At 61.0% G+C, this 52,364-nt stretch carries 50 protein-coding genes; 19 read left to right on the top strand and 31 right to left on the bottom strand.

The annotated features are described in order from the left end of the window. Positions 1-88 precede the first annotated feature (88 nt). Positions 89-880, bottom strand: coding sequence for a crotonase/enoyl-CoA hydratase family protein (locus HX855_RS06450; RefSeq protein WP_177089195.1), 792 nt, complete (start codon positions 878-880; stop codon positions 89-91). Positions 881-1,302: 422 nt separating this feature from the next. Between HX855_RS06450 and HX855_RS06445 the strand changes: the two genes are divergently transcribed. Further along, positions 1,303-2,976, top strand: a complete 1,674-nt coding sequence (locus HX855_RS06445) for a DEAD/DEAH box helicase (RefSeq protein WP_003209050.1) — start codon at positions 1,303-1,305, stop codon at positions 2,974-2,976. A gap of 69 nt (positions 2,977-3,045) precedes the next feature. Here the strand turns inward: HX855_RS06445 and HX855_RS06440 are convergent, their stop codons facing one another. After that, positions 3,046-3,813 (bottom strand): class III extradiol ring-cleavage dioxygenase, encoded by a 768-nt coding sequence (locus tag HX855_RS06440; protein WP_177089194.1) that lies wholly within the window; start codon positions 3,811-3,813, stop codon positions 3,046-3,048. Between the two features lie 102 nt (positions 3,814-3,915). On the opposite strand from HX855_RS06440, the gene HX855_RS06435 reads away from it, so the two are divergent. Beyond that, a complete protein-coding gene (locus HX855_RS06435; protein ID WP_177089193.1) occupies positions 3,916-4,572 on the top strand; it encodes a thiopurine S-methyltransferase in 657 nt (218 codons plus the stop codon). Between the two features lie 50 nt (positions 4,573-4,622). Here the strand turns inward: HX855_RS06435 and htpX are convergent, their stop codons facing one another. Both htpX and HX855_RS06425 read right to left on the bottom strand, forming a co-directional pair. After that, positions 4,623-5,510, bottom strand: coding sequence for a protease HtpX (htpX, locus tag HX855_RS06430; protein ID WP_003209055.1), 888 nt, complete (start codon positions 5,508-5,510; stop codon positions 4,623-4,625). A 314-nt stretch (positions 5,511-5,824) separates the two neighbouring features. Then, complete coding sequence (locus HX855_RS06425) at positions 5,825-7,036, bottom strand: pyridoxal phosphate-dependent aminotransferase (RefSeq protein WP_177089192.1); 1,212 nt, start codon at positions 7,034-7,036, stop codon at positions 5,825-5,827. Positions 7,037-7,238: 202 nt separating this feature from the next. Between HX855_RS06425 and msrB the strand changes: the two genes are divergently transcribed. The 3 genes from msrB (at position 7,239) to HX855_RS06410 (ending at position 8,698) form a co-directional block, all read left to right on the top strand. Then, positions 7,239-7,631, top strand: a complete 393-nt coding sequence (msrB, locus tag HX855_RS06420; RefSeq protein ID WP_177089191.1) for a peptide-methionine (R)-S-oxide reductase MsrB — start codon at positions 7,239-7,241, stop codon at positions 7,629-7,631. Between the two features lie 132 nt (positions 7,632-7,763). After that, positions 7,764-8,249, top strand: coding sequence for a glutathione peroxidase (locus tag HX855_RS06415; protein ID WP_177089190.1), 486 nt, complete (start codon positions 7,764-7,766; stop codon positions 8,247-8,249). After that, positions 8,246-8,698 carry a MarR family winged helix-turn-helix transcriptional regulator gene (locus tag HX855_RS06410; RefSeq protein ID WP_177089189.1) on the top strand — a complete coding sequence of 151 codons (453 nt, stop codon included), beginning with the start codon at positions 8,246-8,248 and terminating at the stop codon, positions 8,696-8,698. The genes HX855_RS06415 and HX855_RS06410 overlap by 4 nt, the downstream gene beginning before the upstream one ends. Here HX855_RS06410 and HX855_RS06405 read toward each other — a convergent pair. Continuing rightward, the gene (locus HX855_RS06405) at positions 8,682-10,991 is read right to left on the bottom strand and encodes a response regulator (protein ID WP_177089188.1); all 2,310 of its coding nucleotides are present in this window, start codon (positions 10,989-10,991) and stop codon (positions 8,682-8,684) included. The two genes, HX855_RS06410 and HX855_RS06405, sit on opposite strands and share 17 nt — an antisense overlap. A gap of 167 nt (positions 10,992-11,158) precedes the next feature. Here HX855_RS06405 and HX855_RS06400 point away from each other — a divergent pair, with 167 nt between their 5' ends. Beyond that, complete coding sequence (locus HX855_RS06400; RefSeq protein ID WP_177089187.1) at positions 11,159-12,049, top strand: ATP-binding protein; 891 nt, start codon at positions 11,159-11,161, stop codon at positions 12,047-12,049. Next, positions 12,046-12,528, top strand: a complete 483-nt coding sequence (locus HX855_RS06395; RefSeq protein ID WP_177089186.1) for a GAF domain-containing protein — start codon at positions 12,046-12,048, stop codon at positions 12,526-12,528. Before HX855_RS06400 ends, HX855_RS06395 begins: the two co-directional genes overlap by 4 nt. Before the next feature lie 115 nt (positions 12,529-12,643). Here HX855_RS06395 and HX855_RS06390 read toward each other — a convergent pair whose 3' ends face one another. The 8 genes from HX855_RS06390 to HX855_RS06355 all read right to left on the bottom strand — a co-directional run bounded on the left by HX855_RS06390 (position 12,644) and on the right by HX855_RS06355 (position 21,497). Then, the gene (locus tag HX855_RS06390) at positions 12,644-16,276 is read right to left on the bottom strand and encodes a transporter substrate-binding domain-containing protein (RefSeq protein WP_177089185.1); all 3,633 of its coding nucleotides are present in this window, start codon (positions 16,274-16,276) and stop codon (positions 12,644-12,646) included. Positions 16,277-16,284: 8 nt separating this feature from the next. Then, on the bottom strand, positions 16,285-16,911 hold the full coding sequence (locus HX855_RS06385; protein ID WP_177089184.1) for a response regulator transcription factor: 627 nt from the start codon (positions 16,909-16,911) through the stop codon (positions 16,285-16,287). 249 nt (positions 16,912-17,160) lie between these two features. Continuing rightward, positions 17,161-17,568 (bottom strand): response regulator, encoded by a 408-nt coding sequence (locus tag HX855_RS06380; protein WP_177089183.1) that lies wholly within the window; start codon positions 17,566-17,568, stop codon positions 17,161-17,163. Between the two features lie 226 nt (positions 17,569-17,794). Beyond that, the gene (locus HX855_RS06375; RefSeq protein ID WP_177089182.1) at positions 17,795-19,126 is read right to left on the bottom strand and encodes a deoxyguanosinetriphosphate triphosphohydrolase; all 1,332 of its coding nucleotides are present in this window, start codon (positions 19,124-19,126) and stop codon (positions 17,795-17,797) included. A gap of 72 nt (positions 19,127-19,198) precedes the next feature. Next, the gene (locus HX855_RS06370) at positions 19,199-20,362 is read right to left on the bottom strand and encodes an EAL domain-containing protein (protein WP_177089181.1); all 1,164 of its coding nucleotides are present in this window, start codon (positions 20,360-20,362) and stop codon (positions 19,199-19,201) included. Between the two features lie 93 nt (positions 20,363-20,455). After that, complete coding sequence (locus tag HX855_RS06365) at positions 20,456-20,797, bottom strand: hypothetical protein (RefSeq protein ID WP_088426394.1); 342 nt, start codon at positions 20,795-20,797, stop codon at positions 20,456-20,458. Beyond that, a complete protein-coding gene (locus HX855_RS06360) occupies positions 20,794-21,180 on the bottom strand; it encodes a phage holin family protein (RefSeq protein ID WP_177089180.1) in 387 nt (128 codons plus the stop codon). The genes HX855_RS06365 and HX855_RS06360 overlap by 4 nt, the downstream gene beginning before the upstream one ends. 2 nt (positions 21,181-21,182) lie before the next feature. Then, complete coding sequence (locus HX855_RS06355; RefSeq protein ID WP_003209080.1) at positions 21,183-21,497, bottom strand: YqjD family protein; 315 nt, start codon at positions 21,495-21,497, stop codon at positions 21,183-21,185. A gap of 349 nt (positions 21,498-21,846) precedes the next feature. Between HX855_RS06355 and HX855_RS06350 the strand changes: the two genes are divergently transcribed. From HX855_RS06350 to HX855_RS06335, 4 genes are all read left to right on the top strand, one after another. Beyond that, positions 21,847-23,055 carry an ammonium transporter gene (locus HX855_RS06350; RefSeq protein ID WP_177089179.1) on the top strand — a complete coding sequence of 403 codons (1,209 nt, stop codon included), beginning with the start codon at positions 21,847-21,849 and terminating at the stop codon, positions 23,053-23,055. A gap of 66 nt (positions 23,056-23,121) precedes the next feature. Next, a complete protein-coding gene (locus HX855_RS06345; protein ID WP_177089178.1) occupies positions 23,122-23,358 on the top strand; it encodes a glutaredoxin family protein in 237 nt (78 codons plus the stop codon). Positions 23,359-23,432: 74 nt separating this feature from the next. After that, positions 23,433-23,768 (top strand): hypothetical protein, encoded by a 336-nt coding sequence (locus tag HX855_RS06340; protein ID WP_003209087.1) that lies wholly within the window; start codon positions 23,433-23,435, stop codon positions 23,766-23,768. Positions 23,769-23,839: 71 nt separating this feature from the next. Next, on the top strand, positions 23,840-24,724 hold the full coding sequence (locus HX855_RS06335) for a pseudouridine synthase (RefSeq protein ID WP_177089177.1): 885 nt from the start codon (positions 23,840-23,842) through the stop codon (positions 24,722-24,724). A 57-nt stretch (positions 24,725-24,781) separates the two neighbouring features. On the opposite strand, the gene HX855_RS06330 is transcribed toward HX855_RS06335, so the two are convergent. After that, a complete protein-coding gene (locus HX855_RS06330) occupies positions 24,782-25,003 on the bottom strand; it encodes a YgdI/YgdR family lipoprotein (RefSeq protein WP_003209090.1) in 222 nt (73 codons plus the stop codon). Positions 25,004-25,083: 80 nt separating this feature from the next. Beyond that, a complete protein-coding gene (gene mobA, locus HX855_RS06325) occupies positions 25,084-25,686 on the bottom strand; it encodes a molybdenum cofactor guanylyltransferase MobA (protein WP_177089176.1) in 603 nt (200 codons plus the stop codon). Positions 25,687-25,761: 75 nt separating this feature from the next. Between mobA and moaB the strand changes: the two genes are divergently transcribed. Together moaB and glp are read left to right on the top strand one after the other, a co-directional pair. Beyond that, positions 25,762-26,301, top strand: a complete 540-nt coding sequence (moaB, locus tag HX855_RS06320; protein ID WP_003209092.1) for a molybdenum cofactor biosynthesis protein B — start codon at positions 25,762-25,764, stop codon at positions 26,299-26,301. Next, entirely contained in the window at positions 26,285-27,511 is a 1,227-nt protein-coding gene (gene glp, locus HX855_RS06315) for a gephyrin-like molybdotransferase Glp (protein ID WP_177089175.1), read from the top strand. The genes moaB and glp overlap by 17 nt, the downstream gene beginning before the upstream one ends. 122 nt (positions 27,512-27,633) lie before the next feature. Here the strand turns inward: glp and HX855_RS06310 are convergent, their stop codons facing one another. From HX855_RS06310 to minC, 5 genes are all read right to left on the bottom strand, one after another. Further along, entirely contained in the window at positions 27,634-28,923 is a 1,290-nt protein-coding gene (locus tag HX855_RS06310) for a M18 family aminopeptidase (protein ID WP_003209095.1), read from the bottom strand. 195 nt (positions 28,924-29,118) lie between these two features. Then, positions 29,119-29,754 (bottom strand): RluA family pseudouridine synthase, encoded by a 636-nt coding sequence (locus HX855_RS06305; RefSeq protein WP_177046296.1) that lies wholly within the window; start codon positions 29,752-29,754, stop codon positions 29,119-29,121. Between the two features lie 191 nt (positions 29,755-29,945). Continuing rightward, a complete protein-coding gene (gene minE / locus HX855_RS06300) occupies positions 29,946-30,200 on the bottom strand; it encodes a cell division topological specificity factor MinE (RefSeq protein WP_003175252.1) in 255 nt (84 codons plus the stop codon). Positions 30,201-30,203: 3 nt separating this feature from the next. Next, entirely contained in the window at positions 30,204-31,016 is an 813-nt protein-coding gene (gene minD / locus HX855_RS06295; RefSeq protein ID WP_010176105.1) for a septum site-determining protein MinD, read from the bottom strand. A gap of 212 nt (positions 31,017-31,228) precedes the next feature. Next, positions 31,229-31,966, bottom strand: a complete 738-nt coding sequence (minC, locus tag HX855_RS06290) for a septum site-determining protein MinC (protein WP_003209099.1) — start codon at positions 31,964-31,966, stop codon at positions 31,229-31,231. 118 nt (positions 31,967-32,084) lie between these two features. On the opposite strand from minC, the gene HX855_RS06285 reads away from it, so the two are divergent. Both HX855_RS06285 and HX855_RS06280 read left to right on the top strand, forming a co-directional pair. Then, positions 32,085-33,020, top strand: a complete 936-nt coding sequence (locus HX855_RS06285) for a lipid A biosynthesis lauroyl acyltransferase (RefSeq protein WP_177089174.1) — start codon at positions 32,085-32,087, stop codon at positions 33,018-33,020. A gap of 32 nt (positions 33,021-33,052) precedes the next feature. Next, entirely contained in the window at positions 33,053-34,204 is a 1,152-nt protein-coding gene (locus HX855_RS06280) for a patatin-like phospholipase family protein (RefSeq protein ID WP_177089173.1), read from the top strand. A 140-nt stretch (positions 34,205-34,344) separates the two neighbouring features. Here the strand turns inward: HX855_RS06280 and HX855_RS06275 are convergent, their stop codons facing one another. The 8 genes from HX855_RS06275 to puuE form a co-directional block, all read right to left on the bottom strand. Continuing rightward, positions 34,345-35,130 (bottom strand): outer membrane protein OmpK, encoded by a 786-nt coding sequence (locus tag HX855_RS06275; protein WP_177089172.1) that lies wholly within the window; start codon positions 35,128-35,130, stop codon positions 34,345-34,347. After that, a complete protein-coding gene (locus HX855_RS06270) occupies positions 35,127-35,522 on the bottom strand; it encodes a hypothetical protein (protein ID WP_177089171.1) in 396 nt (131 codons plus the stop codon). Before HX855_RS06270 ends, HX855_RS06275 begins: the two co-directional genes overlap by 4 nt. A 43-nt stretch (positions 35,523-35,565) precedes the next feature. Then, positions 35,566-36,918, bottom strand: a complete 1,353-nt coding sequence (locus HX855_RS06265; RefSeq protein WP_177089170.1) for a nucleobase:cation symporter-2 family protein — start codon at positions 36,916-36,918, stop codon at positions 35,566-35,568. 181 nt (positions 36,919-37,099) lie between these two features. Then, positions 37,100-38,401: a urate hydroxylase PuuD gene (locus HX855_RS06260; RefSeq protein WP_093200035.1), complete on the bottom strand. Its 1,302-nt coding sequence runs from the start codon at positions 38,399-38,401 to the stop codon at positions 37,100-37,102. 50 nt (positions 38,402-38,451) lie between these two features. Then, the gene (locus HX855_RS06255; protein WP_010176097.1) at positions 38,452-38,955 is read right to left on the bottom strand and encodes an ureidoglycolate lyase; all 504 of its coding nucleotides are present in this window, start codon (positions 38,953-38,955) and stop codon (positions 38,452-38,454) included. Between the two features lie 142 nt (positions 38,956-39,097). Continuing rightward, a complete protein-coding gene (gene alc / locus HX855_RS06250; protein WP_010176096.1) occupies positions 39,098-40,093 on the bottom strand; it encodes an allantoicase in 996 nt (331 codons plus the stop codon). A gap of 81 nt (positions 40,094-40,174) precedes the next feature. Beyond that, positions 40,175-40,690, bottom strand: a complete 516-nt coding sequence (gene uraD, locus HX855_RS06245) for a 2-oxo-4-hydroxy-4-carboxy-5-ureidoimidazoline decarboxylase (RefSeq protein WP_177089169.1) — start codon at positions 40,688-40,690, stop codon at positions 40,175-40,177. Then, a complete protein-coding gene (gene puuE, locus HX855_RS06240; RefSeq protein WP_008432189.1) occupies positions 40,687-41,613 on the bottom strand; it encodes an allantoinase PuuE in 927 nt (308 codons plus the stop codon). Before puuE ends, uraD begins: the two co-directional genes overlap by 4 nt. Positions 41,614-42,073: 460 nt before the next feature. Here puuE and uraH point away from each other — a divergent pair, with 460 nt between their 5' ends. Both uraH and HX855_RS06230 read left to right on the top strand, forming a co-directional pair. Further along, positions 42,074-42,427 (top strand): hydroxyisourate hydrolase, encoded by a 354-nt coding sequence (uraH, locus tag HX855_RS06235; protein WP_010176091.1) that lies wholly within the window; start codon positions 42,074-42,076, stop codon positions 42,425-42,427. Positions 42,428-42,583: 156 nt separating this feature from the next. Further along, positions 42,584-47,782, top strand: a complete 5,199-nt coding sequence (locus HX855_RS06230) for a dermonecrotic toxin domain-containing protein (protein WP_177089168.1) — start codon at positions 42,584-42,586, stop codon at positions 47,780-47,782. Here HX855_RS06230 and HX855_RS06225 read toward each other — a convergent pair. From HX855_RS06225 to HX855_RS06215, 3 genes are all read right to left on the bottom strand, one after another. Next, positions 47,779-48,405, bottom strand: a complete 627-nt coding sequence (locus HX855_RS06225) for a LysE family translocator (protein ID WP_177089167.1) — start codon at positions 48,403-48,405, stop codon at positions 47,779-47,781. The genes HX855_RS06230 and HX855_RS06225 overlap by 4 nt on opposite strands. Positions 48,406-48,468: 63 nt before the next feature. After that, positions 48,469-49,815 (bottom strand): NCS2 family permease, encoded by a 1,347-nt coding sequence (locus tag HX855_RS06220; RefSeq protein WP_177089166.1) that lies wholly within the window; start codon positions 49,813-49,815, stop codon positions 48,469-48,471. A 190-nt stretch (positions 49,816-50,005) separates the two neighbouring features. Continuing rightward, positions 50,006-50,440, bottom strand: a complete 435-nt coding sequence (locus HX855_RS06215; protein ID WP_177075541.1) for a MarR family winged helix-turn-helix transcriptional regulator — start codon at positions 50,438-50,440, stop codon at positions 50,006-50,008. Between the two features lie 82 nt (positions 50,441-50,522). Here HX855_RS06215 and HX855_RS06210 point away from each other — a divergent pair, with 82 nt between their 5' ends. Both HX855_RS06210 and HX855_RS06205 read left to right on the top strand, forming a co-directional pair. After that, positions 50,523-51,689 carry a PLP-dependent aminotransferase family protein gene (locus tag HX855_RS06210; RefSeq protein ID WP_177089165.1) on the top strand — a complete coding sequence of 389 codons (1,167 nt, stop codon included), beginning with the start codon at positions 50,523-50,525 and terminating at the stop codon, positions 51,687-51,689. Between the two features lie 11 nt (positions 51,690-51,700). Next, entirely contained in the window at positions 51,701-52,303 is a 603-nt protein-coding gene (locus HX855_RS06205; protein ID WP_177089164.1) for a glutathione S-transferase family protein, read from the top strand. Positions 52,304-52,364 lie beyond the last annotated feature (61 nt).

Genomic DNA, 52,364 nt, shown 5'->3' with positions numbered 1-52,364 from the left:
CACAAAATTTCTGACACCCCCATAGCGGCCGTTACCGCAGCAACGGATATGTACACCATAAAACCCGACCCCAGGCCCCACCCCGGCATCAACAGCCCCTAAACACCCCGGGCCGCTTCTCGACCATCGCCCGCACACCCTCCTTGGCATCTTCACTGTTAAGCAGCTTCTCCACCAACACCGGCAACCCGGCCGCCGCTGCTGTCTCCCCCTCCATGCGCGCCTGTCGCGCCGACATCAGCGTCGCCTGCACCCCCAACGGCGCCTGCTGTGCAATACGGTTCGCCAAGACCACCGCCCGGGGCAGCAGATCCTCGCTGGCCATCACCTCCTGCACCAACCCCAACCGCAGCGCTTCGTGGGCATCAAACTCATCCCCAGTGAGCAGCCAGCGCATGGCATTCCCCCACCCTGCGACCTGATGAAACCGCAACGTCGCGCCCCCAAAAGGAAAAATCCCACGCTGCACCTCCATCTGCGCAAAGCGAGTGTTGCTGGCACACAGATTGATATCCGCCGCCAGCATCAGCTCTATACCGATGGTCAGGCAGTAGCCCTGGGCCGCCACAATCACCGGCTTGCTGACCCGGGGCCCGGCAAAAACACCCCACGGATCACAGCCACCCAGCGGCGGCTGCCAGCCCTGCGCCATGGTTGGCCCCACATTGGCCAGGTCCAACCCGGCGGTAAAGTGGTCGCCATGCCCAAACACAATGGCTACCCGCGCCTCCTCATTACGATCAAATTCGCCATACGCCAGGCTCAATTCATTGAGCAATTCCAGGTCAAACGCATTGCGCTTGGCCACGCGATCCAGGCCCAGCAACAAGATATGGCCCTGCTGTTCACGGCTGACGCGGCTGCTGGTGGCTGGGTTCATGGCGTGTGCCCTCGGGCGCAAAGGAGGTTTCGGACCGAAGGGCCCGCTGTTAGGGGTGAACCGTTTAAGCGTCATGACCAGCAGGGCCGGGCCTTTGAAAAATAGACCCTGCTGCCTGGAAGCGCAAAGCCTTTGATGCAGAGCCGTTTACCTGTGTTTTCCGATAAAAAAAGCTCCCTTTTTCAGCGATTTCCGGTATAGTGCGCGCCGGCCTTTAACCGGGCCGCGTTTAGGTAGCGCAATTCCCCGAAGTCAGCTTCGGCTGCACGTCCGCACAGCGGACTCTCCCTTGACGAATCTTTTTCATTCATTCGTTTTCGCAAATCCCCGCCGACAAAGCAGCCAGGGCGACTCTTGAGTCTCAACACGGCATGCGCAGCTTTGGAGCATGGGTCTTTGCGGATGCACTTAGAGGCAGACCCATGACCCAGGAAACCGGCGGCTTCGCCGCTTTTAATCTTAACCCGAATATTCTTGCTGCCGTCATCGCGACTGGCTACGAAGAACCTTCGGCTATTCAGCAGCAATCGATCCCGATCATCATGGCCGGCCAAGACATGATTGGCCAAGCGCAAACCGGTACCGGTAAAACCGCCGCGTTCGCCCTGCCAATCCTGCACTGCATCGATCCTGCCAAGCGCGAGCCGCAAGCCCTGATCCTGGCGCCAACCCGTGAGTTGGCGCTGCAAGTAGCAACCGCTTTCGAAACCTACGCCAAGCAAATGCCGGGCGTTACCGTTGTGGCCGTTTACGGCGGCGCGCCTATGGGCCCACAACTGAAAGCAATCCGTAACGGCGCACAGATCGTTGTCGCCACGCCGGGCCGTCTGTGCGACCACCTGCGTCGCGACGAAAAAGTCCTGTCGACCGTGAACCACCTGGTTCTGGACGAAGCTGACGAAATGCTCAAGCTGGGCTTCATGGACGACCTGGAAGTCATCTTCAAGGCACTGCCAGCCACCCGTCAGACCGTACTGTTCTCGGCTACCCTGCCACAGTCGATCCGTGCCATTGCCGAACGCCACCTGCGCGATCCGCAACACGTGAAAATCCAGACCAAGACTCAGACCGTTACCGCGATCGAACAGGCTCACCTGTTGGTTCACGCTGACCAGAAGACCTCGGCTGTATTGAGCCTGCTGGAAGTCGAAGACTTCGACGCCCTGATCATGTTCGTGCGCACCAAGCAAGCGACCCTGGACCTGGCCAGTGCCCTGGAAGCCAAAGGCTACAAAGCCGCTGCGCTGAACGGTGACATTGCCCAGAACCAACGTGAGCGCGTCATCGACTCCCTCAAGGATGGCCGTCTGGACATCGTTGTGGCGACCGACGTTGCTGCCCGTGGCCTCGACGTTCCACGTATCACCCACGTGTTCAACGTTGACATGCCTTACGATCCAGAGTCCTACGTTCACCGTATCGGCCGTACCGGCCGTGCGGGCCGCGAAGGTCGTGCACTGCTGCTGGTGACTCCACGTGAGCGCCGCATGCTGCAAGTGATCGAGCGTGTAACCGGTCAGAAAGTTGCCGAAGTCCGCCTGCCGGATGCCCAGGCCGTTCTCGATGCCCGCATCAAGAAACTGACCAACAGCCTGTCGCCGCTGGTGGCTGACGCTGAATCGACCCACGGTGATCTGCTGGACCGCCTGACTGCCGATATCGGTTGCACCCCGCGTGCCCTGGCTGCAGCCCTGCTGCGCAAGGCGACCAACGGTCAGGCCCTGACCTTGGCTGCCATCGAGAAAGAACGCCCACTGGTACCGAACAACGCCCCGCGCGGTGATCGTCCAGAGCGTACCGGTGACCGTCCGGACCGTGGTGATCGTGAGCGTCGTGCTCCGGTTCCATTGGCTGAAGGCCGTGCCCGCTGCCGTACCGCGCTGGGCGCGCGTGATGGCATCGCTGCCAAGAACCTGCTGGGCGCTATCCTCAACGAGGGTGGCCTGGCACGTGAAGCGATCGGTCGCATCCAGGTGCGTGACAGCTTCTCCCTGGTGGAGCTGCCGGAAGATGGTCTGGAGAAACTCCTGACCAAGCTGAAGGACACTCGCGTTGCCGGTAAGCAGTTGAAGCTGCGTCGCTACCGCGAAGATTGATCCGCCCCTGGGCTGATTGATCGAACATAAAAAATCCCCGACTGGTTCGGGGATTTTTTTTGCCTGTGATCAAGCGAAACGATAGATATCCATGCCCAGCGCGCCCAGCGTGAAGCCTTGGTGGGCGGCGCTGAACTCACCACCGGCGCCCCGGGCGAAATACAGCGGCAGCAAATGCTCGTCGCTGGGATGGCTGCGCACGGCATGAGGTGCCTGGCGGCGATAGTCATGCAGGGCCGCTTCGTCGTTGTCGGCCAGTTTGCTGACCATCCAATCGCGAAAATCCCGGGCCCAGGGCTCGATGCTCTCCGGCCCGGCGTGCCAGTCCAGTTCCCCGAGGTTATGGGTGATGCTGCCGGAACCGATCAGCAGCACGCGTTGCTCCCGCAGGCTCGCCAGTGCGTGGCCGACACGGGTTTGCAGGGCAGGGCCCATGCGGCTTGGCAGCGATACTTGTACCACCGGAATATCAGCGGCCGGGTACATCAGTGACAGAGGCACCCAGGTGCCATGGTCGAAGGGGCGCTGGTCATCAATGCGTGCCTCCAGGCCATCAGCCTTGAGCAATTGCACAATGTGAGCGGCCAGTTGCGGGTCGCCCGGCGCCGGGTACTGCACTGCAAACAGTTCGCGCGGGAAGCCGCCGAAGTCGTGCCAGGTCTCGGGTGCGGCGCTGCCCGTCACGAGTAAACCCTGGCTTTCCCAGTGTGCCGAGACCACCACAATGGCTTTGGGCCGTGGCAGCTCGGCGGCCAGGCGCTTGAGTGCCGGGCCGCTGGCGCCGGGTTGCAGGGCGAGCATGGGCGAACCGTGGGAGATAAACAGGCTGGGGAGCATGATCGAGTCCTGAGGGTTAAGATGGGACCATCTTCAATCAGATCATTGATCTAAATCTAATATAAGTTTTAGCGCTATTTGATCTAATTTTTAGGGTGAATTATGGAGCCTGGATTTTGGCATGAGCGTTGGGCGCGTAATCAGACGGGCTTCCATCTGCCTGAGGTGAACCCTTACCTGCTGCGGCATTGGCCCGGCCTGGGTGTGGCGAGCGGGGCGCAGGTGCTGGTGCCGTTGTGCGGCAAGAGCCTGGACCTGGTATGGCTGGCGAGTGTAGGGCATCGGGTGATGGGGGTTGAACTGTCGGAAAAGGCCGTTGAAGAGTTCTTCAGCGAGCAGGAACTGACGCCTCAGATCCGTCAGCGAGGTGCATTCAAGGTGTTTCAGGCAGGCGCCATCGAGGTGTGGTGTGGGGATTTCTTCGCGCTGGATGCCGACGCGGTGGCTGGCGGCGCGGCGCTTTACGACCGTGCGGCGTTGATTGCCTTGCCGCCGTTGATGCGGGAGCAGTATGCCGCGCACTTGAACCGGATCCTGACGAGAGGCAGTCGTGGCTTGTTGGTCACCCTCGATTATGAACAGACGCAGAAGGCTGGCCCGCCGTTTGCGGTGAGCGACGAGGAAGTGAAGTGGCTACTGGGCCCGCACTGGCGCCTGGATGTACTGGAGGAACAGGACATTCTTGGGGAAAGCTGGAAGTTTGTTCAGGACGGTGTCACACGCCTGGACGAGCGGGTTTACCGGTTGGCCTGGGGCTGAATCGCGGCCACAAAAAAGGGGCGATTGAATCGCCCCTTTTTTAGTCGCTATCAGCCGCGACGACGCAGCGCGTCAATCCGCTCTTCCAGCGGTGGGTGGCTCATGAACAGGCGAGCCATGCCCTGCTTGATGCCACCGTTGATGCCAAAGGCCGTCAGGGTGTTCGGCATGTGCACCGGCAAGCCCTGTTCGGAGCGCAGGTGTTGCAGGGCGCTGATCATTGCGCCGGTACCGGCCAGGCGTGCGCCGGCTTCGTCTGCGCGGAACTCCCGTTTGCGCGAGAACCACATCACGATCGAGCTGGCGAGGAAGCCCAGCACCAGTTCGGCGAAGATGGTCGCCACGTAGTAGGCCATGCCTTGGCCCTGTTCGTTCTTGAAGATCACCTTGTCAACGAAGTTGCCGATGATCCGTGCAAAGAACATCACAAAGGTGTTCACCACGCCCTGCACCAGAGCCAGGGTCACCATGTCACCGTTGGCCACGTGGCCGATCTCGTGGGCCAGCACTGCCTTGATCTCGTCGGGCGAGAACCGCTCCAGCAAGCCCTGACTGACGGCTACCAGCGCGTCGTTCTTGTTCCAGCCGGTGGCGAAGGCGTTGGCTTCATAGGCCGGGAAAATCCCGACTTCGGGCATCTTGATCCCGGCTTCGCGGGACAATTGCTCGACGGTTTGCAGCAGCCATTGCTCATGCCGGGTGCGTGGCTGGGTGATGATCTGGGTGCTGGTGCTCATCTTCGCCATCCACTTGGAGATGAACAGCGAGAAAATCGAACCGGCAAAACCAAAGACTGCACAGAAGATCAGCAGCTGATTGAGGTTCAGATCAACCCCGTTGGCCGCCATGATCCCATTGAAGCCGAACAGGCTCAGCGTGATGCTGGCAATCAGCACCACCGCCAGGTTAGTGGCCAAGAACAGCAGAATGCGCATCATGGTTGTAGAATTCTCCTCATGCTTAATATGTCGCGTACTGCGGGGTATATAAGGTGCGGCATGGGGCTATTCAACCGAGGGACTATTTCAAACTGTGTCCTACAGCCTGAATGTAGAGCCTTGAAGGGAATTTCCGAGGCTTGGGATGGCTCGAGAGTCCCGCTCCATGACCTTGCGGCCCTGTAATTATAGGGTGGTGCCCGAGCCAGGGGGGAGCCGGTGAGCGTAAAAGCGAAAGCGGCCCGCGCAGGGCAAAGAAGTGTTGCCAGATAATCGCTGTACGACCGCTGGCGGGCCGTACAGCGCAATGTCCATTACTGGCGATAGGACTTCAGGAAGTTACCGATACGACCGATGGCCATCTCCAGGTCATCCACCCGCGGCAGGGTGACCACCCGGAAGTGATCCGGCCACGGCCAGTTGAACGCCGTACCCTGGACCACCAGCAGCTTTTCCGACAGCAGCAGGTCGAGTACGAACTTCTCGTCGTTGAAGATCGGGCACACTTTCGGGTCGATGCGCGGGAAGGCATACAGCGCGCCCATGGGCTTGACGCAGCTGACACCCGGAATCGCGTTCAGCAGCTCCCAGGTGCGGTTGCGCTGCTCCAGCAGGCGGCCTTGCGGCAGTACCAGGTCGTTGATGCTCTGGTAGCCGCCCAGCGCGGTCTGGATCGCGTGCTGGCTCGGCACGTTGGCACACAGGCGCATGTTGGCCAGCATGTCGATGCCTTCGATATAGCTCTGGGCATTGTGCTTGGGCCCGGAAATCGCGATCCAGCCGGAACGGAAACCCGCCACCCGGTAGGATTTCGACAGGCCGTTGAAGGTCAGGCACAACAGGTCCGGGGCCAGGGAGGCGGTGCAGATGTGCACCGCGTCGTCGTACAGAATCTTGTCGTAGATCTCGTCGGAGAACACCACCAGGTTGTGCTGGCGGGCCAGTTCGAGCATGCCCAGCAACACTTCCTTGGAATAGACGGCGCCGGTGGGGTTGTTCGGGTTGATGATCACCAGGGCCTTGGTGTTCGGCGTGATCTTGGCCTTGATGTCGGCCAGGTCCGGGAACCAGTCGGCGCCCTCGTCACACAGGTAATGCACCGGATGGCCACCGGCCAGTGTTACGGCGGCGGTCCACAGCGGGTAGTCAGGGGCCGGCACCAGCACTTCGTCGCCGTTGTTGAGCAGGGCCTGCATGGACATCACGATCAGTTCGGACACGCCGTTGCCCAGGTAGATGTCTTCGATGCCGACACCTTCAACCTGCTTTTGCTGGTAGTACTGCATGACGGCCTTGCGGGCACTGAACAGGCCCTTGGAGTCGCTGTAGCCTTGGGCAGTGGGCAGGTTGCGGATCACGTCCTGGAGGATTTCTTCCGGCGCTTCGAAACCAAAGGGGGCCGGGTTGCCAATGTTCAGCTTGAGGATGCGATGGCCTTCCTCTTCCAGGCGTTTGGCGTGCTTGAGCACCGGGCCGCGAATGTCGTAGCAGACGTTGGCGAGCTTGTTCGATTTGCTGACCTGCATGGCGATGTGATCCTGAAAATGAACGATCCAGACGGTGTGAAGACTACCGTGCTGAGAATCCTGCGTTGGCCTGACCCATAAATACGTTTGAATGCCGGTAACGCGGGTGCCAGACTGGCGCTTTGACGAGGCGCAATCATACGTGCCGCCTGATCCATGGAAAAGACACAGATCAGGCTTTTTCAGTTGCCGAGGTGTACCGATGGAAAAGTTGCAGAAAACCGTTGATGAATGGAAGGCCATGCTCGATCCGGAGCAGTACAACGTGTGCCGCCTCAAGGGCACCGAACGACCGTTCAGCGGCAAGTACAACGGCACCAAGACCGATGGCGTCTACCACTGCATCTGCTGCAATGAGCCGCTGTTCGATTCGAACGCCAAGTTTGACTCCGGCTGCGGCTGGCCCAGCTTCTACGCGCCGATTGCCGAGCAGGCGATGGTCGAGATTCGGGATATCAGCCACGGCATGGTCCGCACTGAAGTCACCTGCGCCAAGTGTGATGCGCACCTGGGGCACGTGTTCCCGGACGGTCCGCCGCCGACCGGTTTGCGTTATTGCATCAATTCGGTGTGCCTGGACCTGGTGCCACGCTAAACCCTGGACCTCCTGCGGGCCTTTGCGCCCGCCGGGGCTGTTATATCGAGGTATAAGTCCGGGTAATTAAATTGCACACAATTGAATTGCCTACTATCTTTCGGTTCTTCCTATCTCTTTCGAGGCATTGCCATGAGCGACAACCTGCTGAGCATCCCTTGCACCACCATCAAGGGTGAGCAAAAGACCTTGGCCGATTTCGCCGGCAAGGCGATTCTCGTGGTCAACACCGCCAGCAAATGCGGGTTCACCCCGCAATACAAGGGGCTGGAGGAGCTTTGGCAGCACTACAAGGACCAGGGCCTGGTGGTGCTGGGCTTTCCCTGCAACCAGTTCGGCAAACAGGAACCGGGCAATGAAGGGGCCATCTCCGAATTTTGCGAGCTGAACTTCGGTGTGAGCTTCCCGTTGTTCAAGAAGATCGACGTCAACGGCAGCGAGGCCCATCCGTTGTTTGTGCAGCTTAAAAAACAGGCCCCGGGTTTGCTGGGTTCCAAGGGCATCAAGTGGAACTTCACCAAGTTCCTGATCGGCCGTGACGGCAAGATGGTCAAGCGTTTTGCTCCGACCACCAAGCCCCAGGACCTGACCCAAGAGATTGAAGCCCTGCTCAAATGACCGACCTGTCCCTGGCCCTCGACGACCAACTGTGCTTCAAGCTCTACGCCGCCTCTCGCGCGGTGACCCGGGCCTACAAGCCAATGCTCGATCAGTTGGGCCTGACGTACCCGCAATACCTGGTGATGCTGGTGTTGTGGGAGTGGCAGGATGCAGCCTTGCCACAGCCCACGGTCAAGGCCTTGGGCGAGCGGTTGTTGCTGGATTCCGGCACGCTGACGCCGTTGCTCAAGCGCCTGGAGCAACTCGCCCTGGTCAGGCGTCAGCGCAGTGCACTGGATGAGCGTGAAATGCACCTGAGCCTGACGGCCGGGGGCCAGCAGTTGCGTGCCCGGGTGCTACCGCTGAAGGCGCGGCTGTTGTGTGACAGCGGGGTTGATCTGAACCAGGCCGATGCCTTGCGTGACGGCCTGGATCAGCTGTTGCGGCAAATCAAAGACTTGTCGTAGTCGGCACCCACAGGTCGAGCAGGGTCTTGAGCTCTTCACGGCGAAACGGCTTGGCCAGGTAATCATTCATGCCTGCCGCCCGGCAGCGCTCGCGCTCCTCCGACATGGCATTGGCAGTCAAGGCGACAATCGGCAGTTCCGGCCAGCGCCCGCTGCGACGGATCTGCCGGCTGGCTTCATAGCCATCCATCACCGGCATGTTGCAGTCCATCAACACCATGTCGAAGCTCTGTTCTTCCAGCCGCTTGAGGGCTTCACCACCGTGGGCGGCGACGATCACCTCGCACCCGAGCTTGCCGAGCATGCCCTTGGCCACCAACTGATTGACCGGATTGTCTTCCACCAGCAGGATGCGCGCCCGGTGAGCGAGTGGGCCGGTTTCCAGTTGAGTCAGGTCGAGGACCACGTCTGGATCGGTGCGCAAGTTGCGTTGCAGAATCTGATACAGCGCCGTGCGGCTCAGGGGCCGGGCCTGTTGCTGCAGGGGTGCCAGGGCCGCGACTTCTTCGCTGGGCATGAAGTTGCCGTAGGCGGTCACCACCAGGATCGGTGCGGTGATCCCCGGGCGCAGGCGAAACAGGCATTCGGGGCAGTCGGTGATCAGCAGGTCAGGGTTCTGCCCGCTCAAGTCATCGTCGATGGAGTAGCAGCGCGGCGCCAGGCTCCAACTCGGCAACAGGCTGGTGAGCAGTTCCGCCAGGCCACTGCTGGTGCTGGTGATCGCAATCACGTCCCCGGCCAACGGCGCCAGGCGCACAGCCGGCAGATGCGTGGGCAGTGGCAGGTCTGCGCAGAACTGGCTGCCAAAGCCTGCCTCGGAGCTGATGCTCAGACGTCCCTTCATGGCTTCGCACAGGTTGTGGGTCAGCGCCAGGCCCAGGCCGGTCCCGCCAAACTGGCGGGTGATGCCCGCACCCGCTTGGGTGAACGGCTGGAAAATCTTGACCTGAGCGTCCTGGGCGATGCCGATACCGGTATCACACACCTCGATCCTGACCCTGCCGGCCTGCGCGCTGAGGCGCACGTCCACCCGGCCAAAACGGGTGAACTTGAGGGCGTTGGACAGCAAATTGCTGACAATCTGCCGTACCCGTGTCGGGTCGCCCAGTACCTGGGCGGGAAACAGCGGGTCGATCAGGCACGTCAACTCGACACTGGGGGCGGCGTTTTGCGAGAGCAGGTTGGCGGTGTCTTCCACCAGCGAGCCGAGGTCGAACGGGATGCTTTCCAGCTCCAACTGACCGGCGTCGAACTTGGACAGGTCGAGGATATCGTTGAGCAGCTCTACCAGCACTTTGCCCGAGTCATGGGCGATCGACAGCTGCTGGCGCTGCTCGGCATTCAGCGGGCTGTCGAGGGAGAGGGCGATCATCCCCAGCAATCCGTTGAGGGGGGTACGGATTTCGTGGCTCATGTTGGCCAGGAAGGCGGCCCGTGCCTGAGCCATGCCCAAGGCCGTCATCTTCGCCGCTTCCAGTTCGTCGTTCGACAGGGTCAGGCGCTGGTTGATGGCCTTGAGTTCGGTGGTACGCGCGGAAACGATGTCTTCCAGTTGCCCGAGGTATTCCGTCAGGCGATTTTCGGCGTGCCGGCGTTGCTGGATTTCGGTCTCCATGTTTTCAAACTGCTGGTTCGCCACGTTGACCAGCACGCCGATCTCGTCGTGTTCGTGTCCCGGCGGGCAGTCCAGGCGCTCATGCTTGCGGGAGCTCAGCTCGCGAATAATGCCCACCAGCGGCTTGGTCAGCATCACGTAGAACAGCGCCAACAGGATCCCGATGAGGATCAGGCTGCGGGCGAAACCGTTGAGCAAGGTGATTTCGGCGCGGCGCAGGAAACGGCTGCCGAACGCGTAGGGGTCAACCTCCAGGCGCAGTACGCCGAGGGCGTCATTGGGCATGTGGGCGAGGAACAGCCGGTCTTCGAATTGGCGGTTGGCGCCAAACAGAAAGTCGCTGATGGGGCGGTAGGGGCTTTCCTTGCGGGGGCGATTGACGTCGGCCAGCACCAAACCGTTGTTGTCGACCAATTGTGCGCGGGTAATGGCAGGGGAGTGCAGCAGGCCCAGGGTCAGTTCCTGAGCCAGCTCGGCGTCGATGTTATAGGCGATGCGCGAAGCCGGGTTATGACTGATTTCAATCAGCGCGCGTATTTCACGGTTGATGGAAGCGTCTTCGCTGGCATAATCAATCCCGATCTGAATCAGGCTGAGCAAGGTTCCCAAGACGAATCCGACCAGCACTGTCAGTCTGGCTTGTTTATAAGACAAGCGGTGGGCGAACTTGATATCCATCGGGTGCGGTACCACTTTACGTTTCCTTTCGCCCGGCAAGCATAGCTGAACATCCACAGGCTCAAACTTGCCCGGCATGAATCGATTTTATTCGGTGCAGCCCTGTGTGGTCTGCCTCAGGGTTGCCAATACGCCATCTTTTACAAGAACTTGCCAGAGGAATAGTCGTGGATTCTCGATTGAATGCTTTTCTGGAGCGTGCCGACGCGGTACTTGCCCGCCTGGAACCCTTGTTGCCTGCCCCGCGCGAAGCCGTTGACTGGAACCATTGCCTGGCTGCCCGCTGGCAGCGCGAAGGCCGCAGCGGCTTTTTGTTGCCTCTGGAAGTCAGCCTGGACATGCGCCTGTCTGACTTGATCGGCGTGGATAAACAGCGTGAGCAACTGGCCCGCAATACCCAGCAGTTTCTCGATGGCCTGCCGGCCAACCATGCGTTGCTGTGGGGCTCGCGCGGTACCGGCAAGTCGTCCATGGTGCGCGCCTTGCTGGCCCAGCATGCCAAGGCCGGGTTGCGCCTGATCGAGATCGAGCGCGATCACCTGGCGGACTTGCCGCGGGTGGTCGAACAGCTGATCAAATTGCCACAGCGCTTTGTGCTGTTCTGCGATGACCTGTCCTTCGAAGCCGGCGAAAGCGATTACCGCGTGCTCAAGAGCGTGCTCGACGGCTCCCTGGAGCAGGCACCGGAAAACGTCTTGCTGTATGCCACCTCCAACCGTCGCCACCTGGTGCCCGAGAACCAGAGCGATAACGAGAACTGGAAGACAGTGGACGGCGAGCTGCATCCCAACGAAGCGGTGGAGGACAAGATCGCCCTGTCTGACCGTTTCGGCCTGTGGCTGTCGTTTTACCCATTCAATCAGGAGCACTTCCTGGATGTGGTGGAACACTGGATCGGAGAGTTGGCGAGCAAGGCCGGTTTGCAGTGGCAGCGTGACGAAGCGCTGGACATCCTGGCCGTGCGCTGGGCCACCGGGCGTGGCAATCGCAACGGCCGTTGTGCCTATCAGTTCGCCCGCTATTGGGTGGGCCTCAAATTGCTGGAGCGTCAGCCATGATCGATTTGCAAGAGGCCGGAACCGGCCTTGATGGTTACGCCATGCTCCATGCACAACTGGAATCGTTGCTGGCAGATGAGCGGGACTTTATTGCCAATGCTGCGCAGTTTTCCGCATTCCTGTTCAATCAGCTGGACGACTTGAACTGGGCGGGCTTCTACCTCAACCGCGATGAGGAGCTGGTGCTCGGGCCCTTTCAGGGGCAGATCGCCTGTGTGCGCATCCCCTTTGGTCGTGGTGTGTGCGGCGCGGCAGCGGCCTCGCGGCAAACCCAGCGGGTGGAGGACGTGCACGCCTTCCCGGGGCATATCGCCTGTGACAGCGCGTCGAACAGCGAGCTGGTCGTCCCGCTGGTCAAGGAAGGACGATTGATTGGTGTGCTGGACCTGGACAGTCCATCGCTGTCGCGGTTTACCCCGCAGGATCAGGCCGGCATTGAGCAGTTGGCGGCGATTTTCCTGCGGTTGACCGATTGCTGATGGGGTGACCCTGTGTAGGCGCGAGCTTGCTCGCGAAGCAGCCAGGGATAACGCGGGGCATCGGATGCCCCGCGTTATCGTTGACGATGTTCGCGTTCAAGCCCGCTCCCACAGACTATTGGCGGTCCACAGCGTCCAGTTGCATCTGCAGCATCCTCTCCAGCTCAAGCATGGATTTCTCCATGGCCTTGATGCCCGCTTCGATAACGTGTCGATTCTCGCCCTGGCCGCAGGCCTGTTCGAGGTTTTCGCATTGCCCGGCCAAATTATCTGCCTGGATGATCCGTGAGGCGCCCTTGATCTTGTGTGCCTGCTCGATCAGGTCTTGGGGGGCAGCCTGTCGAGCCAGCAGGGCCATCAGCTCGACTCGATCATGCCTGCTGCTGCTGAGCAACTCTTCAAGCAAGCGCCGGCTCAACGCTTGATCGCCGCCCGTCATCGCGTCCAGGCTTTGAAGGGTGAACACGTTATGGGTCGGCAGGGGATCGACCTGTGCCAGGTGCTGCTCCAGCGCCGTGAGGCTGATGGGTTTGAACAGGCACTCATTCATGCCTGCATCGAAGCAGCGCTGTTTCTCCTCTGGTTGGGCGTTGGCCGTGAAACCGAGTATCACACAGGGTGTTTTTTGCTCGCGTTGTTCGTACTCGCGAATGGAACGGCTCAACTCGTAGCCATTCATGATGGGCATATTGCAGTCGGCAATCACCAGGTCGAAATGCTCCTGGCGCCAGGCTTGAAAGCCTGCTGCGCCGTGTTGCGCAGCGGTGAACTGATGGCCCAGGAAGCCCAATTGCTGACACATGAGCAGGCGGTTTGCCGGATGGTCGTCCACCACCAGTACATTGAGAACCGGTGCTGGCGTGGTCGCGGCAGGCTCCTGCCTGTCGACGGCCTTGACCGGCTGCAGGCTGCTCATCTTCAGGCTGACGTGGACCTGGGTACCCACCATGGGGACGCTGCTGAGGCTCAATTGCCCGCCCATCATTGCGCACAGGCTGCGACAAATCACCAGGCCGAGGCCGGCACCGCTCCTGGCCAGGTGCCCGGAGTTGTCGGCTTGGGCAAACGGTTCGAACAGGCGCAACTGGTCTTCGCGATTGATCCCGATGCCGGTGTCTTCCACGACCAGCTTCATCTCTATCTGTTGAGGTTGCCCGGTGGCCTTCAGTTGCACCTTGATCTTCACCTGCCCGCGTTCGGTGAACTTGATCGCATTGCTCACCAGGTTCGAAAGCACCTGCTTGAATCGCAACGGGTCGATCAGTACGTCGGTGTCGTCGACGTCGGGGGTGAACTCCAGCACCAGGCTCAGGGTTTTCTGGCGCGCCAGGCCATCGAATACGCGCACCACCGACTCGATCACCTCGCGCAGGTTGACCCGCTCCGGAGCGAGGCTTAGCCGGCCGGATTCGATGCGTGCGATATCCAGAATGTCACCGATCAGTTCCAGCAGGTCCTTGGCGGAATTGTAGGCCACCTCGATGGCCGGGCGATCCAGGTGCCCCTGGTCGGCACGCTTGAGGGTCAACTCCAGCATGCCGATCACGGCGTTCATGGGGGTGCGGATTTCGTGGCTCATGGTGGCCAGAAAGGTACTTTTCGCGCGGTTCGCTTCGTCGGCGCGCTCCTTGGCCGCGCGAAGCTCATCGAACAGCTGGCGCCGTTCGCTGATATCGATCCAGCCGCCAATGATGCCCTGGACCTCGCCCATGGAATCACGGTACGGAAGAATCCAGTGGTAGATCGTGAGTTTTTTACCTTGAACATGCAGGGTGCGATCAAGGATCAGCGGCTTGCCTTCGGCAACGACCTGTTGATAGTCGGCATGGTACTGAACCGCCTCCGTTTCCAGGGCCATGCTCATCTGGGTGATGCTCTTGCCGATGACGTCTTCGCGCTTGACGCCGAACGTCTGCAGGTAGCTGTCGTTGCAGGTCTGCAGGAAGCCGTTGTGGTCACGCACATAGATCGGATGCGGTGTTTCATTGACCAGTGCGCGCATGAATTCGAACTGGTCGTTGAGGGCGCGCTCGGCCAGTTTTCGGTGCTTGATCTGGCGCTGCAGGTAGCCGTTCCAGGTCAGGGAAATCAACAACAGCAGCCCGGTGCCGATGATGATCTGGGCAATCAGGCGGTGATAGTTGCGCCAGTAGCCATCGGAGGCCGCGTTGTAGCCGCGCCAGCGGCTGTTGATTGCCGTCAGCTCGTCCGGCGCGATGCTGAGCAACGCCTTGTCGAGGATCGAACTCAGTTCGGTGGCGTGACGGGACGTCGCCAGGGCAAACGTTGCCGGCAAGGTGCCGATGCTGGAACTGATCTGCAGTTTGTCCTGGAAAACCGGTGACGACAGGAAGTAGTTGGCGATCACCAACGGGTTCACCGCGCCGTCCACCTGGCCCTGCGCCAAGAGTTCGGATGCCTTGAAGGTATCACCGGTTTCCACCAGGTTGATCTGGGCGAACTCCTGGCGCAGGAACTTTTCCAGCGGATTGCCCTGGGTGATCGCCAGGCGCTTGCCGGCCATCTGTTGAAGGCTTGCGGGCGCACCCGTCTCTTTGCGGGTCAGCAGTACGTAGGAGTTTTCCAGGTAGGGCCGGCTGAAGTTCAGCAGGGACTCGCGCCCCGTGCTGGGGGTGATTGCGCCGATGATGTCGGCGGCGCCGGAATGAACCAGATCAATCATGCTGGCGACGTCACGCACATGTTCAATCTCGAAGCGCAGGCCGGTTCGCAGCCGGATCAGCTCAAGCAGGTCGGCAGTGACGCCCCGGAAGTTGCCGTCGGTATCAAAGAATGTAAGAGGGGCAAAGGTTTCGTTGACGACGACCTTCACCACCGGATTTTCCTTGAGCCAGCGCTCTTCGCGCAGGGTCAGTTGCAGCTTGCGGTCGGTCAGCAGGATATCGCTGCCTGCGCTCCAGCGTTTGGCGATGCTGTCGCGTTCATAGGTCGATACGCCATCGAGCACTGAATCGACGATGCTCAGGAGAATGGGTTGATCCTTGCGCAAGGCGAAGCTGAATCCATGGGCCTCGTGCTTGCCGAAGTTGGCCATGCGGATATTTCTCAGGTAACCCTTGTTGATCATGTAATGAGTGGAAATGGTGTCGCCCAGGAATACATCGGCCTGGTCGAATGCCACCGCATTCAATGCATTTTGATAGGACGGGTAGGCGTGGATGGTTGCTTTTGGATACAGCGCTTGCACCTCTTCCATGGGCAGGTAGTGGTAGACAAGGCTCAGGCGCAGGCCCGCCAGACCGTCACCCAGGTTGCGGTGTTCGCCTTCGCGGGTGACCAGTACCGGCTGATCCACCGCGTAGGGCAATGACAGGGCGATAGTGGAACTTCTGGCCTCGAAACCGTTGGCGGACCCAAGAAAGTCGATCTCGCCGTTTTCCAGTGCCTGGATCGCGGCTTCCCGGGTGGCGTAGCGCAATACCTTCAGCGGGATTGCCAGGGTCCTGGCCACCAGGCCGGCGTAGTCGGCGGTCAACCCTTCATAGTCACGCCCGCTGGAAGTGATGTCGAAGGGCGGATAGTCTGGCCCGGAGGTACCCAGTATCAATTCGCGCTTGTTTTGCAGCCACTGGCGCTGTGTCTTGTTCAGTGGGGTGTCCAGTTGAACGGCACCGGCACGCCCCAGCAGTGCGTATTGCTCGGGGACCGCTTGTTCGGCAGGCACGGAAGTGCTGAGGCACACCCCGATACTCAATATGATTAGATAGTCCTTTATACGCCTGGGCATCCGGTTTCTCACACTAGCGCGTTACGTTTTGCCATCTCGATAAGTTCTACCAAGGATTTGGCTTTTAGTTTTTGCATGAGCCTTTTTTTGTAGGTGCTTACCGTTTTGTTGCTGAGAAACATGCCCTTGGCTATTTCCTTGTTTGTCCGGCCTTGGGCGAAGAGTTGTAAGACCATGAGTTCGCGGTCATTGACTACTTTGAAAAGCTCAAGCTCTTCATTGCAATCTGTTTCATTGTTATTGCCATTAAGGGCCTGGCTCGGGAAGTAGTTGTAACCTGACAAGACCGCCCTGATGGCGCTGAGCAACTCGCTCAAGTCACCTTCCTTGCAGACATAACCGTCCGCACCGGAGCGCATGCACCGTGTGGCAAAGAGCTTGGGTGTCTGAGCGGTCAGGATCAATGTCTTGGTCGGTGTACTCATGGCGTTGAACCGGCACAGCACTTCCAGTCCGTCGAGTTTCGGAATGCCGATATCAAGAATGATCAGGTCCGGCTGGCACTCCTTGACCATTTGTATCGCATCACAACCGTTATCCGCCTCTCCAACTACTTTATAGCCTTCGTGTTCTAACAACATTCGAATGGCAAGTCGGATAACGGGGTGGTCGTCGATAATAAAAACTGAGTTCATGATCAAATCCCATACAAGCGCAAATAAAGTCGGCACATTAGCTCACATGGCAATGAAGGAGGATGAACCTAACGTGGAACAATCGTAAAACAAGAATATTCCTACAATAAAAAAAGCAAGGGATTACGCTTTGCTGGGTCTTTATTATTCAGGTGTAAGGAATCTGCGCGGAAAGAAATTGAATGTAAGTGGCAGCGGCAGAGCGGTTTTACAATAAGGCGTTTTCGTCGTGGTCGGGTGTTTAACGTCCTACTTTTCGGTTGGCCCAAGGAGCGGGAATTGGCGTACAAGTTCGCTCAGTTCAAGGTGGTTCAACGGCTTCGACAAGTAACCCAGCAAAGGAAAGTTATTGCGCAATGCCTGCGCCTTGAGGTTATCCAATTCGTTCACGGGCAGGCTGCTGAGTAATATCGCGCTTCTTGTAAAGCCACGGCGGCTGGCGATTTCGATCAACTCCAGCCCGGGCAGGTCTGGCAAGCATTGGTCACAGAGCAGAATATCGAATGGCGTTTCGGTTTGTGTCATCAGCCGCATTGCCTGTTCGGCATTTTCAGCGAGGGCCAGGTCGTGGTAGCCATAGTTTCGCAGCAAGCACTGGGTCGCCAGTAACTGAAAGGGGTGATCCTCCACCAACAGGATACGAAGTTGTTCGAACATGGGAGTTTCCATGAGAAGGACATGGGCCCTGAAGACGCTCCGCCAGGGCGTGTAGCAAGAAGTTAATGGCCCCGCCAGCTATCGGGTACAGGCGTGGGATGAAGGCTGCGGTCAGAGCGCGCGATTATTCATCGCGGCGGGGAAGGACTTCGATCAGGCCGCTCTGTTCCGTTCGTAGGGCGATTCTTTTTGAAAAGTAGCCCTGGCCATACGCCAGGGCCAGGGTTTATTGCGGGCTGGAGCGCCCGGTCATTTCGCGGGCCATTTCACTGGCGTAGCTGTCGGTCATGCCGGCGATGAAATCGATCATGCGCAGGAAGGAGGTGTGCAATGGCCACGCCGGGTCCGGCGCGCTATTGCCCAGCAGGTCAAGGATGCGCCGGTTCTTGAACGACGGGGTACGCCCGCCATGTTGTTCCAGGGCGGCGCCGCAGAACGCGTTCAAGAGGATTTCCAGGGTCGTGTAGGCGCCGATTTCATGCAGGGTCTTGCGCTTGTCCTGGAAGATCTTCTTGCGGGCCATGTCCTTGGCATCCAGTACGCAGCGCTTGGCGGGGCCGTGCATATGTTCGACAAGGTCTCCCGGCAGGGTACCGGCCAGCAATGCGTCGTGCTGTTCAACGAATGCCCGTGCCGCGGCGTTGGTCAGGTGCTCGATGGCCTTGCCCCGCAGGATCGCCAGCTTGCGTCGCCGGGAATCCAGGGGCCCGAGTTGCCGATAGGTTTGCGGCAAGTCGTCGCCCACCAGGTCCAGCAGCAATGACTCCACCTCGGCGTATTCCAGCAGCTCCATTTCCAGGCCATCTTCGAGATCGATCAGCGCGTAGCAGATATCGTCGGCGGCCTCCATCAAGTACACCAGCGGGTGGCGGGCCCAGCGCTGTTCTTCCAGTTGCGGCAAGCCGAGCTTCTGGGCGATCTGTTCGAGAATCGGCAATTCGCTCTGGTAGCAGCCGAACTTGTGTTTCTTGTAGCCCTGGGAGTCGGCGTGGCGGGCGGTCCAAGGGTACTTCAGGTACGTGCCCAAGGTGGCGTAGGTCAGCCGGGTGCCCCCATCAAACTGGTGGTATTCGAGCTGGGTGAGTACCCGGAACCCCTGGGCATTGCCTTCGAAATTGAGGAAATCATTGCGCTCGGCGTTGCTCATGTCATCCAGCCAGCCACGCCCCGAAGCCTGTTGGAACCAATGCCGGATCGCGTCTTCACCGGAATGTCCGAAAGGCGGGTTGCCGATGTCATGGGCCAGGCAGGCCGATTGCACCACCATGCCCAGGTCACTCGGGTCGCACCAGTCGGGCAGGGCGCTGCGGATCGTCTCGCCCACGCGCATGCCCAGGGACCGCCCGACGCAACTGACCTCCAGGGAGTGGGTCAGCCGGGTGTGGATGTGGTCGTTGCTGGACACCGGGTGCACTTGGGTCTTGCGGCCCAGGCGGCGAAACGCACCGGAAAAAATGATGCGGTCGTGGTCTTTGTGAAACGGGCTGCGGCCCAGTTCTTCCGGGCTGTGCAGGGGTTTTCCAAGGCGTTCGCGGGTAAGCAGGGTGGGCCAATCCAAGGCGGGTACTCTCCGTGCGGTGAATGACACCCCCCAGCTTCCCGGTTCAGCCAGGCCTTCGCAAGCGAAAAACTACAGGCCGGCGGCGTCGATATCGATTAACAGCAGGCGCTGACCATTATCAAAGAATTGTCCGGCCGTCAGGCAGTATTGGTTGGTCGTGGCATCGCGATAGGTCGACGACAGGGTCAGCCGCCGCTCCTCCCAACCCTCGGCCAGCAGGTGGTAAAAGTACGGGCGCCATGACCAGTTGTGGCCCAGGTAGCGGCTGTCGGCTTGCCAGGCGCCCTGGTGCCATTCGAAATTGGGTGTCAGTTGCGTGCCGTGCCGATCACACTGGTAAAAACGCAGCAGCCAGGGAAACGCCGGCAATTGCGGCAGTTGGCTCAGGGGCGCCTGGGCCTGCGCCCAGGTTTGCAGGATCTGCATCAGCTCGGCCAGTTGTTGGCGCAGCAGCATGATCCGGCCACGCTCGGCCAGCTTCTGTTGCACATAGCCGGTGCGCAGTTGGGCGAAGCGCGGCACGAACGCGTCAGTGTCGAACCAGTCCAGTTGGGCCTGGGCAAACAGGTAGCCCTGGACATAACGCGAACCGCATTCCAGGGCGAAATTCAGCTGTGTTTCGGTTTCCACGCCTTCGGCAATGATCCAGCAGCCGGTTTTTTCCGCCATTTGCGCCAGCGCCCGCACCACTTCTCCGCTGGGGCCGCCCCGGGCTGCGGCCTGGAACAGGCGCATGTCCAGCTTGAGGATGTCCGGTTGCAGGGCCAATACCCGGTCCAGCTGGGAATAGCCGGCGCCAAAGTCATCAATGGCAATCCGCGCCCCGGCCTCGCGGTAGCGCTCCACCACTTCGGCCAGGCGCAGGATATCGCCCCCCAGTTCCGTGATCTCGAACACGATGCGGCGCGGATCGACGTGATGCACCTGTAATTGTTTCAGGCTCGGCAATGCCTGGCCCGGGCGCAGGCGGGTGATCCAGCGTGGCGAGATGTTCAGGCTGAGGAACCAGTCTTCCGGGGCTTCGTGCAGGCGGCTCAGGGCGTTGTCGCGGATCTGCCGGTCCAGGCGGCGCAGGGCCGGAGAGGGCGTGCGCGGGTCGGCAAACAACGGACCCACCGAGCGCAGTTGCCCATCCGCCTGGCGCAGTCGGCCCAAGGCTTCCACGCCGGCGATGCGGCCGGTGGCGGTGTCGATAAATGGCTGGAAGCAGGCGAGCGGTTGCCCGTCGATCACAGGGCCTCCTTAAAAGACCGGAAATGAAAAAGGCCCGGCCCTCGATGGAGAGGGCCGGGCCTGATCTGTTTGCAAGAATGCAGCCAGCGCGGCTCAACTTTTGCGCGAAGCACCCTGCATGGCCAATTTGATCAGCGGGATCAGGCCGGCGCCAAGCCGCACCAGGCGGGTCATGGTGCCGATTCCGCCGCCCTTGGCGCCTTTTCCGGTAAGAAAGCCCAGCAGTGTCACCACGCCTACGCCCCACAGCGGCGCGTGCTTGATGCCAAAACCGTCCTGCCAGCTCTGGCCCATGTTGCGGACCTTTTGCAGCGGCAGCATCAGTTGCTGGGACTCGTGACGAATTTCCTGGCGATGCATTTCCATGCGCAGGCGAATCAACGCCTTGCGCATCTCCCGCCGGGACGTGTTGTGCGGCAATTCAGTCAGGCTCATGGCAGCAGGCGCTCCCGGTCATTGGCCAGCTCTTCGAGGGTGGCGTGGAACGGGGTGGACTCATCGAACACCGCCGCCTTCAGGCGCAACCCGCAGAACCCTGCGGCCAGTATGTAGAACACGCACAGGCTAATGATCCCGGTCAGGCGATAGGTGTCCCACACCAGAATCATCACCAGCGCCGACAAGCCCACCAGCAACAGCAGGGCAAACACCAGCGCCAGGCCGGCGAACAGCAACAGGCTCACGGTGCGGGATTTCTGCTCCTGCAACTCGATGCCGAACAGCTCGACGTGGCTGTGCAGCAAACCCAGGACAGCCGCGCCCAGGCGCCGCGAAGAAGAACTTGGGCCCGTGGACGAGCCGGATTCGCCGATAGACATGATTAGCGCCTTGTAGCCAGCAGGCCGATCAAAAAGCCCACACCGGCCGCGATGCCGACGGACTGCCAGGGGTTGGCCTGTACATAGTCTTCGGTGGCGGTGACGGCCGCCTGGCCGCGTTCGCGCAGAGAGTCTTCGGTCAGTTGCAGGGTCTCACGGGCCTTGAGCAGGCTCTCGTGAATCTTGCTGCGCAGTTCGTCCGCCTGGTCACCGGCGAGGATCGCGGTGTCGTCCAGCAGCTTCTCGGTATCGCTGACCAGAGTTTGAAAATCCGCCATCAATATTTCTTGAGCAGTCTTTGCCGTTTTTCTGGCCATGGTTATCTCCGTGAGTGGCTGGTCTGTTTACTTTTCGTTTCGAGTCACCGGCATCGGTGAAGGTTCACTGCAATTGTCTGGTACAGCTTTTGCTTTGCCTTGGTGCGCGGGCCTCGGGCCTTGCGCTGAATCCGGGCGGTTGTGGCTCAAAGCCTGAAAAACCTTACCCTAAATAACTAAAACTCGCGGAAAAACCCGGTCGGACGCTGCCTTTATCAATGATCGCTGCGCTAAAGCGGTTCACGGCCTCAAAAGAGGGTCGGCACCGTCGGTGCCAATTTAGTGCGCGTCACAAAGGTTATGAACTGCTTTGGTGCTTTTTCCTGCATGTGCAGGCCTGCCATTCTCCATGGAAAATTTGCAAAGCGCGGTGGACACCCTCGTCCACAGTTCCAACACGCTGTTTATTCTGATTGGCGCCGTCATGGTCCTGGCCATGCACGCCGGCTTTGCCTTCCTCGAAGTTGGCACCGTGCGCCAGAAGAACCAGGTCAACGCCCTGTCGAAAATCCTCAGTGATTTCGCCATCTCCACACTGGCCTATTTCTTTATAGGCTATTGGATCTCCTACGGCGTGACCTTCATGCAACCGGCGGCGGTGATCAGCGCCGACCACGGCTATGGCCTGGTGAAATTCTTCTTCCTGCTGACCTTCGCTGCGGCGATCCCGGCGATCATTTCCGGGGGTATTGCCGAGCGTGCACGTTTTGTTCCGCAACTGTGTGCCACTGCGTTGATCGTGGCGTTCATCTACCCGTTTTTCGAAGGCATGGTGTGGAACGGCAACTACGGCCTGCAAGCCTGGTTGCTGGCTACCTTCGGCGCCAGCTTCCATGACTTTGCCGGCAGCGTGGTGGTGCACGCCATGGGCGGCTGGCTGGCGCTGGCGGCGGTGTTGTTGCTGGGGCCACGGCAAGGGCGTTATCGGGAAGGGCGCCTGGTGGCGTTCGCGCCGTCGAGCATCCCGTTTCTCGCGTTGGGCTCGTGGATTCTGATCGTCGGCTGGTTCGGCTTCAACGTGATGAGTGCGCAAACCTTGTCCGGGGTCAGCGGGCTGGTGGCGGTCAATTCGTTGATGGCCATGGTCGGCGGCACGGTCGCGGCGTTGGTGATCGGGCGCAACGACCCTGGTTTCTTGCACAACGGCCCGTTGGCCGGCTTGGTGGCGATCTGTGCCGGTTCCGACCTGATGCACCCGGTAGGCGCGCTGGTGACGGGCGTGGTAGCGGGCGGCTTGTTTGTCTGGTGCTTCATCGCCGCCCAGGACCGCTGGAAGATCGACGACGTGTTGGGTGTGTGGCCACTGCACGGTCTGTGTGGTGTGTGGGGCGGGATCGCCTGCGGGATATTCGGCCAGACCGCCCTGGGCGGTTTGGGTGGCGTCAGTTTGATCAGCCAATTGATCGGCACTGCGTTGGGTGTGGGGGTGGCGCTGGCCGGCGGGTTCCTGGTGTATGGGGTGATCAAGCGCGTCTACGGCCTGCGCTTGAGTCAGGAAGAAGAGTATTACGGCGCGGATTTGTCGATCCACAAGATCGGGGCGGTCAGCCAGGACTGAGGGGTCATGGTCACAAACGCGTGGCGGATCTAGAATGGACGCCCATTCCTTTCGGATTGATGTGCAATGCTTCCTGAATGTCAGTTGTTCGGCACCTTGGGCTGCCATCTTTGCGAGTTTGCCGAAGCCGAAATAATGCCGTTGGTCGAACACGGCCTGCTGGTGGAGCTGGTGGATATCGCCGATTCCGAAGCCTTGTTCGAAGCCTACGGCCTGCGGATTCCGGTGCTGCGCCGGGTGGACACGGGCGCCGAGCTGGAGTGGCCGTTTGATGAAACCCAAGTGGTGGCCTTCCTCCTCTAGCACTCGGCGATGGCGAGTTCCCGATTATTCGGTTACTGTATGTTTGTACAGCGATTGAATGAGAGGGAACGCCCGTGGTGAATGTTGAACAACTGAAAAGCAGCGTCAATCGCATGTCCGCCGACGTCGTGCGCGACGCGGTGAACGAGCTGCGCCTCGATGGCCTGGTCACGGAAGGCAAGACGCCGTTTAACAAAGTGCATTTCAATACCTGCTTTGCCGAGATCGAGGCGCTGTTCCAGCGTGCCGGTTATCACAAGCAGCTGGATGTGGTGGGCTATCAGGGCTTGCTGTACGCGCTTTACGATCCGGGCCGCTGGGAAGCGGTGGATGTGCTGCGCTGGCTCAAGGAATTCACAGAGGCGGCCAGTGCGTCGCCGGTGTTGCGCGCGGAACTGGCCAAGGCTTGAATCTGTGCTGGGCCTGATCCGGTTGCATGCGGGATAATGCCCGCCTGTATGTCCACGCGTTGAGCCCAACCATGTCTGTTTTTTCCGCTGCCCAGCATCAAGCCAGCACCTTGTACCTGCCGCCGGGTGCCTGGGCCACCGTGCTGGATTGCCTGTGCGAGCACTTCCGGGCCATCAGCCGTGAGCAATGGCTGGACCGCATCGCCCGGGGCCGGGTGCTGGACATCAACGGGGCACCCATCCACCAGGACCTCGCCTACCGCGAAGGCCTGTGCATCTATTATTTCCGCGAAGTGCCGAACGAGAAAGTGATCCCGGTTCAGGAGACCATCCTGTACGCCGATGAACACTTGGTGGTGGCCGACAAGCCGCATTTTCTGCCGGTAACGCCCGCCGGTGAGTACGTCGAACAAACCCTGTTGCGGCGCTTGATTCGCCGCCTGGACAACCCGGCCCTGGTGCCGCTGCATCGCATTGATCGGCATACCGCGGGGCTGGTGTTGTTTTCGGCCAATCCCCAGACGCGTACGGCGTATCAACAGCTGTTTCCCACGCGCAAGATCGACAAGTTCTATGAGGCCATTGCCCCGGCATTGCCCGGGCTGACGTTTCCGTTGGTGCATAAAAGCCGGCTGGTGGATGGCGAGCCGTTCTTTCGCATGCAGGAAGGCGAGGGGGCGAGTAATACCGAGACGGCGGTCGAGGTGCGGGAAAAACAGGGCGACTTGTGGCGCTATGGCCTGTTTCCGGTGACCGGCAAGAAGCACCAGTTGCGGGTGCACATGACGGCGCTGGGGGCGAGTATCTGCAATGACCCGTTCTACCCTGACGTCATCAAGGATGCCGAGGACGACTACGCCAATCCGCTCAAGCTGCTGGCCCAGGGCGTGCGTTTTATCGACCCGGTGACCGGCCAGGAGCGCAGTTTCCGCAGCGAGATCCGCTTGGACTGGTAAACCCCAGGAACGAAAAAGCCCGCATCAAGCGGGCTTTTTCGTATCCGGCGTTAAGACTTACAGGTCTTTAACGGTGCGAACCTGATCCTTGTTGATCTGGGTGCGCTTGCCATCCAGCTGTTCAAATTCGTAGAAGCCGGTGGACTTGTCGAATTTAGGAGTGTCGACGGCCTGGATTTCGCGACCGTCATTCAGGGTGATCACTGTAGGCGAGGCGCAACCGGCAAGGGTAGCGAGGCCCAGTGCAAGCATGAGAGCGGCGATGGTCCGTTGAGTCATGAGTTTGTCTCCGAGAGAATGCTTTTTTGAGTACTGACCTTGTGACGTGTACAACGCCGGCAAAGTTCCTTGTTCGACGTTCATTCTGACACGCTGGGCGTTCCGTGCAACAACTCCGGTGTGTTGAAGTTGGCCAGGCGCGGGTCGTCGGCGGGGCAATCCAGGGCCTTGGCACCCAGCGCCTGCATGATCTGGCGCGGGCTGCGTTCGCCGGCTTCCCAGGCCTGTTCGAAGGCCTCGCGCAGCTGCGTGGGGATCACACAGAGCAGGGGCTCCCAGAATTTGCCATGGCGCACCATCACCGGCAGCAACGGGTGCTGCTGCGCGGTGTTGCGCAGGTCGGCGAGTAATTGCGCATCGACTTGTGGCACATCGCACGGCAATACCAGCAGATGCTCATGCCGCGCCGCCGCCAATCCTGCGCGGATCCCGGCCAGGGGGCCGGGAAAGTCGGGGCTCTCGTCGCCGATCAGTTGATCGGCATAGGTCAAATACTGCGCCTGGTTGCGATTGCAGGAGATGATCAGGTCGTCGGTCAACGGTCGCACCAGGCGATGCAGGTGCGCGATCAACGGCTGCCCGTGCCAGTCGAGCAGGCCTTTGTCGAGGCCGCCCATACGCTGGCCGCGGCCGCCGGCCAGCAGCAGCACGGAGCAAGGCAGAGAAGAAGAATGGCTGGGCATGACGGCTCCTGCGGGCAGTGAAATGGGGGGCTGTGATATAACATCGGGCTGTTCCTTCGACAACCGGACCGAGCCATGAAAGCCAAGGCTGATGCGCCCTTTGTACCCCTGAATATCGCTGTATTGACGGTCAGTGACACCCGCACCCTGGAAACCGACACCTCGGGCCAGGTCTTCGTCGACCGCCTGACCGCCGCCGGCCACCTGCTGGCCGAGCGGGTGTTGCTTAAAGATGATCTGTACAAAATCCGTGCGCAAGTGGCGCACTGGATCGCCGAAGACGTGGTGCAGGTGGTGTTGATCACCGGCGGCACCGGCTTCACCGGCCGTGACAGCACCCCGGAAGCCGTGAGCTGCCTGCTGGACAAGCAGGTGGATGGTTTCGGCGAGCTGTTCCGGCAAATCTCCGTGGCTGACATCGGCACCTCTACCGTGCAATCCCGTGCCCTGGCCGGCCTGGCCAATGGCACTCTGGTGTGCTGTCTGCCGGGTTCCACCAATGCGGTGCGCACCGGTTGGGACGGGATTCTCGCCGAGCAACTGGATAACCGGCACCGCCCGTGCAACTTCGTCCCCCATCTGAAGCAGGCCGAGCCCTGTGAATCCCGTGGATAAGCCGGGCAAGACCGGCGCGTTGATGCCGGTGGAAGACGCCCTCGAACAACTGCTGGCGATGGCCGAGGCGGCGCCGATTCGCGAGCTGGAAACCTTACCGTTGGCCGAGTGTGACGGGCGGGTGCTGGGGCAGGCGCTGGTGTCGACCCTGGACTTGCCGCCCTGGCCCAACAGCGCCATGGACGGTTACGCCCTGCGCCTGGCGGACTGGGCCGGCGAGCCGCTGGTGGTCAGCCAGCGGATTTTCGCCGGTACGGCACCGGAGCCGTTGGCCGCCGGCACCTGTGCGCGGATCTTCACCGGTGCCCCGGTGCCGGAAGGCGCGGACTGCGTGGAAATGCAGGAAAACGCCGTGGTTCATGCCGATCAGCGGGTGAGCTTTACCGAGTCGCTGCAGGTGGATCAAAACATCCGTCCCCAAGGCCAGGAAACCACCGTGGGCGAATTGGTGCTGCCCGCGGGTACACGCCTGGGCCCGATCGAACTGGGGCTGGCCGCATCCTTGGGCCGTGATCGCCTGGAGGTGATCCGTCGCGCCCGTGTGGCCGTGCTGTCCACCGGCGACGAGTTGATCGAGCCGGGCCTGCCGCTGGGCCCCGGGCAGATTTACAACAGCAATCGCCGGGTGCTGTGCAGCTGGCTGGAGCGCCTGGGCTGCGAAGTGGTGGACGCGGGGATCCTGCCGGATGACCTGGAACACACCCGTGAGCGCCTGGGTGCGCTGGGTTCGGTTGACCTGATTCTGTCCACTGGCGGTGTGTCGGTGGGTGAGGCGGACTTCCTCGGGATTGCACTGCGGGAAGAGGGCGAGCTGGCACTGTGGAAGCTGGCGATCAAGCCGGGCAAGCCGCTGACGTTCGGGCATTTCCGTGGCGTGCCGGTGATTGGTTTGCCGGGCAACCCGGCGTCGACGCTGGTGACCTTCGCCTTGCTGGCGCGGCCTTACCTGTTGCGCCGCCAGGGCGTGCAGGACGTGCAGCCATTGCGCATTGAAGTGCCGGTAGGGTTTGTGTGGGCCAAGCCGGGGAATCGTCGCGAGTACTTGCGCGGTCGGCTGGAGCAGGGCAGGGCGATCATCTACCGCAACCAGAGTTCGGGTGTGCTGCGCAGTGCGGCATGGGCCGAGGGCTTGGTGGAAGTGCTGGAAGGGACGACGCTGGAGATCGGTGATCGGGTCAACTTCATTCCGTTGAGTGAAGTCTTGAACTGATCTCTCCACTGTAGGAGTGAGCTTGCTCGCGAAAAACCAGAGAACACCGCGAGCATCCAGAATGCCCGCGTTATCGTTGGCGATTTTCGCGAGCAAGCTCGCTCCTACAGAAGGCCAGATGATTAAGGCAAATCACGACTCGCGTAAAACGCACTCAACACCTTCACCAGGTGCGCCAGGTCGTGGCTGCCGCACAGTTCGCGAATCGAGTGCATGGCAAACGTCGGCAAGCCGATATCCACGGTGCGCACACCCAGGTGGCTGGCGGTGATCGGGCCGATGGTGGAGCCGCAACCCATGTCGCTGCGCACCACAAAGCTTTGTACCGGTACTTCTTCGGCCATGCACAGATGGCGGAAGAACCCGGCGGTTTCGCTGTTGGTGGCGTAGCGCTGGTTGCTGTTGACCTTGATCACCGGGCCGGCATTGAGTTTAGGGCCGTGGTTGGCGTCGTGCTTCTCGGCGTAGTTGGGATGCACGCCGTGGGCGTTGTCGGCCGACACCAGCAGCGACTTCTGGATGGTGCGTACGAATTCATCACCTTCGGGCAGCAGGCGACGCAGGGTCTGCTCCAGCATCGGGCCGTCGGCACCGCAGGCGGAGCACGAGCCGACTTCTTCGTGGTCGTTGCACACCAGCACGCAGGTTTCGTCGGTTTCGGCGGTGAGCAAGGCTTGCAGGCCGGCGTAGCACGACAGCAGGTTGTCGAGGCGGGCACCGGCGATAAAGTCGCCATTGAGGCCAATCACTGCGGCGCTCTGGGTGTCGTAGAAGCTCAGTTCATAGTCGAGCACCACATCGGCGTTCAGGCCGTGTTCACGGGCCAACTGCTCGGTGAGCACTGCGCGGAAGTCCACACGCTCGTCACCGGCAAACTGCGCCAGGATCGGCGGCAGTTCGGTCTGGGCATTGATCGCCCAACCCTGGTTGGCTTCACGGTTCAGGTGAATGGCCAGGTTGGGGATGATCGCGATGGGCAGCTTGAAGTCGATCAACTGGCTTTCGACCTTGCCGTCACGGCGGAAAGTCACGCGGCCAGCCAGGGACAGGTCGCGGTCGAACCACGGTGCCAGCAGCGCACCGCCGTACACTTCCACACCCAGTTGCCAGAAGCCCTGGCGTTGCAGTTCAGGCTGTGGCTTGACCCGCAGGCATGGGCTGTCGGTGTGGGCGCCCACCAGGCGAATGCCGCCTTGCAGGGGCGAGTGACGGCCGAGCTTGAAGGCGATGATCGAGGAGTCGTTGCGGGTCACGTAATAGCGCCCGTTGGCCTCGGTGGTCCAGGTCTCGCGCTCGTCAAGACGCTGGAAACCGGCCGCTTCCAGGCGCTGTGCGAGGGCGGCAGTGGCATGAAACGGGGTAGGGGAGGCCTTGAGGAAGTCGATCAGGCCTTGGTTCAACTCTTCGCGCATAAGTAGCTCCAGACAGCAATGGCGCGAGTTTACCGTATTGGCTCAGAATTTGGAGGGAAGCTGCTTTCTTGATACGGGCACAAAACCCATGTGGGAGCTGGCTTGCCTGCGATAGCGGTCTGCCAGTCACCAATATGGGGCTGACACACCGTTATCGCAGGCAAGCCAGCTCCCACCTTTGATCGGGGTTGCAGCTTAAAACGGCGCAGGGCACTCGAAGCGCAAACGCTCGCCGCTCTGGGGATGGGTGAAGCTCAACATGCTGGCGTGCAGGCACAGGCGTGGCCAGGCGGCCAATGCCTGTTCATGGGCGTACAAGCCATCGCCCAGCAACGGGTGACCAATGGACAGCATATGCACCCGCAGTTGGTGTGAGCGGCCGGTGATCGGCGTCAGCTCAACCCGGCACCAGTCGCCGCAACGCTCCAGGACTTTCCAGAAGGTCAGCGCGTTCTTGCCGAACTCATGGTCCACCACATGCCGTGGCTTGGTCGGCGGGTCGTAGCGCAGTGGCAAGTCGATGCTGCCGCTGTCCAGTTCCGGTTGGCCCCAGCACAGCGCGGTGTAGGCCTTTTCGGTTTCCCGGTCGTGGAACTGACGGGACAGTTCACGGTGGCTGTCTGCGTCGCGGGCCAGCAGGATGATGCCGGACGTTTCCCAGTCCAGCCGGTGAACGATGCGGGCTTCGGGGTAGCCGTTTTCCTGCAGGCGGGTGATCAGGCAGTCCTTGTTGTCGTCGGCGCGACCGGGCACGGAGAGCAGCAGGGTAGGCTTGTTCACCACCAGGACAGCAGCGTCCTGATGAAGGATATGGACATTGGACAACGGCATTAAAACAGCCTCGTAACAAACGCCAACGGCGGCTGGGTTACCGAAGTTCCTGTAGGAGCGAGCTTGCTCGCGAAAAACTTAAGAACAACACGTTCATTCAGGATGAGCGCGTTATCGTTAACGTCCATCGCGAGCAAGCTCGCTCCTGCAGAAGTCCAGTAACCGAGCCGCCGTGGCGACCGCCTTTTCGATCAACGATCAGGCAGGGTGATATTGAGTTCCAGAATCGAGCAGCTGCCGTCATTTTCCAGGGCGACATGCACGTCATCGTTGCCGATATTGACGTACTTGCGGATCACTTCCACCAGTTCCTTCTGCAAGGCCGGCAGGTAATCCGGGGTGCTGCGTTGGCCGCGTTCGTGCGCCACGATGATCTGTAGACGCTCTTTCGCTACCGACGCGGTACTTGGCTTTTTGTTGGCGCGAAAGAAGTCGAGAAATTTCATTGTTTAGTTGCCTCCAAAGATACGCTCGAAGAATCCCTTCTTCGCAACATCGAGGAAGCGATGTTCCACGGTTTTGCCCAGCAAGCGATCAACCGCGTCGCTGTACGCCTGGCCGGCGTCGCTCTGGTCGTCGAGAATAACCGGCACGCCCTGGTTGGACGCCTTGAGCACGGCCTGGGATTCCGGGATCACGCCCAGCAGGGTCACGGCCAGGATGTCCTTGACGTCTTCAACGCCAAGCATCTCGCCCTTGCTCACGCGCTCAGGGTTGTAGCGGGTCAGCAGCAGGTGTTCCTTGATCGGCTCTTCGCCTTTCTCGGCGCGCTGGGACTTGCTGGCCAGCAGGCCGAGCATGCGGTCCGAGTCACGTACGGACGATACTTCAGGGTTGGTCACGACGATGGCTTCGTCGGCGAAGTACATGGCCAGGTGAGCACCGGTCTCGATACCCGCCGGGGAATCGCACACCACGTATTCGAAGGTTTCCTTCAGCTCGGCGAGGACTTTGCCCACGCCTTCCTTGGTCAGCGCTTCTTTGTCGCGGGTCTGGCTGGCGGCCAGTACGTACAGGTTCTCAAGGCGCTTGTCCTTGATCAGGGCCTGCTGCAGGTTGGCTTCGCCGTTCACCACGTTGACGAAGTCGTACACCACGCGGCGTTCGCAGCCCATGATCAGGTCGAGGTTACGCAAACCGACGTCGAAGTCGACGATGACTGTCTTGTGGCCGCGCAGAGCGAGGCCGGTACCGATAGCGGCGCTGGTGGTGGTCTTACCCACACCACCCTTGCCGGATGTAACCACGAGAATCTTGGCCAAGGTGTTTCACCCCTAAGGAAAAAGGACTTTCTAGCCCCTGAAAAACATCTCTTGAAACTCGCTGCAGGCGGACAGCCTTCGTAGGAATAAGATGAAAAAAAGTGCGATTTACCAACGGTAAATGTCACCTGCCAATTATTCCTACTTAAGTTTTGCCGTTTTCGCTGTGCTATCAGAGTCTAGAGATGCATTGGAAAATGCGGCAGTATCCGTTAAAGACGAACGATGTTCAACACATCGCCCGACAGGCTGACTTGTACCCCGGCCCCCCACAGCGGATCGCGACGCAAATCTTCCGAAACCTTGTACTGGCCTGCGATGGACACTAGCTCAGCGGTCAACTGCTGGCAAAAAATACGGGCCTTTGTGTCACCTTTTATGCCGGCCAGTGCACGACCCCGCATGGGACCGTATACATGGATGTTTCCATCGGCGAGAAGTTCCGCCCCCGGACTGACCGGGGCGATGACCACAAGGTCGCCACCCTGGGCGTAAATCTGCTGCCCGCCCCGTACGGGAGAGGTGATGATCTTCGTAGGCTTGATCGTCGGCTCGGGTGGTTTTTCGGGTTTTTTCTTCTCTTCGCCGACCAACGGGTCGAGCGGACGCTCCCGTGCACCGGACGGCGGCAGTACTGGCAGTTCAATGGCGATTGCTGCAGCAATGTCTTCGATGCGGCTGGCGCGAATCGCCAGGGTGCGCAGGCCATGCTGGCGGCACACGCGCATCAGTCCGGGCAGGTCCACAGCACCCTGGCCGGCCGGGAGTTTGTCCAGGGCCAGCACCAGCGGCGCATTGTTGAAGAAGTTCGGCGCGAGGGCGACCTTGGCGGCGAGCTGGCGGTCCAGGGCATCAAGGTCGTTGCGGGCCAGTTCCAGCACGGTAATGGCGAGCATGCTGCCTTTCAGCTGGAACACGGGATCTTGGTCTAGCGGTTCGGTTTGGCTCATGGTCGGCAAAGCGGCTTGTCACGAAAAGTGTCGAGACTTATAACGAGAACATCCGCTAGCCGCAAGCCGGGTCGAACCGTTGTAGAATGCGCGGCCGTTGTCTTTGCCGGAATCATTAATGGATCGCCCGCGTTTTCGAGCTGAATTTTTTCACCCGCGTTTTTGGCTGTTATGGCTGGGACTCGGTTTGCTGTGGCTGATTGTGCAGTTGCCGTACCGGGTTTTACTGGGGATTGGCCGTGCCTTGGGCGCGGGAATGTACCGGGTGGCCGGTGAACGTCGGCGCATCGCCGCGCGAAACCTGGAACTGTGCTTCCCTGAAAAATCCGCCAAAGAGCGTAAACATTTGCTCAAGGAAAACTTTGCCTCCACCGGCATCGCGTTCTTCGAGATGGCCATGAGCTGGTGGTGGACCAAACCGCGCCTGGCGCGCCTGGCCCATGTCGAAGGGCTGGAGCACCTCAAGCAAGCGCAGCTGGAAGGCAAGGGCGTGATCCTGATGGCCCTGCATTTCACTACCCTGGAAGTCGGCGCCGCGCTGCTCGGGCAGAAGCACACCATCGACGGCATGTACCGCGAGCACGGCAACCCGTTGTTCGATTTCGTCCAGCGCCGTGGCCGTGAGCGCCACAACCTCGACTCCCTGGCCATCGAGCGTGAAGACGTGCGCGGCATGCTCAAGCTGCTGCGCGCCGGCCGTGCGATCTGGTACGCACCGGACCAGGACTACGGCGCCAAGCAAAGTATCTTCGTGCCATTGTTCGGCATTCAGGCCGCCACCGTCACCGCCACCAGCAAATTCGCGCGGCTGGGCAAGGCGCTGGTGGTGCCGTTCACCCAGGAACGTCTGGCCGACGGCAGCGGCTACCGCCTGGTGATCCACCCGCCATTGACCGACTTCCCGGGCGAAACCGACGAGATCGATTGCCTGCGCATCAACCAGTGGGTCGAGGCCTCCGTGCGTGAATGCCCCGAGCAATACCTGTGGACCCACCGCCGCTTCAAGAGCCGCCCGCCCGGTGAGCCTAAGCTGTATGAAAAACGTCGTCGTTGATCTGAAGTCCCCCAGCACCATGGAGTGATGCAATGCGTCCAGCTGAACCGGTCACAGGCTTGATTCTTTCCGGCGGCGGGGCGCGGGCCGCCTATCAGGTGGGGGTATTGGCAGCGATTGCCGAGCTGTTGCCACCGGGGGCGGCCAATCCGTTTCCGGTGATTGTCGGCACCTCGGCCGGGGCGATCAATGCGGTCAGCCTGGCCAGCGGCGCCATGGACTTTACCGCCGCCATCCAGCGCCTGACCGCCTTCTGGCAGGGTTTTCGCAGCCACCTGGTGCTGCGCAGCGACTGGCCCGGGGTAATCAGCCAGGCCAGCCGTTTCCTCACCCACAGCCTGCTGGGGCTGGGTGCACAGGTGCCGGTAGCGCTGCTCAACAGTTCGCCGCTGCGGGACCTGTTGCGCGACAAGCTGCACCTGGAAGGCATCGGGCAGTCGATCCGCGAGAAACATCTGCACGCGGTGGCGGTCACTGCCTTCGGGTACGAGTCCGGGCAAGCGGTGACCTTCTATCAAGGCGGCGGCACCATTGATGCCTGGCTGCGCCATCGGCGCATTGGCATTCCCACCCAATTGACCGTGGAACACCTGCTGGCCAGTTCGGCGATTCCGCTGTTGTTTGCGCCCGTCAAACTCGGTCAGGAATATTTTGGTGACGGTGCGGTGCGGCAGTCGGCGCCGATCAGCCCGGCGTTGCACCTGGGGGCCAGCCGCGTACTGGTGGTGGGCGTCAGCGGCAACCCGCGCGGTAACGATCCTTCGAACCCGATACGCACCTTCACCGGCCAGGAGCCGACGTTGGCGCAGATTGGCGGGCACATGCTCAACAGCACGTTCATTGACAGCCTGGAAAGCGACATCGAATTGCTCGAGCGCCTGAACCAGTTCAGTCATCTATTGCCCGCCAACGCGGCGATACAGGGCCTGGCGCCGGTGGAGGTGCTGGTGATTGCACCGAGCCAGCCGATCGACGAAATCGCGGCACGTCACCGTCAGGAATTGCCGGCGGCGTTGCGCCTGTTCCTGCGGGGGCCGGGGGCGACCAAGACGAGTGGTGCGGGCGTGCTCAGTTACTTGCTGTTCGAGGCGGGGTATTGCAGCGAGCTGATCGAATTGGGGCGGCGGGACGCGCTGGCCAAGCGCGAAGAACTGAAGCGGTTTCTGGGCCTGGCACCGAACTGAATGTAGGAGCGGGCTTGCTCGCGAATGCGGTGGGTCAGTGACTAATTTACTGGCTGACACTCCGCATTCGCGAGCAAGCCCGCTCCCACACAAGCCCGCCCCCACAGAACCCCGCTTCCACAAGTGAGGTGCGGTGTTACTTAGAAGTGGTACTTGACCAGGAAGCTCGCCGTGTCCTGGTTGGTCTTGAAGGCGCCGCTGTCTTCAATCCCGTACTTGTTCTTCCAGTAGTCGTATTCGATACCGACATACAACTGCTTCTCGCCCCAGTGCAGCGCCTTGCCCAAGTCATACTTGATCTGTGGGTTGACGTGCATGTTGGCGTGGTAGGTGCCGCGTGAGGTCTTGTCGTTGTCCACCACCCAGTCGATGTAGCCATCGATCAGCACGTTGGAGTCGCCCACGGGGATGGTGTAGGACCATACCGGTGTGATCTGCCATACGTTGTCACCCGGGCGATTGCCCTCGGTCTGGCGCTGGTAGAAGTTCAACTGGAAGTAGTCGAAACCCGGGATCGCCAAGTCGAAACCAGGGCCCACGAGGTACGACTCGTTATCGCCTTCGCCGAACTCGTAAGTGAACGCCAGCAACACGTCCTTGATCGGACCGAACGACAAGTCCTTGTCGAAAATCTTGCCGAACGACAAGCGTGGGCTGAACTCACCGTAGTAAGTACTTGGGCCGACGTTGCCGTCTTCCTTGCCGTTGTAAAAGATGCGGTCGACAAACAGGAAGTTGTCACCGTACTTCCACGCATCGGCGTGTTCGAAGGTCACGGTTTGCTGGATCTGCGGGTTAATAGTGAAGTTCTTGCCCCACAGATAAGTCAGGCTGTTGTTCTGCCACTGCAGCAGATCACCGGCCATGGCCTGGCCGCCAGCCAGCAGGGATCCTGCCAGCATCAGGCTGTTCACAGTACGTTTCATTCGGTTGCTCCCGAGGTAAAGGTTTCTGGTTTTTTTTCTAAGCGGACGCTCTGGTGTGGCGTCTTTTGGCTTGCCGCAAAAATCGTCTGTTCGGTCAGCTTTAATGCTTTTAGCAAGAGCTGCGCCAAGGTGTTTAAAAAGCCAAAAAATCCCCGTCGGCTGCGATGAACACAGTCGAATTCGGAGAGTTTTTGCACACATTGGCTGCGGACCTGGGGCCTGGATAAGTTGGCCTTGCAGTCAGCTTTTACAGTCGCTGTTTTTTTTTGAGTCGATTTGAGCGGGCGCCGAGAATACTGACTCCGAGGCTGGTGCTCAAGTGCGCCGTTACAGAGCGCGCGGGGCGAGAATGGGGCACGGCGCGTGGCCGGCCCCGGGTGAATGGCGTGCATGGTGTATTCCCTGATCGTTATTGTTTTTGTTGTGACGCAGGAATCAATGTGAGTGTGCGTGTTCGCTGGCGGCAGCGCGTTCGGCGCCACCCAGAATGTTGAATAGCAGGTTCAGCGACAGCGCACTGATCGTGGCCATGGCGATACCGCTGTGAGTGATCGGGCTCATCCACAGCGGCAGTTGCGCGAAGAATTCGGGACGCACCACCGGGATCAAACCCATGCCGATACTCACGGCCACCAGCAACTGGTTGCGGCGGTCGGCGATGTCGGCTTCCTGGAGGATTTTGATGCCGGTGGCCGCCACCATGCCGAACATGGCAATCGCCGCACCGCCCAGCACTGCCGGCGGAATCGAGGCCACCAGGAACGCGGCCTTGGGCAGCAGGCTCAGCACAATCAGAAACGCACCGGCGACAATCGTTACCGAGCGGCAGCGCACGCCGGTCATCTGCACCAGGCCGATGTTCTGCGCGAACGAGGAGTGGGTAAAGGTGTTGAAGAACCCGGCAAAAAACGACGCGCCGGCATCACACAACAGGCCGCGACGCAGCATCTTCGGGGTGACGTCCTGGCCGGTGATCTTGCCCAGGGCAAGGAACATCCCGGTGGACTCGACGAAGATAATCACCACCACCAGGCACATCGACAGAATCGGCGCCAACTCGAACTTGGGCATGCCGAAATGCAGCGGCGTCACCACTTGCACCCACGGCGCGCGAGCCAGGCCACTGAGGTCGACCATGCCGATCATCCCGCACAGCCCGTAGCCGAGGGCCATGCCGATCAGCACCGAGATGTTCACCCAGAAGCCGCGCATGAAACGGTTGATCAACAGGATGGTGGCCAGCACCAGTGCGGCAATGGCCAGGTAGATCGGTGAGCCAAACGTGGAAGCTGCAGCGCCGCCGCCGGCCCAATTGACCGCGACGGGAAACAGCGAAAGGCCGATGGCGGTGATCACGGTGCCGGTCACGAGCGGTGGAAAGAACCGCACCACCTTGGACATGAACGGCGCAATCACGATGCCGAAAAAACCGGCGGCGATGGTGGCGCCGAAGATCCCTTGCAGGCCGATGCCGGGCATGCCGGCCATGGCGACCATGCTGCCCACCGCGGCAAAACTGGCGCCCATCATCACCGGCATGCGAATGCCGACCGGGCCGATGCCGAATGACTGGACCATGGTGGCGATGCCGGCCACCAGCAGGTCGGCGTTGATCAGGAAGGCGATTTCTTCACGGCTCAGGCCCGCGGCCTGGCCGATGATCAAAGGCACGGCGACGGCGCCACCGTACATCAGCAAGACGTGTTGCAGGCCTACCAGAATCAGTTGCAAGAGGGGCAGCCGCACCATGGGGGGCGCAGCAAGAGTCTGCGGTTCTAACTGGGACATGCAACACCTCGGATCTTTTTATTGTTGTGTTGTTCGGCATTCAATTGCCGGGTGGAACTCATTCGTCAAAGCACACCGCAACTCTCAACTGTAGGAGCTGGCTTGCCTGCGATAGCGGCGGTGAATTCAACATCGCTATCGCAGGCAAGCCAGCTCCCACATTGGGTCCTGCGTTAATCACTCAGTTGGTACGCGCCCCCTGATTGATCCAGGTGCCAATCAAGTCCCGTTCCTGCTGGGTCATCTGGGTGATGTTGCCCAGTGGCATGATCTGGCTGGCCACGGCCTGGGCCTGAATGCGCGGAGCCATTTGCTGGATCTGCTGCGGTGTATCAAACATCACACCGGCCGGCGCGGTGCTGAACAGTGGGCTGGTGGGCTTGGCCGAATGGCACACCGCACAGCGCTCCTGAATCACCCCGTGGACCTTGTCAAAATCAATCGATGCCTGGGCCGGCGCCGCTTCGGCGGGAGCCGGTGCAGGTGCTGCGGGCGCAGCCGGTTTAAGCCCGCCACCCAGCGCTGTTTCCGGCAGTGGCTGGTACTCGATCGCCGCAGGAGCCTTGGCCACTTCCGGTGCAGTTGCCACCGGTTTTGGACCGGTCACGTAGGCCAGGCAAATCATCGCCAGTGCACCTACGGGCAAGGTCCAGGCATATTTCTGGCTGTTATGACGGGTGTTGAAGTAGTGACGGACCAGCACCGCTGCCACCGCGATACCTGCCAGGATCAGCCAGTTGTATTGGCTGCCATAGGTGCTCGGGAAGTGGTTGCTGATCATGATGAACAGCACCGGCAAGGTGAAGTAGTTGTTGTGGCGTGAACGCAGCAGACCCTTGGCCGGCAGTGCCGGGTCGGGCGTGCGGTTTTCCGCGATGGCCGCCACCAATGCGCGCTGGGCGGGCATGATGATGCGGAACACGTTACCCACCATGATGGTGCCGATCACGGCGCCCACGTGCAGGTACGCGCCACGGCCACTGAACACTTTGCTGAAGCCATACGCGGCGGCAATCAACAGCACGAACAGGATCAGGCCGAGCAGGGCAGGGCGTTTGCCCAGTGCCGAGTCGCAGAGAAAGGAGTAGATGAACCAGCCGGCCAGCAGCGAGCCGAGGCCCAGCAACACACCTTCCGGACCGCTGAGGCTGCTGCCCGGGGCCAGCAGGTACAAGGTCGGGTTGGCGTAGAACACCACGCACAGCAGCGCGATGCCGGACATCCAGGTGAAATAGGCTTCCCATTTGAACCAGTGCAGGTTGTCCGGCATGGTCGGCGGGGCCAGTTTGTATTTTTCTAGGTGGTAGATACCGCCACCGTGGATCGCCCACAAGTCACCGGCGAGGCCGTCCTTGGGGTTCACGCGATTGAGGTTGTTTTCCAGCCAGACGAAGTAGAACGAAGCGCCGATCCAGGCGACGCCGGTGATCATGTGAACCCAGCGTACGCTCAGGTTCAGCCATTCCATCAAATGTGCTTCCACAGTCTTTACCTCTCGCCTGTCACTCTGTCGTCGAGTGATCAGACCTTCTCTTATTGGTGGGGGGCGAGGATCAACCGCTCATCCTCTTTGAAAAAATGCTCATCGCAGTTATTGCCTGTGCCACTGCGATCAACCACCAGGAAGTCATCCCGCTTTTCGATCGTCAGCACCGGGTGGTGCCAGACGCCGCGATGGTAATTAATGCCCTGCCTGCCGTTGGTAACGAAGGCGCGGACCAAGCCCGATACAGGTTCATCGCCAACGGGCGCGACCACGATCAGAAAGGGGTTGCCGAGCAGCGGGATGAAAGCCTGGCTGCCCAGCGGGTGTCGTTCCAGCATGCACACGGTCAGCGGCATGTCCTGCGCGTCGGCGCGGAAGATGCTGATAATCGCGTTGTCTTCTGGCGTGGCGGTTTGCACCGTCGCCAGTTTATGAAAGCGCATGGTCGACCCGTTGTTGATCATGAAGTGATCGCTGCCATCGGTTTCGATAACGTCTCCGAAAGGGGCGAAGGCTTCTTTGGTCAGGGGTTCGATCATCAGTGTGCGCATGGCTGTCTTCTTATCCAAATTCTGTGTTGTTTGCTTTTGTGGCGAGGGAGCTTGCTCCCGTTGGACTGCGCAGCAGTCCCATCTCTTGGGGCCGCTTCGCGACCCAACGGGAGCAAGCTTCCTCGCCACAGGGGTTCACCGCTTATTTGGCGACCTTACCGAGAACCCGCAGGCGGCTCACACCACCATCCGGGAACACATTCAGACGAATGTGAGTGATCGGGCCCAGCGCCTTGATCTGCTCGGCAAACGTGTGTTCAGCGTGCATTTCCAGCTTCTGCGCCGGCAGCAGTTCGCGCCAGAACAGCGATTGGGTTTCGATCTGGCTGTCGGTGCCGCCCTTCACGAAGGCGCCCTGGATCGAACAGGTGTCCGGGTAGTTGCCCTTGAAGTGCAGGGTGTCGACCACGATTTTCTCGATCTCGCCCGGGTGGCCCAAGGCGACGATCACCCAGTCATTGCCCGGCGTACGACGACGTGCAGTTTCCCAGCCATCGCCCATGTTGATGCCACGGCCCGGGTTGAGGATGTTGCTCATGCGCCCGAAGTGTTCATCGGAGCAGGCCAGTGCACGGCCACCGTTCAGGGCCGCAGCCAGGTCAACCTGTTCGTTGTCGCCCACGGCCGACCAGTCGCGGAACGGAATGCCGTACACGCGCAGGCGGGCCACGCCACCGTCCGGGTAAATGTTGAAACGCAGGTGGCTGAAGGCCTGGTCGTTGTTGATCTCGTGGAAGTGATGGCTGTTGCCTTGCAGCTCCACGGCCGACAGCACTTCAACCCACTGGGTGTTGTCATCCGGCTCGCCGGACGCCAGGAAGCAGGCTTCCAGGGACGCCGAGGGCGGGAAGTTGCCGGTGAAGAATGAAGTGTCGATGTCCACGCCCTTGATCGAGCCCGGTACGCCCAGGCGGATTACCGCGCTGTCGTAGCCTTCGAAGCGCTTGCGGCGCGACTCCCAGCCGTCCATCCACTTGCCGTTGTCATCGAAAACGCCCTCCTTCCACACGGCCGGGGTCGGCTGGAACAGGCGGTTGGCGTCAGCGAACCAGTCATCGGTCACAGAGATGATCTTGGTGCCCAGGCGGGCGTCGGCCAGGTTGACGAACTTCTCGAAAGGTACGGCGTAAGCTTTCATTCTTCTTGTCTGCCTTAAAGTAAGTGGCTTGGGATGCTCGCGAGGCCCTGGGCGTTCATGAATCGCTCGGGCCAGGTCTGCTTAAAGAGTCAGTAATCGGAACAACGCGATCTTGTTGATCTCGGCCAGTGCGCATTTGAACTCGGCTTCCACCGAGTTGTGAATGCGCGTTTCAAACGCGGCGAGGATCTGATGCCGGTTGCTGCCTTTTACCGCCATGATGAAGGGAAACTTGAACTTGGCCTTGTAGGCATCGTTCAGCTCGGTGAAGCGCGAAAACTCGTCGCTCGAGCATTGGTGAATACCCGCGCCAGACTGTTCTTCAGTGCTGGCTGCGGTCAACTGGCCCTGGACGGCCGCTTTGCCCGCCAGGTCCGGGTGAGCGTTGATCAGGGCCAGCTGGCTTGCGTGATCAGCGCTCAACAGGATATCGCTCATGCGCTGGTGCAGGGTTTCGATCTGGTCGATCGACGCGTCCTGGCCCAGGTCGAAGGCCTTTTCGGCCACCCATGGCGAATGTTCGTAGATGTCGGCAAAGGCGGCGACGAATGCGTCGCGGCCCAGGGTCGACGGTTTCAAGGTCTGGAACGCAGTCATTTGGCGGCTCCCTGGAAAGGGTGTACGTCATGCCAGTGACGGGCGATGTCGACGCGGCGGGTGAACCACACCTGATCATGACCCTTGGCGTATTCGATAAAGCGCTTGAGGGCGGCCAGGCGCGCCGGGCGGCCGATCAGGCGGCAGTGCAAGCCGATAGAGAGCATTTTCGGTGCGTCCGCGCCTTCGGCGTACAGCACGTCGAACGCGTCTTTGAGGTATTCGAAAAAGTCGTCGCCCTTGTTGAAGCCCTGCACCTGGGTGAAGCGCATGTCGTTGGTGTCCAGGGTGTAGGGGATCACCAGGTGCGGCTTGCCGGTGGGGTTGTTGGGTTCCCAGTAGGGCAGGTCGTCGTCATAGGTGTCGCAGTCGTAGAGGAAGCCGCCTTCCTCCATCACCAGCCGCCGGGTGTTGGGGCCGGTGCGCCCGGTGTACCAGCCCAGCGGGCGTTCGCCGGTGAGTTCGGTGAGGATGCGGATCGCTTCGAGCATGTGCTCGCGTTCCTGGGCCTCGTCCATGTATTGGTAGTCGATCCAGCGGTAGCCATGGCTGCAGATTTCGTGGCCGGCGGCGACCATCGCGCGGATCACGTCCGGGTGGCGCTGAGCGGCCATGGCCACGGCGAAGATGGTCAGCGGGATATCGAACTCCTTGAACAGCTTGAGGATGCGCCACACGCCGGCACGGCTGCCGTATTCGTACAGCGACTCCATGCTCATGTTGCGCTCGCCTTGCAGCGGCTGCGCCGAGACCATCTCGGACAGGAAGGCTTCCGACTCTTTGTCGCCGTGCAGGATGTTGCGCTCGCCACCTTCTTCGTAGTTGAGTACGAACGACAGGGCAATACGAGCCTTGCCTGGCCAGTGTGGGTGAGGAGGGTTACTGCCGTAACCGATCAGGTCGCGTGGGTAGTCAGCGCTCACTGCAGTCTTCCTTCTTGTTCGTGGTAGCGGTGTGTGTGGCGGCCGGGCAGTGAAAAGACTGGGTGGCGTCACGACGATGACTGATTGTATACAACTTGGTGCGCACTTTGTAAGCCTGTATTTCTGCATTTTTTCCGCAGGGCCTTCGCAGAATAGCATTGCAAGAAACCTGCCTGACTGGTCAGCTAAAATGAAATAACACTTTGTCTCTGTAGGAGCGAGCTGGCTCGCGAAAAACCCGAGAGCGCCGCGGTCACTCTGAAGCGCTGCGTTATCGTTGACGTTTTTCGCGAGCCAGCTCGCTCCTACAGGATCAGGCTCAGCACCGTAAATCTATTTTGTTGAGTTTATTGTGTACAATTTTTTTGAAAAGTGTCTTAATCAGTCATCGCCGGCTTTTTCAGTGCTCTGAAACGGTGCGGTCTTTCACTTTACTGACTTCGGGAGGCGCGCAGACGCTATGGGACGTTTGACCACACACGTATTGGACGCCGCGCACGGCTGCCCCGGCAGCGCGATCAAGGTGGAGTTGTACCGTGTCGAAGGCACGCAGCTTGAGCTTGTCGCCAGCACCTTGACCAACAACGACGGCCGCTGCGATGCACCCCTGCTGCAAGGCGATGACTACCGCAGCGGTGTCTATCAGTTGCAGTTCAGCGCCGGCGATTACTACCGCGCCCGTGGCGTGCAACTGCCCGAACCTGCGTTTCTCGACGTCGTCGTCCTGCGTTTTGGCATCAGTGCCGAACAGGATCACTACCATGTGCCTCTGCTGATTTCGCCTTACAGCTACTCCACCTATCGCGGTAGCTGAGTCGTCACCGCGCTTCACACCCCCAAAGCTCTTCGTTGGTTTTTCGCCCGCTCACACTGCGGGCTTTTTTTCGCCTGGGGGTCGCCCTAACTATGTAAAGCCCTTGGGATCAGGGCCCTGCTTACCCTCGGTTTTTCATCAGGAGCCGATGGCGACATGACTACCGAACCCCAATCCCCCCCGGTTGACCCCGACGACGCCTTGAGCGGCCAGGCGCGGCTGCGCAGCCTGCTGGCCCGGCGCCTGGACGCCAGCCCCACACCCAGCCGGTTTATCAACGCGCTGCAGGTTGCCGAAGTGCGGTGCCGCGAGTCGACCCGGCAACTGCGCCGGCAGCTGGAGCTGGCACCGAGCATTCACCGTCTGGTGCGCAAGGCACTGCGTGAAGCCTTCGACCTTGACCCCGACAGGCTGTTGTTCAGCGAGACGTCGACGCCAGGCGGCCCACCGGTGGTCGATAGCCTCACCGATCGAGCCTTGGGCCTGCTGGACAATCCGCAGTTTGCGATCCACCTCAATCGCTACACCGCGCTCAGTGTGCAGGGTGACGCCGAACGCACGTTGCCCTTCAGTGCCAGCGAGGTGCTGCATAAGGTCAATGGCCTGGATTTGCCCGGGAAAATACGCTCGGCGGTGTCCGGTTATTGGCAAGGGTTGGCGTTTGCCAGTGCGGCGTCTCGCGAAGAACGCTGGGTACAGGTGTATCAGGGCGTTTTTGCCGAGCGTGCGTTTATCGCCCACGCACTGTACGACTTGTCGGACCACGGTTTTTCCATGGCCCTGGGGCTCCTTGATGCGCCCACCCCGCAAGCACGGGCACAGGCGGGCGGCGCCTGGGAGCGCTTGCAGGTCAGCGAGTTGAGGTGGGGCGATGTGCCGCTTGGCGGCGCATTGCACCTCTATCGCACGGGCGATGGGCTGGCCAGGCGCCAGGTGATTTATCTGCCGGGGCTGGCCCGGCCCTTTCACGAGTTCGCCAGCCTGGCCCAGATGCAGCTCGCGTTGCCCGCCTTGTTCCTGGGGCCTGAACGGTCGGTGCTCTGGTCGCGTTTGCCCCTGGACCGTCGGCCCGCATCGCCACTGGCTTTCACGGTGCATCGGGCGCCGCCGCTGACAGATGACGCCCTGCGGCACAGCGCGTTGGCGTACGTGCAGACCCAGCGGGACAACGAATGGAACGGCCTGTTGGCCCGCCATGCTGCCAGCGTCGGGCTTGATGGCCAGGCCAATGGCGCGTTGAGCGCGTTACAGCGGCTGCGCCTGGTTGAGCGGGGCAGGCGCCTCGTGCAGGGCGGCGAGGGGTTACGGGTGGCGCTGGAGCAACTGCTGGAGTGGGACCGCCAGCGCCGGGCACCGGAGGTGGTGTGTGCCGCGTTGCACCCCGGCCTGGCGATGCGCACCGCCGAGGACCTGGTGCGGCGTCACGAACAGGGGTTGCTGGCGCTGCTGGACAAGAGCGATTCAAGTCAGGACTACGCACCCTACAGCGCCTTTCAGTCGCTCCAGGCACAGTGGCTTGAGCAGGCGCAGGCGCTGCAGGCTTCGCTGGAGGGGCAGGAACATCGGTTGGGCCTGCGTGGGTTCTGGCTGGAAAAGCCGGCGGGCTCAGTCGCCAGCCGCGGTGTTCAACGGCTCAAGGTCCAGCGCTCGGCCTTGCTCAAGGACGCCCACCTGCAATACCGCCTGGGCTTGCTCAGTGAACCCGACCTGACGCTGCTGGTGGAGGTGCTGAACACGCCATTGGCCGCTGGGCGGGCGGCCTCTGGCACCCGTGTCCTGCACGTCAGCGTCGGCCGTTCGGGCCGGCCGCTCTACCGGTTGCTGGGGGTGTTTGTGGTCACCACCCTTGAGGCGCTCAACCACCCCGATCGCCGGCAGCCTGCCGTGCTGCATGTGCCGGGAACAGACGGCGGTTTCCAGGCGTTTGGCTCGCTGGATGAACTCTCGACGAGCCTCGACGCCAGCTTTAAAAGCCCCGACGGTTCGGCGCTCTGGCACTGCGTCGGGCGCGACCAGCGGCGCGAGGCGTACACCCTGGTCGGAGCGTTGGCCGCCAGTGAACCGCTACTCGTCTACTACCAGGTGATGGAAGGCAATGTACTGTCTGACAGCTTCAAGGAGCAGATCGACCGGTATGCCCGGACGGAGCGCTGGGTGGCCGAGGGCGGCAGGCCGTTCAGCGAGGTGACCGACCCGGCGTTGACGCGCACCTTGCTTGCCCGGGAGTTGGCCGACAGCCTGCAGGTGCCCCTCAGCGCCGCCCGGGCACAGGCGCTGGCGAATATCAGTGTGCTGCGCCTGGGCGTTGCCCAGGCCAAGACGCTGCCTGCGTGGCTGCCCGGTGCTTCGCGGGTGTTGCGCAAACGCTACCAGCGCTTGCGCACCCATTACCTGACCAGTGCCGCTGCACTTGAGCAGCAACTGTTGCAGGCGCTGCCGGGCCTGGAAGCGTTCGCCCGTCGCACGTTGACCGAACACTTGAGCCGTGAAGGGCTGACTGAACCCCTGGATATCGACACGCCGTTTCTGGACATGCCCGACGACGTCAGTACCCATTGGCAGTCCCATCCCCAGCGCCCGGCCGGGGATTCCGGGGTCCGCACCGTGGTCAGTGAAGGGCGCCATACCTACAGCCTGTTTCAACTGGCGTTGCACAACCTGGACCCCGAGGCCCCCTGGACGCGCTGGCGACTGCAGTACAGCCGCTACATTGAGCCCTTGTGGGCGCGACAGTTGCCCGCCGAACGCCTGATCGGGTTGATCGCGAAGCTGGACCTCGCCGGGCAGTACGAGGGCTTGATTACCCGGTGTTTCTACCCGGGGTCGTCCCAGGTGCCGGCGGCGCTGCCCCGGGCCTTGCTGGAGCGCCCGCTGATCCAGCGCGCGCGGCTCGAGCAGTTCAGCGCCACGCAGCAAGGGCTCAGTACGGTGGCACACAGCGTGTTTTCGACCGCGCTTGAGGCCAGGGCCCCGGCAGATTTGAAGAAAAATGGCCATGACCTGCAACTGTGTTGCGTGCACCTGGCGGCGCTGACCCTGGAGCAACCTCGGCACGTTGCCGGGGTGTTGATCATCCACGACCAACCGTCGGCCAAGGCCCTGCTTTATTGGCCGGCGGTGCAGGGGTTTGCGCCGCTCACCGAGCACGCCAGCGTGGCAGCGGCCCGTAGCGCCTTGCTGGAAATGGCGGCCACGCCCGCCAACCTCAAGGTGCTGGCGCAGCACATTGCGCCCGGCTGGGAGCAACCCGCGCTGGCCAGTTATCCGGTGCCGGTGGAGGCCAGTGGCTCACGCATGGACGGGCGCTTTGAGCCCTTCAAGGGCGGTTGGTCGATCCTGCCGAGCCCCTTTGGGCTGGTCGGGTGGGCCATCCGTGGGCTGACGCGGTGGTTCCGGACTCGGCGTTCGCAACCGGCGACGACGTTGCCGGAGATTGAACAGGAGCTTCGCGAGCAATGGGCGGACGACCCCGGACGATGGCTGGGCGTCACCCGCACCACCGGTTGCGACCTGGTGCGCATCCTGGCTCATGCCCAGGTGCTGGGACTTGAGCGCGAGGTGCGGGCGGTCGCCAACTCGGCCAGGGAACTGGCGAGTTACCGCGAGTTGCGCCTGGGCGAGCAATCGGCGGCGCGGGTACGCGGGCTGTTGTCGTTCATCCCGGGGGTGAGTGTCGGGGTGAACCTGTACGAGGTGCTGCTGGCGGCCCGCCGGTTTCATCACAGTGGTGATGCGCGCGATGGGCTGGCAACGGGGTTTGCCACCCTGATATTGATTGCCGATATCGCGCTGACGGTGTTCCCGCCGGGCAAGGGTGTGGTCAGGCCGCACCTGCCGGTCAGGCCTGTGTCGATCGTGCCGATCCTGAATCAGATTCGGCGCCAGCCCAGGCCACCCGGGGTTGCCCATCTGGGCCTGCCCGTCACTCGCCGGGGGCTGAAGGGGATGGAGGTTTACCGTAAAGACCTGACGGTGGACGGTGCCGTGACCTTGCACGGGCCGGTTAACCAGGGCAGCCAGGTGAAGGCCGGTGAGCAGTTTATCGTCGAGGGCGGCGGTGTTTATCCGGTGCACCGTCGTCGTACCGAGCGAACCTTGCGCCTTAAACATCCCGATGGCAGCCCACAGGACGAGTTGTTTCTGTCCATTGAACAGCCCCGTGAATGGTTGTTGGGCGCGGATGCGCCCGAGCCGCGTGCGGGAACCAGCTCCGGGATCAGGCGCCCCTGGGAAGCCGTCACCGGCGGTACCGAGTGGGTGGCCCCCACCGCCTCCCATGCCGAGCGGGCAGGCCGGCAACCGCCGTTGGCCGCCAGCCATTGGCGGGCGTGGGGGCGTCAGCTCAACGAAGATGCCGTGCAGGAGATTTCGGCGTCCCGCCGGTTGTATCGTGTCCAGGGTGAGGTGGCCTATGACGCCGTGAAGCTGGGTGACCACTATTACGAACTGTTACCCAATGGTTCGACCGTGCCCGACAACCTGATTTTTCTAAGAGGGCCGGAGCCGCCGCTCCCCGTCGGGCGGGACGAACTGGTGCGCTGGTTGACGCCGGAAATACGCGAACAACCGATCCCGGCAACCTTTGGTGCCGATCGCTCGTGGGCACTGCGGGAACCGTTGTTCAGGCGCCCGCTCTCCACCTCGGTGGCGACGGCGTTCCCCGGTTTGACCCAGGCCAGCAATCGTTTCGTGACGGAGCGATTGCTGGAACTGGGGGATGCCGGGCGCTCGATGACGGCCACCCGGCTGCTCAACATCCGCGCGACACTGGATGACTGGTTACCCCCGGCCCCGGCGGCGGCGGGGCAGACGGATGATTTGTTGCGCATGCTCAGGCCGGTGCCGAGGGGCGGGCGGATCAGTATCAACATCAGCCATGACGGGCAGGCGCCGGGCCTGCAGCGCGTGGATTTCCAACTGCCGGTGCCCCTTGATCCCTCCCTGCTGAACAATACGTCGAGGTCCCTCAGCCATGCCCGGCCGATGGCGGCGCAAACCGCTGTCAGGCAGGTGCTGGAGCGGCAAGGGTTCAGGGTTCAGCCGCTTCACAAAGGCAGTTCGGCCCGGTTGGTCAACTTTGTCTGCACCCATGCCAAGTCGAACAACCTGTATTACGTGCTTACGCGGTGGGCCGAATCCCCGAGTGTTTCCATGGGGTCGGGCGGGATGATGCAACTCTCCGACGCCTGGCTGCACAGTAATTCCCGGTCATCGATCATGCGTGAGCCGCACCTGCACAGCGCGGTGCTGCAGGCCCTGAAAGACGGACGGTTGGTGCGGATCGTCGCCGGTATACAGCGGGGCCGGCGTTCGAGTCGCACCACCGTATTTTTTGTCAAAATGAGCGATGCCTAGCGGCTTAACAGTGACGCGGCGCCCGCCCCGGAGAATAGCCCGGCGCTGATCCGGTTGAACCAGCTCTGGCCCTTGCCGCTGCGCAGGTAGCGCGCGGCACCGTGGGCGCCGAGGCCGTAGGCCAGTTTGCAGAGCAGGTCGAGCACGGTCCAGGTGGCGATCATGATCAGCAATTGCGGCAAAAAGGCCTGCTGGGCGCTGAGAAACTGCGGCAGGAAGGCGGCGAAAAACAGGATGTCCTTCGGGTTGCTGGCGCCCAGCACAAAGGCCCGGCCGAACAGCGCGCGAAAACGCGGGGTGGCGGCCACGTGCGGTACGTCGGCGCCCTGGGACGGCTGCCGGGATTGCTGCCAGCTCTGCCAGGCGAGGTAGAACAGGTACACCGCGCCGACGACCTTCAGGGCGCTGAACAGCTGTTCCGAGGCCAGCAACAACGCACCCAGGCCCAGCGCCGAGGCGCTCAACAGGCAGATTGAAGCAATCACCCCACCGAGAAACGCCGGGTACGAACGGCGCAGGCCGTAGTTCAGGCTGTTGCTGATCATCAGCAAGGACAGGGGGCCGGGGATCAGGATCACCACCAGCGCGGCGCCGCTGAACAGCAGCCAGGTTTCCAGACTCATTGCATTCCTCCATTCGTACAAAAGCCCCACCCGACGGGGTGAGGCAGGGTCAAGCGGGTTGGCCTACAGGAACGCGAACTTGGCGATAAAGATCGCGCAAAGCACCCACAGGCTGATGGAAATTTCCTTGTGTTTACCGGTACCGGCCTTCAGTGCCACGTAGGTGATAAAACCCAGGGCGATGCCGTCGGCGACCGAAAACGTCAGGGGCATCATGATCGCGGTGACAATCGCCGGAATGCTGTCGGTGGCGTCGTCCCAGTTGATATGGGCCATGCCACTCATCATCAGCATCGCCACATAGATCAATGCGCCGGCGGTGGCGTAAGCGGGAATCATGCCAGCCAGCGGCGCGAAAAACATCGCGGCGATAAACAGCACGCCCACGGTGACGGCCGTCAACCCGGTACGGCCCCCGGCGGCCACGCCGGCGGCGCTTTCCACGTAGCTGGTGACGGGCGGCACGCCGACCATTGCGCCGAACACGCTGGAAGCACTGTCGGCTTTCAGGGCACGGGAGAGGTTTTCGATCTTGCCGTCGGCATTCACCAGGCCTGCACGCTGGGCCACGCCCATCAAGGTGCCGGCGGTGTCGAACATGTGCACAAACAGAAAGGCGAACACCACGCTGATCATGCTGACGTTGAACACGCCCATCACGTCCATGGCCATCCAGGTCGGCGCCAGGCTGGGTGGAGTGGCCATGATGCCGTGGTATTCCACCAGGCCCAGGCCCCAACCGGCCAGGGTCACGGCGATGATGCTGATCAGGATGGCGCCGAATACCCGGTGGTAGCTGAGGATCGCAATCAACAGGAAGCAGACGGCCGCCAGCAGCGGGGCGGGTTCATGCAGGGAGCCAAGCTTGATCAGGGTGGCCGGGCTTTGCACGATGATGCCGGCGGTTTTCAGGCCGATCACCCCGAGAAACAGTCCCACACCCGCGCCCATCGCGTGGCGCAGGCTCACCGGAATGCTGTTGAGCAGCCACTCGCGAATGCGTGAGAGCGTCAGGATCATGAACAACACACCGGAGATAAACACCGCACCCAGTGCGGTTTCCCAGTTGTAGCCCATGGTCCCGACCACGGTGTAGGTAAAAAACGCGTTCAGGCCCATGCCTGGCGCCAGTCCTACCGGCCAGTTGGCGTACAGGCCCATCAACAGGCAACCCAGTGCGGCAGCGATGCAGGTGGCGACAAACGCCGCGCCATGGTCGATGCCGGCGTCAGCCATGATGTTGGGGTTGACGAAAATGATGTAGGCCATGGTGATGAAGGTCGTGAGGCCGGCGATCAGCTCGGTCTTCACTGTGGTGCCATGCAAGCGGAGTTTGAACAGGCGTTCCAGCCAACCGTTGTGGGTTGGCGAGAGGTCGAGCGTAGGGGCTTCGGATTTGCGGCTTTCCACAGCAAGTACTCCTCAAGAGTTTTATTGTTATTTCCAGCGCCGGACACATGAGTGGGCAGCAGCGCTTTGAGGTACCAGCGGGTTTTGTTGACCAATAGGTCAGGAACTCGCACGAAGCGAATTATGCTTTTGTATACAAATAAAGCAAATAATGTTTTCTATTTTGTGTGCGAAAAGGATGAAAGGCAATTCAGGATTGGCCACTCAGGGCCTTGTTCACTGCCAGCCAGCCCTCCACCGCGGTCTCGCCGGCCTCGGCAAACGCCCGTTGCAGCAGCTTCACCTGTTCGCGGCGCAGAGACTGTTCAAAACGCAGGCCTTCCTCGGTCAGCTCCAGCAAGCGCTTACGCTTGTCGGTCTCCGAGGCCACGCTGTCCACCAAATGCATCTCCTGCAATTGGCGCAACGGCATGTTCAACGCCTGCTTGCTCACCCCGAGCAACTCCAGCAGCTCCTTGACGCTCAAGGCCGGGTAACGCGCGATAAAAAACACGATGCGTTGATGCACCCGGCTCAGGCCTCGGCGCTCGAGCATTTCGTCGGCCTTGGCGGTGAACGCTTGGTAGCCGAAGAAGAAGGCTTCCATGGCGGTTTGCTGGCTGGTCTGGTTTTTAAGGTCAAGCATATTGACGTATCTGCCCAAGTCGTCGTAATTTCGGTCAACCAGTTTGACGTATTTTCCTCAGGCTTTGCTACCGGTGACCCTTATGGCTTTCTCAGAACGTGTTTCGCGCCTTAAAAGCTCTTTGATCCGTGAAATCCTTGCGGCGGCGCAAAAGCCGCAAGTGATGTCCTTTGCCGGTGGCCTGCCTGCCGAAGTGATGCTGCCCACCCTGAATTGGGACGGCATGCCGCTGAGCATGGGCCAATACGGCATGAGCGAAGGCGAGCCGCAGTTGCGTGAATTGCTGGCGGCCGAGGCGCGGGGGTTGGGCATTGCGTGCCAGGCCAGCCAGGTGATGGTGGTCAGCGGTTCCCAGCAGACCCTGGATCTGGCGGCCAAGCTGTACATCGACAAGGGCAGCAAAATCCTGCTGGAAGGCCCGACTTACCTCGCGGCGTTGCAGATATTCCAACTGTTCGGCGCCGATTGCCTGACCGTTCAGCTTGAAGCGGATGGTCCGGACCTGAAGGCATTGCGCAACAGCCTTGAGCAGCATCGGCCGTCGTTCGTCTACCTGATCCCGACGTTCCAGAACCCCTCGGCAGTGCGCTACAGCGATGCCAAGCGCGAGGCCGTGGCCGCACTGCTGGACGAGTTCGGCGTGACGCTGATCGAAGACGAACCCTACCGCGAACTGACCTTCGACGGCGGCAGCGCGCAACCCATCGTCAGCCGGCTGAAAAAGGCCAGCTGGATCTACACCGGCACCGTGTCCAAAACCTTGTTGCCCGGCCTGCGTGTCGGTTACCTGATCGCCAGCCCCGACCTGTTCCCGCACCTGCTCAAGCTCAAACAGTCGGCCGACCTGCACACCAACCGCGTTGGCCAGTGGCAGGCCATGCAATGGATCGGCACCGAGAAATACCAGCGCCACCTGGTGGAACTGCGCAGCTTCTACCGTGAGCGCCGCGATGCGTTCCAGGCTGCACTGGAGCGGCATTTCAGCGAGCTGGCCGACTGGCAAATACCCCAGGGCGGATTATTCTTCTGGCTGACCTTGAAACAACCGCTCGACACCCGCACCTTGTTGGCACCTGCGCTCGACCAGGACATCGCGTTCATGCCCGGTGAACCGTTCTTTTCCGAGCCGGATAACCATCACGGTCACTTGCGGCTCAATTTCAGCCATATCGACCCGGCGCGTTTGGACGAAGGTCTCAAGCGTCTCGCTGCGGTGGTCCGTCAAGCACAGCACGCGCAAGCGGCATAAGGGGAGCCTCTATGTACAAGGTCTACGGCGATTACAAATCGGGCAACTGCTACAAGGTCAAACTCATGCTCAGCCTGCTGGGCATCGACTATGAGTGGATCGATGTCGACATCCTGAACGGCGACACCCAGACCGCCGAGTTCCTGGCCAAGAACCCCAACGGCAAGATCCCGGTGCTGGAGCTCGAAGACGGCACGTGCCTGTGGGAATCCAATGCAATCCTCAACTTCCTGGCCGATGGCAGCGAATTCCTGCCGACCGAACCGCGCCTGCGCACCCAAGTGCTGCAGTGGCAGTTTTTCGAGCAGTACAGCCATGAGCCGTATATTGCGGTAGCGCGGTTTATCCAGTTTTACCTGGGGCTGCCGGAAGACCGCCTGGAGGAGTACAAGAAGCTGCACAAGGGCGGTTACAAAGCCCTGAAGGTGATGGAGCGTCAGTTGCAGTTGACGCCGTACCTGGTGGGCGACCAGTTCTCGATTGCCGATGTGGCGTTGTACGCCTATACCCATGTGGCGGATGAAGGGGGTTTTGACCTGGGCGCCTATCCGGGCGTGCAGGCGTGGTTGAAGCGTGTGGCCAGTCATCCAAAGCATGTGGCAATGCTGGGCTGACAATGCGCTCAAAAATGTGGGAGCGGGCTTGCTCGCGAAAGGGGACTGTCAGATTTTTTGT

It is taken from the genome of Pseudomonas sp. IPO3778 (assembly GCF_013386825.1).
GTDB lineage: Bacteria > Pseudomonadota > Gammaproteobacteria > Pseudomonadales > Pseudomonadaceae > Aquipseudomonas.
Note: the sequence above shows the minus strand (reverse complement) of the source record. Positions and strands in the feature narration are given on the sequence as shown.

Coding starts and splice junctions, on each gene's coding strand:
- HX855_RS06450 (WP_177089195.1), bottom strand. CDS start 880: ATGAACCCAGCCACCAGCAGCCGCGTCAGCCGTGAACAGCAGGGCCAT.
- HX855_RS06445 (WP_003209050.1), top strand. CDS start 1,303: ATGACCCAGGAAACCGGCGGCTTCGCCGCTTTTAATCTTAACCCGAAT.
- HX855_RS06440 (WP_177089194.1), bottom strand. CDS start 3,813: ATGCTCCCCAGCCTGTTTATCTCCCACGGTTCGCCCATGCTCGCCCTG.
- HX855_RS06435 (WP_177089193.1), top strand. CDS start 3,916: ATGGAGCCTGGATTTTGGCATGAGCGTTGGGCGCGTAATCAGACGGGC.
- htpX (WP_003209055.1), bottom strand. CDS start 5,510: ATGATGCGCATTCTGCTGTTCTTGGCCACTAACCTGGCGGTGGTGCTG.
- HX855_RS06425 (WP_177089192.1), bottom strand. CDS start 7,036: ATGCAGGTCAGCAAATCGAACAAGCTCGCCAACGTCTGCTACGACATT.
- msrB (WP_177089191.1), top strand. CDS start 7,239: ATGGAAAAGTTGCAGAAAACCGTTGATGAATGGAAGGCCATGCTCGAT.
- HX855_RS06415 (WP_177089190.1), top strand. CDS start 7,764: ATGAGCGACAACCTGCTGAGCATCCCTTGCACCACCATCAAGGGTGAG.
- HX855_RS06410 (WP_177089189.1), top strand. CDS start 8,246: ATGACCGACCTGTCCCTGGCCCTCGACGACCAACTGTGCTTCAAGCTC.
- HX855_RS06405 (WP_177089188.1), bottom strand. CDS start 10,991: ATGGATATCAAGTTCGCCCACCGCTTGTCTTATAAACAAGCCAGACTG.
- HX855_RS06395 (WP_177089186.1), top strand. CDS start 12,046: ATGATCGATTTGCAAGAGGCCGGAACCGGCCTTGATGGTTACGCCATG.
- HX855_RS06390 (WP_177089185.1), bottom strand. CDS start 16,276: ATGCCCAGGCGTATAAAGGACTATCTAATCATATTGAGTATCGGGGTG.
- HX855_RS06385 (WP_177089184.1), bottom strand. CDS start 16,911: ATGAACTCAGTTTTTATTATCGACGACCACCCCGTTATCCGACTTGCC.
- HX855_RS06380 (WP_177089183.1), bottom strand. CDS start 17,568: ATGTTCGAACAACTTCGTATCCTGTTGGTGGAGGATCACCCCTTTCAG.
- HX855_RS06365 (WP_088426394.1), bottom strand. CDS start 20,797: ATGAGCCTGACTGAATTGCCGCACAACACGTCCCGGCGGGAGATGCGC.
- HX855_RS06360 (WP_177089180.1), bottom strand. CDS start 21,180: ATGTCTATCGGCGAATCCGGCTCGTCCACGGGCCCAAGTTCTTCTTCG.
- HX855_RS06355 (WP_003209080.1), bottom strand. CDS start 21,497: ATGGCCAGAAAAACGGCAAAGACTGCTCAAGAAATATTGATGGCGGAT.
- HX855_RS06350 (WP_177089179.1), top strand. CDS start 21,847: ATGGAAAATTTGCAAAGCGCGGTGGACACCCTCGTCCACAGTTCCAAC.
- HX855_RS06345 (WP_177089178.1), top strand. CDS start 23,122: ATGCTTCCTGAATGTCAGTTGTTCGGCACCTTGGGCTGCCATCTTTGC.
- HX855_RS06335 (WP_177089177.1), top strand. CDS start 23,840: ATGTCTGTTTTTTCCGCTGCCCAGCATCAAGCCAGCACCTTGTACCTG.
- HX855_RS06330 (WP_003209090.1), bottom strand. CDS start 25,003: ATGACTCAACGGACCATCGCCGCTCTCATGCTTGCACTGGGCCTCGCT.
- mobA (WP_177089176.1), bottom strand. CDS start 25,686: ATGCCCAGCCATTCTTCTTCTCTGCCTTGCTCCGTGCTGCTGCTGGCC.
- moaB (WP_003209092.1), top strand. CDS start 25,762: ATGAAAGCCAAGGCTGATGCGCCCTTTGTACCCCTGAATATCGCTGTA.
- HX855_RS06310 (WP_003209095.1), bottom strand. CDS start 28,923: ATGCGCGAAGAGTTGAACCAAGGCCTGATCGACTTCCTCAAGGCCTCC.
- HX855_RS06305 (WP_177046296.1), bottom strand. CDS start 29,754: ATGCCGTTGTCCAATGTCCATATCCTTCATCAGGACGCTGCTGTCCTG.
- minE (WP_003175252.1), bottom strand. CDS start 30,200: ATGAAATTTCTCGACTTCTTTCGCGCCAACAAAAAGCCAAGTACCGCG.
- minC (WP_003209099.1), bottom strand. CDS start 31,966: ATGAGCCAAACCGAACCGCTAGACCAAGATCCCGTGTTCCAGCTGAAA.
- HX855_RS06285 (WP_177089174.1), top strand. CDS start 32,085: ATGGATCGCCCGCGTTTTCGAGCTGAATTTTTTCACCCGCGTTTTTGG.
- HX855_RS06280 (WP_177089173.1), top strand. CDS start 33,053: ATGCGTCCAGCTGAACCGGTCACAGGCTTGATTCTTTCCGGCGGCGGG.
- HX855_RS06275 (WP_177089172.1), bottom strand. CDS start 35,130: ATGAAACGTACTGTGAACAGCCTGATGCTGGCAGGATCCCTGCTGGCT.
- HX855_RS06270 (WP_177089171.1), bottom strand. CDS start 35,522: ATGCACGCCATTCACCCGGGGCCGGCCACGCGCCGTGCCCCATTCTCG.
- HX855_RS06265 (WP_177089170.1), bottom strand. CDS start 36,918: ATGTCCCAGTTAGAACCGCAGACTCTTGCTGCGCCCCCCATGGTGCGG.
- HX855_RS06255 (WP_010176097.1), bottom strand. CDS start 38,955: ATGCGCACACTGATGATCGAACCCCTGACCAAAGAAGCCTTCGCCCCT.
- alc (WP_010176096.1), bottom strand. CDS start 40,093: ATGAAAGCTTACGCCGTACCTTTCGAGAAGTTCGTCAACCTGGCCGAC.
- uraD (WP_177089169.1), bottom strand. CDS start 40,690: ATGACTGCGTTCCAGACCTTGAAACCGTCGACCCTGGGCCGCGACGCA.
- uraH (WP_010176091.1), top strand. CDS start 42,074: ATGGGACGTTTGACCACACACGTATTGGACGCCGCGCACGGCTGCCCC.
- HX855_RS06230 (WP_177089168.1), top strand. CDS start 42,584: ATGACTACCGAACCCCAATCCCCCCCGGTTGACCCCGACGACGCCTTG.
- HX855_RS06225 (WP_177089167.1), bottom strand. CDS start 48,405: ATGAGTCTGGAAACCTGGCTGCTGTTCAGCGGCGCCGCGCTGGTGGTG.
- HX855_RS06215 (WP_177075541.1), bottom strand. CDS start 50,440: ATGCTTGACCTTAAAAACCAGACCAGCCAGCAAACCGCCATGGAAGCC.
- HX855_RS06210 (WP_177089165.1), top strand. CDS start 50,523: ATGGCTTTCTCAGAACGTGTTTCGCGCCTTAAAAGCTCTTTGATCCGT.
- HX855_RS06205 (WP_177089164.1), top strand. CDS start 51,701: ATGTACAAGGTCTACGGCGATTACAAATCGGGCAACTGCTACAAGGTC.